Source organism: Nostoc sp. FACHB-190 (assembly GCF_014696905.1).
Classification (GTDB): domain Bacteria; phylum Cyanobacteriota; class Cyanobacteriia; order Cyanobacteriales; family Nostocaceae; genus Nostoc_B.
Genome location: NZ_JACJQW010000047.1, coordinates 1 through 43,858, shown reverse-complemented (window position 1 = coordinate 43,858; position 43,858 = coordinate 1). Strand labels below are relative to the sequence as shown.

The following is a 43,858-nucleotide window of genomic DNA, read 5'->3' as shown; positions in this document are numbered from 1 at the left end:
ATTCAGTAAGCTCAAAGAATACGCAGAGTATGCTGACAAAACAATGACTCAAGTGATAGATGAGCTTATTGACTCGTTACCAAGCATAAACAATGCTGACTCCTCACCGACCCACAACCAATTCAATCCTGCGGATTGAATTGGTTGTGGGTCAATTCGTCGTCAGCCAAAAATTCATCCCACATCTGACCCGAAGGGCAGTGTGGGATGAATTTTTGATTAAGCTAAGTATATAGGACTCATATTTGATTTATGAAAAAAATCAGTACACCCAGGTCAGGCTTTTTTCCTACTCCCTACTCCCCATTCCCTACTCCCTGCCTATCGCGCTTGCGCTGCGCTTCTCTGCGAGACGCTTTGCGAACGCGCACCACAAAACTAGATTCAGAAATCAAATCGGACTCCTATAGGTGAATGGTTGTTTGCCATTACATTCAAATATCATACTGATACATTAATTTAAATAAAATGAGTCTAAAAATATTAGACAGTGTAGATTCTTCAGCAGTTAGAGAATTGCGAGCAGAAATCTTATCAAAACGTAATCAAGGAAATGTTTTGTTTGAAATTAAACAAATAACCTCTAATCTTCTGCTTGACGAGGCTGAAAATTTAACAGAAATTCTTGATTTGTTTGTTAGACAAATAGGTTATGTTGGTATTGGCGATCGCTGGCAAGAAATTACGCAAACAGCAGCCAACAAAATTATAGTATTTGTCCTGACTCAAGATTTAGCCTATTCCTCAAAAATTATGCAGGTAGAAGAGGCAGAAAGAATCTCTCATCAAGTATTTGATTTATTTCAACCTCACTGTAAATTTTTTACTAACGCAGAATTTGTTAATAACTATTCTGCCATGATTGCTTGGGATTCTCTGACACCAGCAACCTTTGACACAGGAGTAATTTTTGTAACTCAAACACAGATGGGAATACTCTGGGTAAATGATGAAGATTGATTACTGAATTAGAGAATAAGTTACTAACTTAAACTTTAACTGAGATTTAATCGAGATTTAATAAAAAGACGGGATAATTGATAGCCGCGTCGCTAACTGTAATGTGTTTTTTCAAATTCATCTACTGTATTTTACATGATGATTTTGTTATCTGAAAAGTAACGGAAATTATCGTCTTTTCTAGTTCGCTATCACCCACTAATTAAATCAATTAAGTATGTCTAAGTTAGCTTTTCCCTTACAGATATCAGTTGGAACATTTATCCTATTTACTGTTTGTGTAAGTAGTGCCAATAGTGCCACAATTACGGAAGATTTTGAAATTGGTACAAAAGGCAGTTATGCAGCAGCAAATGTTGTGCTGAGAACAGGTACATGGAATTTTAATGATGCTCTACTGGGGAATCTTAGCACTGATGTCAAAAATGGTACTCAATCTGCCCGTATCCGCAATAGTGGTATTCTCTCCATGAGATTTGACCGGACTACAGGTGCAGGTTCGATCACTGTCAAACACGCTAAATTTGGTAATGATGGTAATTCTAGCTGGGGCGTTTGGTGTTCAACTAACAGTGGCGCTTCTTACTCACCAGTAGGTGCAATTGTTAATACCAATTCTACAACCTTGCAAACAGCGACTATTACCGCCAATATTCCTGGTACAGTTCGCTGTGACATTCGCAAAACTGATGGAACTGCAAACAGAACCAATATTGATGACATCGTAATTACTGATTACGGTTCTACTTCTTCTCTACCCCCAGGTTCTGTACCTTTCTTTGATAACGTCAACAACTCTGTGTCTGGGTTGGCTTATGGTAGTCCGGCTGATGTCACGCCTCCCGCCCCATCTCTCAATAGCTTTGACACAGCAGTAGTGAATCTTTGCGGCGCTCCAGGTACAGTTGTGAGTCGCACTGGTTTCCAAACATTGATGAATAATAACCCCACTGTATTGGCAAATATTCAGAATTATGTGGGAGGATACCTCAAACCAGGTCGGACTTCCACAGTTGATTTCTTGAACGATTTAACCGATGTGTGGTTTAATGTCGCAGGTTTTGACCATGTATTCTGCGGTGAACCAGTACAAGGGGGTGCTATTGGTGGATTGCATTTTGTTGGTCGTTATTTACAGTTGCAAAATCAAGGTTTAGCTGGACGACTGAACAATAATACATCTAACGAAGAAGTCGTGCCGAACACAATCTACACTATAGGTGCGATCATGAGAGTAGGTAGTGGGACTTCTCAATCTAGCATTAAAGGTTATCCTTATACTTTGAATGCCGAGGAAATTTTGTCTAACGCATCTTTGGGTTACAAAAATAACCCCAACACTACCAGCACTAACCAAACCTGTCTTCTCAGTGTGACTGATGAAGGTAGAACTTTTAAAGCTGTATTTGTCAGAAGATCAGGTGGTATTCGGACTTTTTATCCTGATGCTACCCCTAGCGGCGCTAACTGTAATTGAGTAATTAAACTCATAAATTCAGACAAAAATCTACAGTGTAGAGGTGTAAGTAAGAAAAGCCCTTACACCTTGATTACTATTCATCTCTTCTCAAAACATAATTTTTTGTATCTGTGCTATTTACTTTTTTCATCATTTTTTATGGAAGAATGGATGATAGTATTTTTGCTAACTACATAAACAAATATCCAAGTTGTACTATTGGTTACAAATGACAGTGGCTGAAGAAGCTGTGTCATATCTCAGTCTAGGAAACTCTAGATTGAGCAAAGTTCTAGAATACTAAGCTTTTGTATGTCTACATCTGCAATCACTGTCACAGTAAAATTATTTGCTGCTTATCAAGAAGCTTTTGGGTTGTCAGAATTGGTGCTGGAACTTCCTGAAGGTACACCAGTGCAAGCCGTGTGCGATCGCCTGATTGCAGAACGTCCAGAACTCGCTAAATGGCGCGATATCACCCGCTTTGGTATCAATTTGATTTTTGTTGAACCAGAGACATTACTCCACAATGGTGATGAAGTGGTACTAATTCCGCCTGTGAGTGGCGGGTAGTATGCTCTAAAACAGATGTCATTCTGATTTGAGAATTTGGGTACTTAATCGCTGATGGGCGTTAAAATGTCCTTTGTCATTGGTCATTTGTTTTCAGTTAATGACCAATGACTTATAAATAATGACCAAGGACAATCACTAATACCTGTGGCGCAAGTAATTGTAGAAAACGTTTATAAAAGTTTCCCTCCGCGTAAAGGCGACAGCAGTACAACCCCAGAACGTGTGGAGAATATTAATGTTTTGCGGCGAATTAACCTGACAATAGCCGATGGTGAATTTATGGTGCTGGTGGGGCCTTCTGGCTGTGGTAAAAGCACTCTGCTGCGGTTAATTGCAGGCTTAGAAACCCTGACTGGTGGCAATATTTTAGTAGGCGATCGCTTGGTGAATGATTTACCACCCAAAGAACGAGACATTGCAATGGTGTTTCAAAATTACGCCCTCTATCCCCACATGACGGTGTATGACAACATTGCGTTTGGGTTACGCCGCAGGGAATTGGGGACTGGGGTAAATGAACGCTCCCAACTTCCTAACTGGGCGGAAAATCTTTTGGTTGGAGGAACAAGGAAATTACCCAAAGGATTGCGTTATGTCTCCGCAAAAGAAAGATTAATTGAGACACAGGTGCATTCTGTGGCGCAATTATTACAAATTGAAATGCTGCTAAATCGCTTACCCAAACAATTATCAGGGGGACAAAGACAAAGGGTAGCATTAGGAAGAGCGATCGCGCGTAATCCCCAAGTATTTTTAATGGATGAACCATTATCTAATTTAGATGCCAAATTAAGGGCAGAAACTCGCGCTCAAATTGTAAAATTGCAACGACAATTAGGCACAACTACAATTTACGTTACCCACGACCAAACAGAAGCAATGACAATGGGCGATCGCATCGCCATCATGAATCAAGGTCAAATTCAACAACTTGCTTCCCCATTAGAACTATATAACCGTCCTGCTAACCGCTTCGTCGCTGAATTTATTGGTTCACCACCGATGAATTTTATCCCGGTAGAATTTTCTGCACCATTATTAATTAACCATCCCCTCTTTCGTTTCACCCTTCCCGAAAGTTGGGGAAAAGCCCTACAAAAATATGATAAACAAACCTTAATTTTAGGTATTCGTCCCGAACATCTGAACCTGAGTTTACCTGCTACTAAAAATTTGTCTGTCAAAGTAGATTTGGTAGAAAATCTCGGTAATGATGCGTTCTTGAGTGTCAGACTAACTGAACCAGACTCTCCAATAGACCCTAATGCGCCTTACTTGCAAGTCAGAGTTCCCACAGACCGACAGCTAAAGATTGGCGAACAATTATGGTTATCAATCAATCCCGAAAAAATTCACTTTTTCGACCCAGAAACAGAACTAGCCATCTTCCCTGCAAATGACTTTTAATATTAATCCAGCTATTCTATTTAATTTGTGAAAATCGCATTTGCTTAGATACCCGACTTCTTTAATAAGTCGGGTATCTTGATTTCTAAACAAGAGACATCTTTAACTGATGAAACTTTCTAGAAAGTAAAGGTGGTTCTCAAAGTACCGATGATTGCATCATCAGCATTAGCAGTTTGACCAGGATTGGTTAACCAAATTACACCAGGGGTAATGGAAATGTTGTCGCTGACGCGGTATTTATAAAAGCCTTCGATGTGGAAAGGATTGCTGTTAGTGTTACTACCAAGATAGGGTTGAGCGCCGCCAAAAATGCCTAAAACGTTGCCTTTTTTACCGAAATCAGGCAAAGCTACCCCTAGTCCATAACTCCAAACTTCGCCATCATCATTAGCGCCAAAGCCTCTAACTTGGCTATAGAGGGCAAAACCACTAATGGATAGTTTATCGCTAGGTCTGAAAGCTGCTTCAAAACCATAGGAGTTACTGACGTAGGGATTACCACTATCGACAAAGTTAGCTTGTCGAGTACCAACAACACCAGTGGTTACTGAACCAAAATCGAATAAGGCGCTACCTGCACCATGATACCCGTTAACGTAGGTGGCAGCTAAGGTAAGGCGATCGCCAACATTCAAGTTTAATTGTGCTAAAGCTGCATAGTTACCAGCAAATAAACCGGAACCAGAATTGGGGTTATTTCCTTCGGAAGCTAAGTAACCCAAGGTTAATGAAGGTTTAAAAGTACCGCCACCACCAAAGGCTAAGTTCAGCGCCGCACCTGCACCGCCACCGATACGATAAATTGGACTTTCGCCAGCAAAGGTAGATAAAGCACCATTACCACCGTCAAAATCTTCAAAGTAGGGGTTGACGGTAGGAACGTAATCGCTATGAATACCGCCAGTAGCTGCAACATAAACTTGCGAGTTACCCACAGGGAAGTAATATGCTAACCAATCGATAAACGCACTATTGCCACTACCAAGGAACACATTAAATGTTTGTGTTCCCTCAAAAGTGTCGTTTGCTAAAGGTAAAACACTGGCGTTACCAGTGGCAATCCGAGTATGTAGGATATCTTTACCTGTGAAGCTGGTTTGGAAGTCGAGACGCACCCTATCTTGAAAGACGGTGTTGTTGTTGTCGTTGTCGCCAAAGCTATCGGTGACAGCAAAGACAGCTTCACCCACGAGTTTAGTAGTGGTGGAAAATTGATTGGCTTCTAACTCGGCGGTGCGTGCTTCTAGTGCGTCTACTCTACCGCGTAAAGTTGCCAGTTCTGCGGAAAATTCTTCTTGCAAACGCTGGAGTGTGGCTAAGTCTTCTTTTGTTACTAAGTCGGCAGTTGCTGTTGCAATCAGTTCATTAACTCTATCTAAACAAGCGTTTAAACCTGCGGCAAATTCATAACGTGTCAAAGCACGATTACCGCGATAAGTACCGTTAGGATAACCTGCAATACATCCATAGCGTTCAACTAAAGATTGCAATGCTTGAAATGCCCAATCTGTGGGCTGTACGTCAGAAAATTGCGAAACTGATGTGACTTGAGATAGGGAATTTTGGTTTTTACCTTCTTGGCTGTATTGGTTGACTTGTTCTAAAACTGGACTGGCTTCAGTTGTGGCTTGAGAAATCAACTGCTGTTGAGGTGTGGGTGAGTTGGTTTCAATTTCAGCCGCTACTACCTTGGATGAACATAAAATAGCTACGCCTAAACAGACTGGAGATAATACCAGTGTTTTCCACAATAAATGAGACATGTTATTTTTTCCTCACACTGTTTTGTTAGAATGACGCGATCGCCGTCTTCTAAATGTATCCCATAATACTTTATTTTCTCTTTTGCTGATTTAGCTGCTATTGTGCCGAAACTTCTTTATTTTTTTATATTTCTCCGTGTAAACTCTTGATTTAACGGTTTTATCTCAATTATCTCAGCATCAAAAGTATCTTGATTTTTTAAGTAAAAACAAACTTGTTAATTTCCATACAGCTTGTATTACATCCGTGAGAGGTTAAGAGAATTGCACATTTGTCAAGAGGTTGAGGAAAAGGAGATAAATCCTGCTTGTATACTGGTTGGTGTTTTGAGAGTTTGGGTTGTGGATGCACTGATATAAACCGATCTACAGTAAATTCAAATTGTTAACTACCATTATGAAGCGATCGCCCTGACGGGGAGACGAAATAATTTAAAACATAGCCTCGATAAGCTTAATAGCCCTTAAACCTTTTACACGCCACGTTAAAACTGATAAAACCACGAGTCTTTGTGACCTTCACACCTTAAATAAAAAACGATACGCCCGATTCCTATATTGTTTTGGACTGATTATTGGTTGTTTACTGGTGTCTACGTTTGGAGTCATAATTTATCGATTGACCTAGAAGAATTTTACTTCATATACCAACATTCTGAATCCTGACTTCTGGCTCCGGAATTCTGACATTTTTAAGAACAATAAAAGAATCATTCTCATAAACTTTCGTCAAGATAATTTTCTTGTCAGGCAAAATATAAGGCGATTGAAAATCAAAGATTGAATTAGCAGTATCTTTTGGAGTTAAGTACTTTCGCAGACGGTTAATTGTCCCAGCACCATTGACTATCTCTTGATTTTTATATTTTTGCTTGAGCTTTTCATACAAACTATTACTGGCTATGACAAAATATCCAGGATGTTTAGCATGAATATAAGCGTGTACAATAGCCACTTGTCCTTCTGGTGTATTTTCCGGCGCAGGGATATCAAATTTTTCACTTAACAAAGATGTCACTTCTGGATCAATCTCTCGCGGAAACACAGTCCATCTCAAGGAAAATTGAGTTGCAACCGTCTTAATTTTCGGATCTAATAAATAAGCAGCTAAACTATATTCTTCCCATCTTAAAAAATCAAATGCTATGCGAGTGTTTGATACTTGATGTTCAGATATAAAATGAACCACATCCTTGACATCAGATGGCATTTTCTGGATTTTCACACTTGCACTTGCATAAGAAAATCCAGATGAAAGAGAGAACACTGTTACTAATGTCAGACTTACAATCACTAACTGTTTCCCTAATTTTCTATTTCTTATTGAAGAAATAATATAATTAGTCCGCGCAATAATTAGGGCAAGCATAACAATCATAAAAATATTAGCCCAAAACATAAATCTTGGTTGATAAGTCAGCCCACCTCTAATTATGAGAATAACTGGGAATGCTAGTGAAAATAAAAACAAAATAGTCCAAATAGCAATAGCATCATTAACTAGCCAATTTCGGAATCGACGTAGAGTATATATCAAATTAGGCTGAATATTTCTGGGAGCAGTAATGATTGTATTATTCGCCTTAGCTCCCTGACTGAACTGAAAATAAACTAGAGGGATAATCCATATTAACGACAGAAAAACCAACTTTTTATTATATCTCAACAATACCAGCAGCATTTGTTGTGCTTGTCTTAACCTTTCTAATGGCGGTTCTCCCCAGATGTCCCTATCATAAATTTTGTTACCTTGGATCAAAAAATTAGCCCCTAATATTTGAGCTAATGCTACTGCTATTGTGATACTTACTAGCAATAGTGCTGGCTTCCAGCGTTTATGTGCGATCAGAAAAGCTCCAGCAATCAAAGAAAAAAATAAACTTTCTGTCCGACAAAAATAAGCTAAAACAAAGCAGAATATTGCAATTACATAACTGATTTTTTTATTTGATTCCAGATAATTCAATACACTGTAGATAGCTATTGCAACAAAGAAAAAGCTATATCCTTCCGACATTGGAGTATGTGCCAAATCCAATAGTAAAGGCGTGCATAAACACATTAAACAAGCTAAAACACCAGTGCTATCATTAGTTTGTAGAGCAACAGCACGACTAATAAAAAAGAAACCTATTAAAACAAGAGTAACACTAGTCAACTCAATGGCTTTAATGCCTAAACTAATATCAGATACTCCCAGAAACAGCACCAAGCGCAGAATAAAAGACTGTATAATAAAAGGAATAGGCGGCCAAATTGCTACCCAAGAACTTAGCTCTAAAGCTTTGCTTGGTTCTTGAGCATATTGCATAGCAATTAAGAAACGCGCTCCTTTATCTACAAAGCTTCCTAAATATAATTTTTCGGTGAAAATTGAATAGCTGTAAATAGCAAAAACCACCAACAAAATTAAAATTGTGATGTAATAAGGCCAAGCTTTTAGGAACTTTGTATAATAGTTCTGTTGAAATCTCAGCATTAATTTAAATTTTGTTATGCTAGTTTGTAACTGTCAGATTGATAGAATTGGGATACCATAGTCAATCTATCGTTAGACAGATCAAGTATTGTACAAAGTTATCAGTCAACAGTATTATTACTAATATCAGTTTTGTGGCTTTAGATCAAATTTGAATAAAAATTGTTAATTTTGATATTGAATATCAAAAATCAAGACACAGCAGATAACAGTTACTAATCTAATCAGAACAAATTTGATAGTTAGTCATAGCGTATTTTGGGTAAATGAGATACAAGCTTAAAACCCAAAATCATGCAGAGAGGTTGTATGTATAGGACTTATATTTGATTTGGGAAAAAATCAGTACACCTAGAGCAGGCTTCTTTCCTACTCCCTGCCTATCGCGCTGGCGCTGCGCTTCTGTGCGAGACGCTTTGCGAACGCGCACCACACAACTAGATTCAGGAATCAAACCGTATTCCTATATTCACAATAAAAAAGATACTTTTAAAGTAAAGTATCTTCAAAGCTAATCACTGAGTATCAGAGCAATAATAAAGGATTTAAAAAGAGAGACTTTGTAGCTAAATGTTTAGCAAACTATGTTTTTATTTTAACAAGTAATATTTTACCCTTAGAGAAAGTTATCAATTCTTTACATTTAAACGAAGTATGTAAAAGAGTTTAAAGTGTTTTGCTGTCTTCAAAATTTGCCAATGTCCTGAGCAACTTGGCTACTACTATCAATAGAAAGCCATTTTCTACAGAATACAGCAATTTATTCGTGATCCTGTAGCAAAATGGCTATGAAATTCATATTGATGTAGATTACAGATTAATTACTGGGTGGCTCATACCAAACTTCAAGTTTGTTAAGCTTTTCTCCAATAATGTTTCTATACAACTCTAGTGAACGGTAAATTTGATCTGCACTAGGTTTTCCATGAGCGAACATTGCACAGTAGAAGTTTTGAATTTCTTGGTGAGTAATTTCACCATCTTGTACATACTGTTCAATCATGGTTTTCAATTTTTCTAGTTCCCGCACTTCTTCTGGTGTCGGTTCCTGAGATAATGGTCGTTCAACTTTCATAGCATCTTTCCATAAGCCTGAGATTTTTGTCGAACTGTTCTAGAAAACTTGTATTTGGCTTGGTTATGGATATTACGTAATAAAGTTGAGGATTTTGTGAGGAAAGACACATCAATCAGTACAAAAGTACTCAAGCTAAACGTAAGTATGACGTTTAGCTTGAGACTAAAAAAACTTATTTGCGGCTCAGGCTTATATTGGTAACTGGATGATAAACTCGGTTCCCTCACCAGGTTGAGAATTTACCTGAATACTTCCACCGTGTTTTTCTATGATAATTTGACGAGCGATCGCTAATCCCAAACCTGTTCCTTTACCTACTGGTTTAGTAGTAAATAAATGATCAAAAATCTTCTGTTTAACTTCAGGAGGTATCCCTATCCCATTATCTTGAATGGAAATTAACACCCTATCATGCTCTTCATTGAGTTTGGTAGTGAGTGTAATCCGGTTGGGATGAGCTTTAATCTCATCCATCTTACGTCCCACATTTGATTCTTCCAACGCATCGATAGCATTAGCTATCAAATTCATAAACACTTGGCTAAGTTGTCCAGGAAAACAGCGCACTGATGGTAAGTCATCATAATTTTTGACAACTTCAATTGCTGGACGAGCTTGAGAAGCTTTCAAACGATGCTTGAGAATTAAAACTGTACTGTCAATAATTTCGTGAACATGACAAATGCTAGGTTTTTGAGTATCGCCTCTAGAGAAGGTACGCAAACTTAAGCTGACATCATAAATACGGTTGACTCCCTCTTGCATAGAAGCAATTAGTTTCGGTAAGTCTTCCCGCACATATTCCATATCAACATCTCGGCGAGTTTTAGTAATTTCTGATACTGGTTGAGGATAGTGTTTTTCATACAAGTCTATTACCTTGAATAAGTCTTGTATGTACTCATTCGCAGGTTTTAGGTTGCCTATAATAAATCCAATGGGGTTATTAATTTCATGAGCTATACCGGAAACTAAATTACCCAAAGTAGACATTTTTTCACTTTGGACTAATTGCAATTGCATTTCCTTGAGATCAGACAGCGAAGACTCTAATTGTTTAGCATAGTTTTGAGCTTGCTGATATAGTCGAGAATTTTCTAAAGAAATTGCTGCTTGAGAGGTAATTAAATTTAATACTTTGATATTTTCTTTGGTAAATGCACTAGCAATCAGTCGATTCTCTAAGTACAAGATGCCAATAAATTTACCCTGATAGAAGATAGGGTTACACAATATCGAAATTGGTTTATGCTTTTGAACATAAGCATTGCCTTGATAATTAGCCTCAGAAATAGCATCATTAATGACTAAAACTTCTTGAGTCCTAGCAACGTACTCAACTATAGAACCTGGGATATCTTCACTTGCTTTTAATAGAGTCGATTGCAAAATAATTGAGTTACTATCAATATCGTTGATTGCTTCTATGAATAACTCATTATCTTTCAGTAAAATCAGACAACCCTTTTGAGCCGCAGCATTTTCCAAAATTATTTGTAAAAGCTTTTCCAGAAGTTTATCAAGCACTATTTCGCCACTAATTGCCTGTGAAGCTTTCAGGATTGTCGCTAAATCTAAAACACCATCGTTATTACTTGTTGTGCCTGTATAATTAATTTTTGTTGTGGCAATGGTGCGGGTAACATCTATCTCTAATTGTTTAGAATTTACACTACGAATAATTAGATGATTATATTTTTCATCCAATAATTGAACTTTTGCTAAAGCACCCCAATGAATATAAGCATAATAAGCTTCTGTCATATACATTTTGGCAATTTTTTCTTTACCAAACTCTATATAACATTTGGCAGCAAGTTCGTTTGCTAAAGCTTCTTCTGAAATATAATCATTATTTTTAGCTCCTGCAATAGCACGATCATACAAGTCTATTGCTAGTTGAAATTGACCCAAAACTCTGGCTCTTTCAGCTTCTACTAAATCATATTTATGCTGAAAGTTACATGGTGCTTGTGTCGCCCATTTTTTCATTTGCTTTTGATTAGCAGCTACTTGCTTTAAATATTGCTGCTTTTGTGCAGGTTCAGCTTGATTACAAAGTGCTGTCAAAGCTAAAGAGTAATAAAAGTTATTGGCAACATAAATTAGCAAACCCACATTATCTGCATGAGTTTTTTCTGCTAATACAGCATTTTCTACTGCTAGTTGATATTCGTTAAATAAATAACAAACTATAGTTTTACAGCCATAATAAAAACCTTTAAAAGAATAATTCTTTAATAACTCCGATGCCATCGTAATTTCATCAAAAGCCTCACCAATTAACACGGCTTTGTGCGATGACTTAGAGCGTAAATTTAAAGCTGCTTGTCTAAAAAGGCTGGTAGCTGCTGCTAGAGATTCCAGCTTTAATTTCTGCATTAAATCAACGTAGCCAGATATTTTATGTTCTACCGATTCTAAATTTTCTCCCGACAGTAAAGCATGATATCCCGCAATTACAGCACAATAACCAGCATTTTCGATATTACCCAGTTCTAGTCCACTCTGCATCCCTTCTACCAGGGGTGGTATTGTTTCTTTAAGGGGCTGTTTATAAAAGCTAATTGTACCATTATGTACAAAGTAAACTGTAGCTTTAATTGAGTTAGCCGTCGTATTTTCTAGTAATTTAACTGCCAGCTTACCTAATTTATATCCTGTTTCAAATTGGTTAAATTTATCAGTTAAAACAGTACCATAAGCTGCATAACCATAAGCCGAAACAGGTGATTTGCCATATTTAACCGATAATCTCACCATCGCCAAAACAGATAACAGAAATAGAAAAGAGCCTGCTTGACTAGCAGCCGGTACAATTTGCAATAGTATTTGCATAGCTGCTAGTTTATAAGGATCAGACATATCTGATAATAAGGCTAACTTTTCTATTGGTTTCCCTATCAATGCGATTTTGGTTTCAGCTAAGGCTGATAAAACATGTATTTGTGTAGGTTTATTTGGTAAATTTACGCCTAATTCTTTGAGAGATTTTACCCCGATTTCGAGAACTTCTGGCATCTGATTTTGTGCCATACAAATTAACATTTTTACTTCATATAATTTCACTTTATCCAGAATATTAATAGCTCGACTTATAGCAATATTTCCTAAATAATTAGATTGTTCAAAATTCCCATTTAAATATTCTAACTCTGTGGTTTCCGTATATAAATTTAACGTGAGTTCATAGCTGGTTCGCCAACTATCTGCTGTCAAAAGTTTTAAACCTATGTTTAAATATCTTGCAGCAGCCTCATAGGCTGTAGCAGCTTTAGCTTTTTTGCCTGCAATCAGATTTAGATTTGCTAGTTGATATTTTTCAGATTCTTCAGTTAATAAATCCCAACCAACATTTAGTTGATTAACAATATCTAAAATATTTTCTGAAATTAATTCCGCAGGTGTCTGTTCTAGTAATAAACGACCTATTTGTAAGTGTGTTTCTTGTTTTTGACTTTCAGGAATTAATGAATAAGCAGCCTGTTGTATACGGTCATGTAAGAATTTATAAGCAATCTGCTTAGAATCAAAAGTTAGTTTTGCAGATTCTTCCTGTTCAAATACTAAGGGGATGCGATAAGCATCACTTAAAGGTAAAATTAATCCACATTGTAATGCAGAGTATAAATCATTTGCAGTACTTGCTGGAGATTTACCGCTAACAATAGAAAGAATATCCAGTGAGAATCTATTACCAATACAAGCAGCTAGTTTCAATATTTCTTGGGTGGCGATCGGCAGGTTTTTAATTCTATTGGCAATTAATTCTACGATACGCTGATCAATAATTCCAATGCTTTGGATTTTCTCTATATCCCACTGCCAGGAACCAAGATGAAAGTCAAATTCAAATAGCTTTTCCTGATGTAATACTAGTAATAATTGTGTTAAAAAAAATGGATTACCTGCCGTTTTATTGTACAGTAAATCTACTAGTGCTTTGATTTTTACTGAATTATTATGTAGTGTATCGGCAATTAATTGATGATAGTTGTCAACTGATAAAGCTTGTAACACAATGTTGTTGACAATGTTGTGTTTTTTGCTAATTTCTTCGATTGTTTGAATTAAAGGATGTGTAATGCTAACTTCATTATTGCGATAAGCCCCAATTAACAGTAAATATTTGGTTTTTGGGTCGTTAATTAACAATTCTATCAACTTGAGAGTAGCAGAATCAGCCCATTGCAAGTCATCTAAAAAGATGACTAAAGGGTTATCTTTTGTAGCAAAGACGCGGATAAAATCTGTAAAAACACGATTGAAGCGGTTTTGTGACTCTGCTGCATTTAGTGGTGCTACATCTGGTTGCTTGCCTATTACTAATTCTACTTCGGGAATGACATCAATAATAACTTTGCCATAGGACTTCACCGCAGCTAATATTTTACGCCGCCATGTTTCAAACTTTTGGTCATCTTCTGTCAGCAATTGCCGCATTAACGAACTAAAAGCCTGAATCAATGAAGCGTAGGGAACATTACGTTGAAACTGGTCAAACTTACCACTAATAAAAAAACCTTTAGCACGAGTGATGGGTTTATTGACTTCATTGACTACTGAAGATTTCCCAATTCCTGAATAACCAGAAACTAATACCAATTCCCGTTTGCCTTGACTAACACGCTCAAAAGCATCTAAAAGTGAATTAACTTGAGATTCTCTACCATATAGCTTTTGAGGAATTAGTAACTGACTTAAAACATCTAGGCGACCAGGTGTAAAATCTATGATTTTACTAGTTGTTTCTAATTGTTCCCGACAAATTTCTAAATCTGCTAACAATCCTTTAGCTGTTTGGTAGCGGTCTTCAGCATTTTTTGCCATCAATTTATTAACTAGAGCAGAGATGGCGCTAGGAATTTCAGGGTTTAATTTTTCAATGCCTGTAGGTTCTTTAGCAATATGAGAGTAAACCAATTCTAGAGGATCATCACTTTGAAAAGGTAATTGGTCGGTCAGTATTTCATAAAAAGTCACTCCCAGAGAGTAAAAATCGCTGCGATAGTCCAGGCTACGGTTCATTCTCCCGGTTTGTTCGGGAGACATATAAACTAAAGTACCTTCTAGTTGATTGGGGTTAGCTAGTTGGGTGGTTTCTTTATCTAAACGTGATGCAATACTAAAATCAGTGAGTTTGACAATTCTAGTTTCGGGATTAATGATGATGTTGGCAGGTTTAATATCTTTATGAATAATATTACAACTATGTACAGATACTAGAGCTTTAGCTAATTGAATTGCAATGCTCATAAAACTCTTTAAGTCTTGTTTGCTGTGACTTAGCAGTTGTTTTAATGAGTAGCCATTGATATCTTCAAATACGATCGCCAGTCTATTTTTATGAGTTTCTAGCCTTAAGGTTTTAATTACACCCGCTAAATCTAGGTTAGCGGTAACTTTATATTCATGTCTCAAACGAGCGATCGCATCTATGGAAGGATAATCGGCTTTCAGTATTTTCAGAATAATCGGTTGTTGGTCATATACTGATCTAGCACGATAAATAATGGTATCATCTCCTTCATGGAGCATTTCGTTTAAGTCATACCCTGATATTGAATCCACTGCTAACATAATTATTACCTTTGTGAATAAACACAAAATATTTAAAAGGTTAACTATCTTTTCCTGAGTTACAAATTAAGAATTGTGGTACTCTATTCAGCCTATGATTTTGTAGAAGTATAAGACTCAGATTCCCAATTTTGCTTTAAAATTGGGAATCTAGTTAACTACTAATAATTGAGGGCGGCTGGATTTTGGAGCTGTCTACTTAAGAAATGTCTATCAAAGTTGGGTAAGTATTGTCTAATCAGATTTTTGTCTATTGCTGGACATTCAATATTAGTACCCTCGATAGCTTGAAGAACATTTTCTGTCAGGAAGTTGGGGGTGCGATGGTGTACCTCCAAAATAGTGCTGCGGTCTTGATATACTTTCTCTTGGAAGAATGAAGTTAATGGATGTAAAGGATTCGTAGTTGGTAGAGTAGATAGTGCATTCAACCAATTTTTTGGCGAAATCTTTTGTAGAGGATAGCCCAACTCCTCAATGTATTCAAATATTTCTAAATGACTTAATTCCTTTTCTTGAGGGACAAGGATATTGTACTGACCACCAGTATATTTTGTATCCAGTGAAAGATGAGCGATCGCTTCAGCCACATAGTCTACAGGTGTTGGAACCCAACGTTTTTCAGGAAACTCTGGATACATACCCATCTGAATACAACCACTCACAAAGCGGTAAAACATATCATTCAGGTTAGCGATTTTGGTTTGTCTGTGTCCAGAAATAAAACCAGGGCGGTAAATCGAAACTGCTAATCCTTGTTCTTTGGCTGAGTGTAGCATTCTTTCTGCAACCCACTTTGAGCGTACATATCCATACTCTACAGACATAATTCCTTCACATAGGTCAATGTCAAGGTCTTCTACGACATCATTTATACCTAGTAATGAAGTGATTGAGCCATAAACAGCCAAAGTAGATAAGTAATGCAGAGTTTTATGCCGACGATGCGCTGCTAACGCCAGGATATTTGCAGTTCCATCAACATTGGGCTTTTTGATCAATGAGTAAGGTTTGATGTAATTAGTATCAGCAGCTACATGGTAAATTTGATCAACTTCGTCACCCAGTTGGTCAAATAATTGTGTTGATAGTTGCAACTGTGGTTGTTCGAGATCGCCATTAAGAACATTTACCTGCTCAAGTTTCGCCGTTGGTAACTGATATTGTATGAAAGTGGTACGTAGCCTTTCAATCGCAATGGCTTGGCTTTCTGCTCTAATCAAGCAATAGATTTTTCTATAGCTACCTCTTCTCAACAGTTCATCCAGCAAGTGTGCGCCGAGAAAACCTGTTGCACCTGTAATCAATGCACAGTCATATTTAGCTTGTGGTGGTTGTTGCCAAATCGATGTATTCAAATTTGGTGAAAGTACAGCTTCTGCCTTTAAATCAATGTGTCTATCATGAGTGACGCTTTCACTTTTGAGTTTAAATTGCTCTAATAATCTTGCTACATCCGATGGTGTGGGATATTCATAAATTAAGCGAGAAGGAATAGTCACACCAAAATCCCGTTCCAGCCCATATAAAATATGCGCTATGCACAAGGAACTACCACCCATCTCAAAGAAATTAGAGTGAGGCTTGCAAGTTCCAGTCGGTAACTCTAAAGCTTCGTCAAACACTACTGCAATTTTGATGGAGTTATCCATCGTATCAGTGACAAAAGACGGTGTTTGAGGCAATTCTGGTAAAGAATTTCGGTCTACTTTGCTGCGATTAGGTAGCAAAGGTAATTCATCCATAAATACAAAACGTGTAGGCACCATATAATCTGGTAGTTGCTCGGCTGCAAAGCGTTGTAAGTGCTTTTCTGTCAAAAACTGCCCAGCTTTCGGCACGACGTATGCAACCAGCATTGATATACCGTAATTTTCTGCTACATCACTACTTTCTATACGTGTAGTTTTAATTGCCTTAACTGCATTCGTCTGTACTCCTGGATGTTGAGCAAGTATCATTTCAATGGCTTCTATTTCTATGCGCTTGCCCCGAATTTTTACCTGATGATCAGACCTACCTGCATAGTGTATTAATCCAGGATGATCGGCATCTTCATAAACAACATCGCCCGTTTTATAAATTTTGCCCACACCAAACGGGTTATCCAGAAAACGAGAACTGGTAATTTCAGGTTTGTCGAGATAGCCTTTGGCTACTCCCATCCCGCCTACATATAGCTCACCTTTTTCACCAGGCCGACAAAGTTGAAGTTCTTCATCAAGAACATATAGCTCTACATTTGGCAGTGCATAACCAATAGGTAGATTAATATCCTGTGGCTGAAACTCGTATATTGTACAGCAAACAGTAATTTCTGTTGGCCCGTAAGCATTGAAAAAGCGAGTTTGGGGTGATATCCAAGCTTGAGCAAGCGAGACAGGACAAACTTCACCACCTACCACAACCATACGTAAATCAGTTAAGTGATTGCGGAAAGGTGTGAGTGTTGCAAGTACAGAAGGAGATAACATCACCCAATGCACCTGATGTTTTGTGATGAAGTTTGCCAAGAGTTGTCCAGGAAGCATTTGCTCTCTTGCACCTAATACCAAAGTTGCTCCACCACATAATGCTGTGAAGATTTCCCAAACTGCGGCATCAAAACTGATAGAAGCAAACTGAAGCAAGCGCAAGCCCGGTGTGATATTAAAAGTGCTACAACTAGCTTCTGCAAGATTGAGCAAACCTTGATGGGTCAACATTACGCCTTTAGGTATACCAGTGGAGCCAGATGTATAAATTATATATGCCAATTGCTCAGACTCTACGGGGTCTAACGCAAAGGACGTGGTTAAAGGTTGCCAGACAGTAGGAGTGTCTAAAAAACACATTTTTCCATCCAAACCACTCTGCCGCATAGCTGGCTCAAGGTCAAAAGCAAACTTTTGCTGTGTCAAAATTGTAGTTAATTTAGCATCAGCAATCATATAGCTGAGTCGCTGACGAGGTAAATCAGGATCAAGCGGTACAAACGCTGCACCTGCTTTTAAAATGGCACAGATTGCAACAATCATTTCAAAAGAAGGTTCAATACAAAGTCCAACTAAACTGTTAGGTTGTAGCCAACCTTGGGCTGTTAAGTATTGAGATAACTGTTCTGTCCGTCGCTGCAACTCACCATAACTAAACTGCTGATCTTCTACAATGACAGCCAATTCATCTTGATATTGCTGAAAAACCAAATCGATTAAAGAAACAACAGTTTTAGGAGTAGAAAATTTTTGAGTATTCATTATATTTACAGATTCGTTTTTGGTCAGAAAATGCGAGATTAAATATGGGTAGATGACATTGATAAAACTAAAAATCAAGGTATTTACTGGGATGGTGGAAAATTCGACATATTAGGATATCTGTTTTTTCAGTTGTTCCTTTGAGATGTTAGAGCAGTACAAGATTGAGTATGAGCATAAATTATGTATTAACTAACTACATACTTAAAGGTACAAGGAACAAATGAATCTCATTAGATATCAAGGTATTGTTATTCAAAATTTATTTACTAACAAGCAGTCATCTTCAAAAGAGATAGGTTTGATAATTGATAGCAAATTTGTAGTAACCCAGACTCATTCTCAAATGAATAACTCTAGATGTTAGATATTCATTCAGCAATTTAATGTAAGGTTTTTTGAATCTAGCTGGTGAGATGCTCATCTAAAGTTCCGGGAATAAGAATATGAAGCTAGAAATTTATCTTGACATAGCTGGTATTAAATATCCAGATAGTAATTCAAATCTTTAACTTTATAAAGCAACTATTTTAAATACTTATGCAAAGATATTTAAGTAGTTGATAAATAATTACTTTGATATCTATTGCTTGCTAAATAAAGGTTTGAATCAATCTTTAATGAGTAATTTATTTTGTCTAAACAATTTATCAGCAAACAAATATTGTAATTTTAAATTCTTAAGTATTTGTACTTAAGTATGTTAAAAATTTAACTATTTTACTGGTGCGTGTTAAAAATTTAACTTTTTAATGATGTGAATTACGTACCAGGGTTATCTGTAAATAAGGGGTATAAGGGTTTTAAACACCTACACATGCCACTTGGCTGAAGTAGGGAAACCATAGGCTGGGCTTTTTCCTGAAGCTATATGGCATTTATGCAACACCCCACTAACTTGCTTAGACTTGTTTGCTGAGTGTAGTCATCAATTTTAGTAGGTATAACTGGGAATACTTAATTGAGGAGAGATTGTGAATTAGGGCTGAAGCACCAAGATTGTCTGTGGAGATTGGTTTTCAGTCTCACTCCGTAAGTCCTATGAATGTCAAGAATGAGGAGAAAATTGTGAGTCTACCAGTTACAGTAACCTTTATGCTTGCTGATTGGGTTGTTAAAGGTTTAGCAAATGGAACATTAGAACGAGTTGGCGGTGTAATTCGAGAAGTCGGAACTAAACAGGTTGTTACTTGGTTAAGAGAGATAACTGGACAACCTGCTCAAGTTAATAAGTCTGATAATTTGCTCAATCTGATTTTTTCAGGAGCTAATCTTGTTACTACAGGGGTTAATAAGGCGAATTAAAGCCTAACTTACGCATTAAACTGATTTTAAATTTCTATAAGTTTAGCCTAACCTTTGTTGGGTTATGCTTCGCTTTACCCAACCTACCAATCTAAATGACTATTGCGCTTAAATTTCACCTAATCATGTTATTTTATTCAGATTATCGGGAAATATTAAATTAGATTGTTGAGAATAAAATGGAGATGATAATGACTGATTTATCTAAATTAAAGTGGAGTAAAAACGTAAATTATCAAGGTGATAAAAAAATATACTGGGATTATAAAATAGACGAAACATCAAAAATATTTATCTTGCATTGGAAAAAGGGAGGTGAAGCTAATGCAGAAAAGCCAGAGGAAGGTGATCTCCTGATTATTAGGCAACACGCCCATGTAACGCATGTTGTTCAATTTTTTAATGACACTGTTTATGATGATGGTTCTGGCTATGACTTTAGCATTGGTCGTTTAGTTCAAATAATTTGGAAGGCAAATGATTTGAAAAATCTTTCCCACACAAGTGATTTAACAAATATTCCACATAACAAAGAAATATTTGGCTGCTCAATTAATTTTCCTCCAGACGGAAAAGCTCATTATTTAGCAAATAACAATGATTTTAATGAACATTGGAACAAGCATGGCGGATTACCTGGATTTCAAAATTATATTACAGGTGTATTGGCTGAGAAAGGAGAATGGCTAAAACCTTTAATCAAGTTAAAGTAGATTCACTGATTTTCCATGATACATAAAAAGAGGCGAACTCAATTCGCCTCTAAATAATTAAGTATTTCAAAACCAAATTTTAAATCTTCGCTTCTTCTCTGACTAACTTATCCCAACCCAAGTCTTTCAAATTATTATTGCGACGCAGTGGACGAGTTACCAATTCTAAAATGTCACGGGCATTGCTAAAACCATGAATCTGAGCAAAGGTAAACTCTACTGACCACTTGGTATTAATGCCGCGTGCTTCTAATGGGTTAGCGTGAGCCATTCCAGTAATTACTAAGTCGGGTTTTAACTCATAAATGCGCTGCACTTGGTTGTAATTATCTGGTTTTTCGACAATCTTGGGTAAAGGTACACCCATTTCTTGACAAGATTGCTCTAACATTGCCAATTCTGCTGCTTGGTAACGCTTATCCATGTAAGGAATGCCAACTTCATGGACTGTCATTCCACAACGTACCAAGAACCGCGCTAAGGAGACTTCTAGCAGGTTATCACCCATGAAGAATACAGACTTGCCACGAATTAGTTTTACGTAGTCTTCTAAGCCTGCCCAGATTTGTGCTTCTCGTTCTTCTAGTCCTTTGGGTGTAATGCCAAACACTGAGCAAATTTTCTCTATCCAGGCGCGAGTTCCATCAGGGCCGATGGGGAAGGGTGCGCCAATTAATTTGCATTTGCGGCGACGCATTAAGGTGGTAGCTGTGCGGCTGAGGAAGGGGTTAACACCTGCAACGTAATATCCTTCTTCTAGCACGGGTAGTTCTGTGAAGCGTTTAGCTGGTAGCCAGCCAGAAACTTTGATGCCTTGTTTCTTTAATTCTAGGGTTAACTGGGTAACAACTGGATCAGGGAGGGAGCCGAAAAGAACTAGAGGTGGATGATCTACGTATTCTGATTCTTCTTGAACTACATCTTCTTTTTTCTTACCAAAGTTGAGCAGTTTTTGAATGGCGTTGCGCTCGTTTTTCTCATTTTCGGTTACGGGCGCTTGGGTAGGACAGCGATGTGCCATTGCCGCTAAAACAGTGTCTTCACCTTGGGTAAAAGCGTAATCTAAACCGTTGGCACGGGCGACAACAATGGGAATGCCTATTTCGCTTTCTAACTTGGGTGCTAAACCTTCCAAGTCCATTTTGATAATTTCTGTGGTGCAAGTGCCAATCCAGACAATTACACTGGGGTTGCGATCGCGTTTTATTTGCTCACACAACCGCTTTAATTCTTCATAGTCATTTAACTGTGCTGAAATATCACCTTCTTCTAACTCTGCCATTGCATAACGGGGTTCAGCAAAAATCATCACCCCCATTGCATTTTGGAGAAAATAGCCACAGGTTTTTGTCCCAATCACCAAGAAGAAGCTATCTTCAATCTTTTGGTACAACCACGCCACGCAGCTAATCGGACAGAAGGTGTGGTAATTCCCAGTTTCGCACTCAAAGTTTAAAGCTTCTGGTTGTTGCGCGACAGTCATTTTGGTTTTCTCCCCTTGTAATTTAAAGGCAGATGAATGTAGGGTCAGCAATAGGAAGAGTTGGGGAGTGAATAAGTAGTGAGAGGATGATCATACCCTACTCTCTACTGCTTACTCCCTACTCCCTACTCTGTACAGCACAGTGAGCAATCCCTAAATTCAACTGAAACAGTAACTATTAACTGTTGGGGAAGAGACGGGCAATTTCTGAGTCATCAAAAACACCAGTTGGTAATTCTTCCCCTAGAAAATCATTATTTTCTTCACCCTTTTGCAATCCGGTTTCATCACCCCAAACATCAGACAAAACATCATTAAAAGCGTTTTCATCTGGTGGGTTTAAGTCGCCGAGAATTTCTTCATCTAGTTTGGTTGCTGATGTGGTGTCACTTTTAAAGGAAACATCGCCAAAATCATCAGTCTCAAGTGCGTTCGTCGAAGACGTTGCCAAAGGCATCGCAGCTTGAGGCTCATGTTTGCCGTTCTGTTCATTAGACAAGGAAACATCATTTAATTCTTGGTTGGGTTCCTTATCCTTTAATTCACTAGCATCTAAACCAAAACCGTTGAGATGAGAAATTGCTAAGGTTTCATCATCAACATTGTCATCTGGCAGCACAATTGTTGACTCTTCTTGGTTTGTCTCTGGTTCAACTGGAGGATTACTCAAGCGATTACCAAGGACAATGTCTGGGTCAAAATGCAGTTCCAACACTTCAATTAAGGTGTCAGCATCAGCATTCAATTTGGAAAAGGGCATCATCAACTGCGCTAGTTTTGGTTCTAGCGCGTTCACAACTCCCAGGATGAGGTAAGAAGGTGGTCGCTTGCCGCCATCGGGGGTATACACTGACTCGACTTCCATGTGCAAGGTAATCCAGTCACGGTTAACCTGGAAGAACTGCAACCACTTTTGTCTAATTGAATCTGTAAAGCTACTAAAGAAAGCCATATTTGTCCCTCATCCTGAGAACTTGGTGATTTATACAATCATCAAGTCTAATTCCTCTTCTGAATTAGGAACCTGTGGTTTACGCGGATTTAGATAAAAATCAGACAACAAAGAGAACAATTCGCGATCGGGAGCGTCGTTCGGTACTACTCCCTCTGGTCTTGCCAAAATTTGGTCAGCAATGTTGAGGTAATAGTCGCAAACGTAGTTCAGGGAAGGATCTGACTCTGCCATTTCAAATAATGTCTTACCTTTGACGCGAGAAACGCGGATATCTTCAATTAAAGGTAAAACCTCTAGAACAGGCATGGGGACTGATTCTACATATTTATTAATCAAGTCACGCTTTGATGTCCGATTGCCAATTAAACCAGCTAAACGCAATGGGTGAGTCCGGGCTTTTTCTCTGACGGAAGCGGCAATTCGATTTGCTGCAAATAAAGCATCAAAGCCATTATCAGTAACAATCATGCAGTAATCTGCATAGTTTAAAGGAGCCGCAAAGCCACCACAAACTACGTCACCCAGCACATCAAATAAAATTACATCGTATTCATCAAAGGCGTTGAGTTCTTTCAGTAATTTTACGGTCTCCCCAACTACGTAGCCACCACACCCTGCACCCGCAGGAGGGCCGCCAGCTTCTACGCAGTCAACACCGCCATAGCCTTTGTAAATGACATCTTCTGGCCAAACATCTTCGTAGTGATAATCTTTGGACTGGAGAGTGTCGATAATTGTCGGAATCAAAAATCCAGTCAGGGTAAAGGTGCTGTCGTGTTTCGGGTCGCAACCAATTTGCAGCACTTTTTTGCCCCGTTTGGCTAAAGCGACAGATATGTTACAGCTAGTTGTTGACTTGCCAATACCGCCTTTTCCGTAGACTGCTAGTTTCACTGTTATTTGCCTCTTATAGTTTTTTGTCAAACTTTTGGCTCAAACATTGGCCTTCACCTAGCCGCCGATGGCAATGTGTGAGGTAGTTGAGTGTCATTATTGACGAAATTGCATAGAAAATAAAGGGGGCATAAATCTAAAAAATGAAGTAAAAAGGTTTATTAGCTAATAATAATTTATTTTTGATTTTAAAATATCTAAAAAATCTTTATTAATTCTAAAAAATTGTTTTTTAAAGATTTTATTTATTTATTTATATAAAAATAGTTACAATAAACAAAAATATTCAAACTCCCTTGGCATAAGGTTTTTATTGAATCTTCTCCTTTTAATGCCTAATCGATATGGGCGTAGGGTTGGCAGTGGAGAGGAAAATCCCTAACCCAATGTGATGAGTAGCAATACGAGTTTTTTAGAGCGCAAATTAGCCTTGTTTAGCCACTCAGTAGACTATCTCAAGGCTAATTTTTAACGCTCGATACTGCATTTGTGAAAAATTATAAAATTAAGGCTTTTGACTAAAAATTTTGGTAATTTGAGTACTTATACTCAGTCAATAATGCTAAAATCTGACCCTTCACCCCTCAATAAACTTAGAACCGCTATAAATCGCTTCCATTTCTTGTAATGATTGCCAGCCAGCCAGCCACTGAGAACGGTCTTGTAACAGTTTGGCGTTAATCCAGAAACGAACATTAGGGTCACAGGATGCAACCATTTCCGCATAAACCCACTTACCTTGATTTTTGCGGTTAGCGACTTGAAAGTGTCTCCAACCGTCTACTTTTTTCTGTGCTGTCCACTTAGAGCCTACCAAGTAGGGAAATTTTTGCTTTTTGCTCATTGGTCAATGGTCAAGGGTCAATAGTTAAAATTATGCTGTATTTCCTTCTCTATAAAATTCAGGATTTACCCACAAAGTTGGTCTGTGAAGATTGGGTATGAGGGTTGTGAATAAGTACACTGTTCGGCTGACGCTCACGACGAAACTCCTCAGCCTTCTCAAAACCCTTGGTTTTTGATCTCACTGCGTAAGTCCCACTCAATTGAGAATCAACAAGGTTATTGACTTATTTTTGTTTAAGCTGTAGTTTCATTATTGTACTTAAATACGACATCCCGATAGATATGCAGTAGTTTAAGCAGATGAGACCAATATTTAAATTTAAGTAAGTCGGTAAAAATAAACGGAACTAGGTAATACAGTGTCAATTTGTCTTAAATTTTGACAGATGATATGGACGTGTTAGCGGCTAGTCAGATGAAAATGCCTAAAGGCCAATTCACAAGTTAGGGCAAATGACGAATTTAACTAGTTAATTTTATTTAGATCCGACCTACTTAGCTTTTTATCAAAAGTTCGGTTTTTAGCAATTATTAATATTGTTCTTAATCTGCGTAAGCTTTATGCAGTATGAGCTTGTATAAAGTTTAGTTTGAATTTTAATTTGTTTTTTTGAGCGGTAAATACTATTTTGAAACACTTTGGATGTTTTTAATGAAAAGTGCAATTTAGTTATTGCTGCCGAGCCGAAGTCATAGTTTTCAGAATGTTTAAGTCAAGGAAAAGTTTTTTAGGGTTGTGGTTAATTACGGGAGTAGCGATCGCACTCTCACTCATCACGCCTCCAGCCTTTGCCACTAGTTCCAATTCCTGTCCGCCAGAAATGGTGATGATTCCCGGTGGCACATTCACGATGGGATCTGATAATTCCGGTTATCTAGAAGAACTCTCCGCACAAGAAGTCAAAGTTAGTTCCTTTTGTATTGATAGATATGAAGTAACTAACGCCCAATTTGCAGCCTTCGTCAAAGCAACAGAATATGTCACCATTGCCGAGCGTCCTTTACCCAAAGAACAGTTTCCTGATTTGCCAGATGAACAGAGATTACCGGGTTCTCTGGTGTTTGAAATAGCCCAACCAGGCGCAAAGTATTTAAGTTGGTGGCATTGGCAGACTGGGGCGAATTGGCAACATCCTTTTGGAGGGGAAAGTGCCATCACAAATCAAGATAACTATCCAGTCGTGCATATTGCCTACGCAGATGCCCTAGCCTACGCCCAATGGGCAGGTAAATCACTCCCGACAGAAGCGCAATGGGAATATGCGGCTCGTGGTGGTTTAGATAATGCAACTTATACCTGGGGCGACCAGTATTCCGCAAAAAAAGCCAACACTTGGCAAGGCATTTTTCCCTTTTTTAATACTAAAAAAGATGGTTATGTCGGTATTGCACCCGTTGGTTCCTTTCCACCTAACGGTTATGGTCTGTACGACATGACAGGTAATGTTTGGGAATGGACGAGTGATTGGTTTCAACCGGGACACAACCACAAAACCCACACGCTCAATCCCACAGGCCCGGAAACAAGCTTTGACCCGAATAAACCCACAGAAATTGCTCTACATGTTATCAAAGGTGGGTCTTATTTGTGTGCGCCTAACTATTGCAGTCGCTTCCGTCCGGCGGCGCGAGAATCTCAAGCACCTGATACGGGAACAACTCATATTGGGTTTCGCTTAGTAATGAATTTGACTACAGAAAGGATGCAGAATGAAGTTTAAATCCAAGCATTGGGAATTGTTCAGAGAAATAGCAAAGGCGATCGCTTTATCTTTGCTCATCACTTTGTTGATGGTCAATAGCCCCGCCTTTGCAGCTACATCAGAAGTTTTACCCGTTCCCTTGCCAGAGTTCAAAGGTAAAATTGGCCTCACCTATAAAGAATCACAACCAGACTTTCCCCAACCCATCACCGCCCCAGCCAAAGCCCCCAACGTCTTGCTAGTAATTCTAGATGATGTCGGTTTTGGACAAGCCAGCACCTTTGGCGGCCCGGTGGATACGCCTAACCTAACTCGCCTTGCCGAAAGAGGATTACGCTACAACCAATTTCACACCACAGCTTTGTGTTCGCCTACCAGAGCAGCTTTGTTAACTGGACGCAATCATCATTCAGTCAATACAGGGGTAGTGGAAGAATTAGCTACAGGTTATCCTGGCTACACAACAATTCTGCCCAAGAGTGCCGCCACCGTTGCCGAAATCCTGCGACAAAATGGCTACAACACCGCAGCTTTTGGGAAATGGCACAATACACCAGACTTTGAAACCAGTGCCGCCGGGCCTTTTGATCGCTGGCCTACAGGGTTAGGATTTGAGTATTTTTACGGCTTCCTTGGTGGTGATACTAATCAGTGGAGTCCCGCTTTGGTCGAAAATACCAAACGTGTAGATAAACCCAACAAGCCAGATTATCACCTGACACCTGACTTAGTAGACCATGCGATCGCCTGGATTCGCAATCAACAATCCATCGCGCCAGAAAAACCCTTTTTCGCTTACCTCGCCACCGGAGCCACCCACGCACCCCACCACGCCCCCAAAGAGTGGATTGAAAAGTACAAAGGCAAATTTAACCAAGGCTGGGATAAATTACGCCAAGAAACCTTTGCCCGTCAAAAACAACAGGGTGTAATTCCTGCCAACGCCCAACTTACACCCCGCCCCCAAGAATTGCCAGCGTGGGATTCCCTCTCCGCCGAACAGCAAAAACTCTATGCCCACATGGCTGAAGTATTTGCTGGATTCTTAGCACATACAGATTATGAAGTCGGCAGATTAATTAATGCCGTTGACCAACTCGGTGAACTAGATAACACCTTAGTTATTTATGTCGTTGGAGATAACGGTGCGAGTGCCGAAGGTGGTTTAACAGGTAGCGTCAACGAACTGCAAGTTTTCAACGGTGTACCCGAAAATCTCCAACAACTACTAGCTGCTTATGATGACTTGGGTAGCCCCAAAACCTTCAACCATTTTCCGGCGGCTTGGGCTTGGGCAGTTAACACGCCTTTCCAATGGACAAAGCAAATCGCCTCTCATTTTGGCGGGACTCGCAACCCCTTGGTAATTTCCTGGGGTGACAATATCAAAGACCAAGGTAGTATTCGCAGTCAATTTCATCATGTAATTGATATTACCCCCACCATTTTAGAAGTAGCGGGAATTGCTATCCCCAAAGAAGTTAATGGTGTCAAACAACAAGCGATCGAAGGTACTAGCCTTGCATACACCTTTAACCAAGCTGATGCGCCCTCCCATCGAGAAACTCAATACTTCGAGATGCTGGGCAACCGAGCAATTTACCATGAAGGTTGGGTAGCAGCTGCGCGTCATGGTCGCTTACCTTGGGAACGGACGGTAAAAGGCAGCTTTGAGACAGATGAGTGGGAACTGTACAACATTGCAGAAGATTTCAGCGAAGCGAAGAATCTAGCCAAGCAAAACCCCCAGAAGCTAGAAAAACTGCAAAAGTTGTTTTTAAAAGAAGCCCGCAAACATCAAGTATTACCGTTAGACGATCGCATCGCCGAAAGATTTGATGTTAAAATTCGCCCCAGCCTCACCAAAGGACGCACCACTTTCACCTACTATCCTGGTACAGTGGGCATTCCCGAAGGTAGCGCCCCCAATCTCAAAAATCGCTCTTTCAACATCACAGCTAACGTAGAAATTCCTGAAAATGGTGCTGAAGGTGTCCTTTTAACCCAAGGTGGACGCTTTGCTGGTTGGAGTTTCTTCCTAGAAGATGGTAAGCCCACATATATTTACAACTACGCCAATGCTGCCCGTTACATCATCCAAGCCCCAGAAAAGTTACCTCCTGGTAAATCTACACTCCGATTTAGCTTTGATTATGACGGTGGTGTCGGTGCAGGTGGCATCGGCAAACTTTTCATTAACGACCAACAGGTAGCCGAAGGACGCATAGAAAAAACCATCGCTTACCGTTTAGCCCTAGACGAAACTTTTGATATTGGCAGAGATACAGGTACTCCAGTTGTAGATAGTTATCAAGTACCCTTTGCTTTTACTGGTAACTTACAACAAGTCAGTTTGGAGTTGAAGTAATAGAGAGTGGGAGTAGGGAATGGGGAGTAGGGAGTAGTGGTTCGGCTACGCTCAGTACAAGTTCGCTCACTAACTGTGATTGGGGAATGGGCTTTAATACAACTCGAATCTTTGTCTTCTTTTGCTATTCCCTGTTCTCTGTTCCCTATATAGCAGTCCTAAATCATTTGTAAAATTTCTATATCTTTTTCTTCTTTCTTACCTTTGCGTCCTTGGCGGTTCGTTTCTATATCTATGTTTTTCACGACTCATTTAGGATTGCCATATCCCTAAATATTTTATTCTGCACGATGAATTAAATCATGAATGAACTATTAGTATTAACTGACAAGCTTGCACTGTTCACATTCATTGTTTGCACTATGTTGGGTGCAGGTTTAAGTTTAACGCTACAACAAATTTGGGAACCTCTTCGCAGTCCCCGGCTCGTTGTGTCATCTCTGCTGGCGAATTTTGTTTTAGTGCCACTTTTTATCTATTTGCTAGTACAAATAGTACCTCTAAGTGAACCGTTAAAAGATGGTTTACTAGTGATGGCAGTAGCATCAGGGCCGCCAGCTTTGCCGAAACTGGCTCAAATAGTTAAAGGCAATATTGCCTTTTCTGTAGGATTAATGATGCTGTTGATGCTTGGCACTATTTTTTATATGCCGATTGTACTACCATTAGTGGTGCAAGGTGTAGAAATTAACTCTTGGGATATTGGCAAACCCTTGTTATTGCTGATGGTTAGCCCATTAGTAATTGGATTATTGATCAAAGCTAAATTTAATGCGATCGCTCCCATTATCCAGCCAATTTTTTTCAAGTTATCTAGTGCTGGATTACTTTTAGGTCTGGTAGTCAGACTATTTATTCATACTAACGATATCATCACATTATTAAAAACAGGTGCAATCTTTGTTTGTGCGGTCTTTATTATTTTCTCCTTTAGCGTTGGTTATCTTTTAGGCGGCCCTGGAATTGATACCCAACGTGTGCTAGGTGTGGGAACTGCCCAACGCAATTTTGCCGCAGCATTATTAGTGGGTACGAGTAATTTTTCCGACCCTAATGTAGTGAGCATTATTATGGTGACGAGTCTATTAATGATGGTGATAGTTATTATTATGGGGCCAAAGTTTATCGAACTAGACCAAGTAACAAATGCAGAAATCAAACAGGTAGAGGTTTGATTTTAGGATGAGTGATGAGTAATAAGTAATGAGTAATGAGTAATGAGTATTTACTTATTACCCATTACTTATTACTTAAAGAATGCGAAAATAACTTTTCCACTGCAAATTTTACTCAGTCGGGAAAGGATTGGGCATGAATTTTTCACCTCTGAAAAGCTACAAAATCAGCAGCCTCACCCAATACCCTAGCTTTGTGCATTAATCCAGGTTATTTGTGAATGACAACAGGTGTTCCGACGGATGCCCAATTAAATAACCATTTAGCATGGTTCGGTGCGACATTGATGCAACCATGACTTACAGGTGTACCAAATTTTTTATGCCAGTAAGCTCCGTGGATTCCGTAGTTACCTTGGTAAAACATTGCATAGGGTACGTTGGGAACGTCATAATCTCTACCACGCATTCGGGTTGATTTATGTTTTGACTGAATTGTAAAGCTACCAGTACGTGTGGGAGTGGACTTTTTGCCTGTGGAAATAGTAACTGCGTAAACAGCTTTTCCGCCTTCCCAGGCTGTTAATCTTTGAGTTGCAAGATTAACTTGTATCCAGCGTTGGTCGGATTTTTGTAAGGTTTGGATGTTTTGTTTAATTGTCTCGTTTTTGGAACTGGCTGTGACTGTATTTGTGCAAACACCAATCACACTCAAACATACTGCTGCACCAATCACTAATTTTTTGAAGTGGTGCATCGGGTGAGAATCAATCAGACTTTTCATGATGTATGCACTTTTACCAGGTAGTCTTAAGAATTTTTTCCTTTTTACTTTGTAGCCTAAAAAATCAGTAGATGTGTATTTTGCTACGCTAAATTCTGCATCAGGTTGCTGGCAGATTGAGTGATCGCTTGCCAATTTTCTGCTGCTACCAACTGTTTTGGAAATAATTCACTACTTAAGCCCACAGCAACAGCCCCAGCTTGGATAAATTCGGAAGCATTTTCTAGGCTGACTCCACCTGTAGGAATTAAAGGAATATGACCCAAGGGAGCCTGTAAACTTTTGATATAACTGGCTCCGCCTACTGCTTGCACAGGAAAAACTTTCACACAACTAGCACCTTGATGCCAAGCTGTGACAATTTCTGTAGGAGTCAACGCCCCTGGAATGATTGGCACATCTTTAGCGACTGCGGCGTGAATCATGTCGATATCAATATGGGGTGAAAATAAGAATTGCGCCCCAGCCGCGATCGCATCTTGTAACTGCTGCACGTTGAACAGTGTACCTGTCCCAATTAGACAATCTGGTAATTTCATCCGTAATTTAGCGATCAATTCTGCGGCGCGTTCGCTAGTCCAGGTAATCTCAATTAGCTGCATTCCTCCAGATGCTACCGCCATCGCCATTTTTTCTCCTATTTCGATTTTGGGCGCACGGATAACTGCGATCGCTCTGTTTTTTCGCAACTGTGATAACCAAACTTGATTAGACATTCTCGCTGGGACAAACAAGGCTTGAAAATATGTACTACCAGCGTGACACATTCTAGAGGCAGGAGGCACTCCGGCAAAGCCGGAGAAGTCAAAAGTAAAAAAGCAAAAGTCAAAAGTATTCTTCATTTTTGCATTTTGACTTACCGCTATGCGGTTGAGGCAGGAGGCAAATCAGCATATACCTCTTCTACTCCCCACTCCCCACTCCCTGACAGGTGTAGGTTTTTTACGTTATGCCCCAAAAACCTTGATTTAGGGTGTAGGGGTGTAAGGGTGTGAGGGGGGTGGAACTCTGATTAAATCGTGATTTTTAGAGTCGCTACTCATCACTCTGTTAAAAACCTACACTTGTGAGCTCCCCACTCCCCCCTCCTTACTCCCCACTCCCTATTCCCCACTCCCCAGCTACGAAAAAAGGACTGGATAAACCAGCCCTTTTTTGTAATTATTTAATTTGTTTATTTTAATAACGGGATTTTTTGTTTTTGAGTTTTTGTTTTTTACGCCGTTTTTCAGAAGTGGCAACTGCCATATCTACCGGATAACCAACAACAGGAATTACTTGATATTTGCGCTCATCTTCTAAGTTTCTCAGTTCTGTGTAATCTACCCAATGGATACAATCAACCGGACAAGTGTCAATTGCTTCTTGGATGACTTCTTCCGCGTCCCCGTCTTGGCGAATTACGCGCGATCGCCCGTAATCTGGTTCAATGTAAAAAGTATTTCGCGCAACATGAGCGCAGTGTTTACAACCAATACAGGTGATTTCGTCAACATAAACACCCTTTTGGCGTAACACTCCACCCAACTCCGGCTCTAAACCAGAACGTTCTGGGTTATCCCGCAAAAAACCCCCTAATTCTGGTTCCAAACCGGAACGATTATCTTCCTGTTCCTCCGGCGAAGGCAGAAAATCAGCCATTACGCACTCCAGCGTTGTACTACTAAGCGAATAGAACCGTCTGCATTTTTTTGTTGTTCAGCAACTTGAAAACCAGCCAATGCAGTTTCCTTAACCACTGTTTGGTAAGCATAACGTTGGGTGACTTGGCGCAAGAAACCATCTACAGACAGATTTTGTTGCCAGTACTGCAAGTCAGCTACTAATTCGTATTCTTTGCCATTCCATCTAAAGCCGATGTCATAGCCATTTTCCTGCTCAATGGTGACTTCCGCAGGATGGGTTTGACCGCGATAGCCACGTACCTCGCGGGGGCCTGGTTTCCAGTCGATGCCCAAATCGGTTAGCGCATCTTTTAAAGAATCAAGGTTACGGATTTGAGTCTTAATTTGGCTAAAGTGTGACATGGTGGTTGTAAATCAACGACAATAAACTGTTAGAAAACTTACCATTCGCTGTAAGTAGCTTGCGTATTCGCCTGATTCGATTGGTGTAACTGATTGGCGAAATATTCTGAGGTTGGCTCTTGATTAAGTACTTGCCCCAGCTGTGCTTCTATTGCCTCTGTTACTTCAGCACAAGAAGCACCCACAATGCCAGTGACTTTCTCTTGTACCCGACCGTCTGGATAAATTATGAATTCTAATGTCTCCATGCTTTTGGCCAACCACGATAGTAAGCTTGGACTGTACCCCCTAGCACAATGCTAAGAATCCTGTCCAGGGAACATTGTTACTTAGACACAAACTTGCCATTTTTTAACTAATGTTCCATCTCTCAATATAAATATCTCAGAAAATTTACAAAAGTTATTATTTTAATAAGTCATTACATCTGTCATTAGTTAGTCTCTCTTAACCTTCTAGAATAGTCAAGTTTAAAATTAAGTTAGTTAATTCAGGGATAAAAGCCTGTCAAACCAACACTCTTCGGTAGTATAGCTAGATCAGTCAGTCACAAAACTATGCAATTTATTGAAAAAGTTTATCATTATGATTAGATAAACCCTATTCTTCCTGTAGGGTGATATGGCAGGTAAGGGACTTCTAATTAAAATAGGACTTACGCAAAAAACGAAAAAGTAGGGTTTTAGAACAGGGTGCGGGGGTATGAGGGTGTAAGGGTGTAAGTATTCAAAACCCCTTACGCCCCATACCCTTTCACCCCCGCACCCAATCCCTACAGACAATTTTGGTGCGTAAGTCCTGTAAAAAATAACCGCTCTTTCCTACTCCCCACTCCCCACTTTCTACTCCTAACCGGTAAAGATAATTTCAAAAATCAAACCTAATTACTATATTTATGGCAACTGCTTCTCTTACCGATTCTCTAGTTCCTAACCCTGTACCAAAATCGGCAATCATTCGTTTAGAAAATATCTTTAAAACCTACGGTAGTGGCGAAACTGAAGTCAAAGCACTGAACAATGTCAACTTGACCATCAACGAGGGCGAGTATTGTTCAATTATGGGGCCTTCTGGTTCAGGTAAATCCACAGCCATGAATATTATCGGCTGTTTAGACCGCCCCACAGACGGACATTACTATTTAGATAACGTTGATGTTGCCCAAATGGATGATAAAGCTTTGGCACATATCCGCAACAAAAAATTGGGGTTTGTCTTTCAACAATTCCATCTATTACCCCAACTGACAGCCTTAGAAAACGTGATGTTGCCAATGGCTTATGCTAATGTTAACCCCACAGAAAGACGCGATCGCGCCGTTGTCGCCTTAACCAGAGTTGGTTTAGAAAAGCGCCTAAACAACAAACCAAATCAACTCTCAGGAGGACAACAACAAAGAGTAGCGATCGCCCGTGCTATTGTCAACCGTCCCGTCGTTCTCCTCGCCGATGAACCCACAGGCGCACTTGACTCTCGCACCACCCAAGAGGTACTAGACATTTTCACCGAATTAAACGCCAGTGGGATCACCGTAGTCATGGTAACTCACGAACCAGATGTCGCCCGACAAACTCAGCGCATTGTTTGGTTCCGCGATGGTGAAATCATACACTCTCATCTCACACCCAATGATTTGACTCACTTGGCTGGTTAGAGGTTAGAGGCTAGAGGTTAGAGGCTAGAGGTTAGTACAACAAGGCAAAAGTAAAAAGGCAAAAGGAAAAAGAAAGAATAACGATACCACAAGCCTTTTAGCAATTTTTTATGGTCTGTTTATTTACGCCGACCTGTACTAGAGGTTAGAGGCTAGGAAAGGTATTAATTTTGAGATATTGAAGTTACGCCACTACAGGCTTTTTATCTAACCTCTAGTCCCCAGATCCTAGCCTCCCCTCTACATACATTATTTCGCATTGTTCTTTTTATCTAGCCTCTAGTAGTCTGCCAAGAGAACTTTGTGTGGTGGCTGGCAGAGGGGCAGGGTAGAGAGTACCTTCATTCCCCCCTGCTCCCCTGCTCCCTTACAGGGTCTACACAGCAATATTGGGTTGGTGGACTACTAGCCCCTAGCCCCTAGCCTCTTTACAGACTGGAAGTTTTACCAGTTTCTGCTTGTGTTTCAATGGGTTGGACATCACTGTAGCCCATTTCACCCGCTATGGTTCTAAAAACTGACATTTGTGCTTCAAAATCTAATCCTTCAATTTGAGACAGCAAATCATTAATTGCATTACCAGTTTCGTAATCATCAGGAAAATCAACTACTGTATCACCCATTGCTACTGCCCAAACATACCAAACTAATAATTGATTATTTTCTTTTAATGCACCATAGGCGCGGGAATATTCTGTGTCTTTGCGGTTAACTATATCCCGCATTACATTTAATTGTGCTTCCTCAGAAAGTTGTAAATAATCATTTAATAAAAGCGGTGCTAATTCTGGTTCAGCAGCAGCCGGAGCCGCAGGAGTAATAGAGTCACCCATGTTTTCATAAACCAGATAAAACCATGCTAATTTAGCATCAGTATCTAACTTATTAAAAGCTTTTACCACACTTTGGGTTGCGTTGCTTAATGCTTGAGTAGCATTATTTTCGTAATTTGCAGTCATGATTTATCACCAGGAAATTAACATATCAAACTAAGAGTTAACAAGGTTTTGTAATTACAATCTCCCTCCCAGAGAAAGACTTATTTTAATAGAGGATTAAAACTTATCTCTGTCTTGTAATAGAGGTAATAATCTCTCTCTAGGTGGCAGTAATTCATAAATTTACCTTGATACAATCGCCCCAGAATTTAATCAAATTACACAAGGTGTTAAATTATGGCTGATACAATAAAACCCAATCCTAATGAAGCTACTACCCATGATGCACAATTAACAGCCGAAAATATGGCTAGTGGCGAGGAAAAATTACAAAAAGTCGATTTTGATGCTGATTACGCAGCCGCACAGCAGTTTAGCATCAGTGAAATAGATCGCACTCCCGAAGGAGAAGCCGCCGCCCAAGCTGCAACTGCACCTAAATTAGAAATTCCCGAAGCTGAAGATAGAACCACTGAAGCACAGCCTACAGGGAACCCCGATGATTATTTAGAATTAGCTAAAGAAGTTGGGCGTTCTGATAATGAAGGCGTATCTAATGTTAGTGATGATTTAGTCAAACAAGCTATAGAAAAAGGTCAACCTAAAAAATAGCCATCTAAGGTATGAAGTATGAAGTATGAAGTGTGAAGTATGAATTGTTCTACTTTATCTTTCATACTTCATTTTTAATTTCATAGCCTTAGCCTCATAGATGAGGAAAGTATTGATTGCTGGAAGCATTGGGATTAATAGGTTTATACTTAGACATCTGCTAGATCACACAGGAAAATTAACAACAATTTTGAATAACATCTAGCAGTTCGCTAGGATGATTGATTAAAAAGTCAGGTTTTTGCTTTAATAAGACTTCTGGAGAGTTAAACCCCCAAGTGACAGCCACTACCTTAATATTGGCTTTTTTGGATGCTTCGATATCTCTAGTTTCATCACCAACGTAAATTACAGCTTGAGTTGAGAGTTGTTTTTGCTTTAATAAATTATTGATGATGGTTGTTTTGCCAAAAATTGTGACTCCAGAATAAATGAAATCAAATAGGTTATCTAATTCGTGGTTATTCAGAAAAGCTGTAACATTTTCTTTAGAGTTAGATGTGATAATTCCTAACTGATAACCATGATCTTTCAGTTCTGTGAGTGCTTCTTTAATTCCAGGAATTGGCTGAAATTCGTGAATTTTATTCTTGAGTTCTGATTTAACTTTTCTGAGGAGAAACGGAATCTTTAGGAGAGATACGCCTGAGTATTTAATAATTTCTCTAGAAGTTAAATTTCTCAAATGAGCGAGTTGTTCAGGAGTGATTTGTTTATAACCAAATTCTGTCGCTAAACGATTGGCAATACCAACAAGAGCATCTACTGTATCTGCAATTGTGCCATCAAAATCAAAAACGATTACTTTCTGAGTCATTATTTTGCCTAGATGCGTCAAGATTAGCACGGGCATTCCGTCTTAACATTTCTGGCTTAATCCGCCGCAACGCTGATGCCGGAAATTGTTGATCCCACTCCTCATCTGAGATTTTTGCTAATTCTATCAGCTTGGGCGCGATATTCCCAGGATAAGGTTGAAAATCTGCCACGTCGGTTGTCCGGGCAAATCGCTGATTCCAAGGACAAACATCTTGGCAAATATCACAACCTGCAACCCAGCCTTGCAAGTGTGGTGCGATCGCCTCTGGTAATTTTTCCCCCCGATTTTCTATTGTATGATACGCAATACAGCGATTAGCATCTACTACAAAGGGTTGCGTAATTGCACCAGTGGGGCAAGCTGTTAAACAACGAGTACAGCTACCGCAATGTTGTGTATGGGGGCGATCGCATTCTAGTTCTAAGTTGGTCACAATTTCCCCCAAAAATACCCAAGAGCCATACTCTCTGGTAATCACATTCCCATTTTTAGCAATCCAGCCAATTCCTGCTTTTTGCGCCCAGACTTTATCCTGCACAGGGCCAGTATCTGCATAGTACCTGGCTTTTACACCTTCACCCAGAGATTCTAACCAGCTATTTAGCTGCTTGAGTTTCTTGTGCATTACTTTGTGATAGTCTCGTCCCCAACCGTAGCGAGATATTTTGGCGTATTCTTCACCTTCGGGGCGTTGATGTGGAGTGTAATAATTCAGTGCCACACACACAAGCGATCGCGCTTCTGACATCACTAAACGAATATCTTGCCGCTTGGGATTATCCATCCACTCCATATCAGCGTGATAACCCAGTGCTATCCATGCTTGCAGTCTTTGAACTTCTGTATGATCTACCCCTTCTACAGCAGCAATTCCCACTTTGTGGAAGCCTAATTCTACAGCTTTTTCTTTGACTGCTTGGCTAGTTACAGAATTTTGATTCATGTGTTTGAGCTAAACTCTGCTCAAATTTTGGTTGCTTAATTATACACTCTACTGTCAAATCTGCCATAGAAAATTTGCCAGCCCACCTATTTGTAAATTTTATTTGCGGTTTGTAAATAAATGATGCAACATGGAAATGTCAGAGGCAAAGCCACAAAAAATACTGCAAACCTCTGACTAGATTCTCAGCACACTTAACTAATCAACTGTGGTGCCATCATGACATTCACTTCTGATTCAGCTTCAACCCGCTTCTCCAATGCTGTTAATTACAGCATCCAGGCTGTTGATGCCGTGACTTCCACCATTACCGTATTTCAAAACCTAAGTGTGGATGACCAACTAGCAGTGCTGTGGTATGCTTACACAGAAATGGGACGTTCTATTACACCAGCAGCTACAGGTGCAGCTCGTTTACAGTTAGCTGAAGGTCTACTGAATCAAATCAAGCAGATTTCCCACGCAGAGCAACTAAACTTTATGCGTGACTTGGTTGCCAAGAAAAATACTGCCCTCACTCGCTCTTATGGTATTTTGAGCAATAACACCAAGTTAGCTTTTTGGTATGAATTGTCAGAGTTAATGGTCAAGGGTTTTGTTGTACCAGTACCAAGCGACTACAAGCTTTCTCGTGATGGTGGACAAGTATTAGAAGCAATCAAAGAATTAGATTTTGGTCAACAAATTACTGTTCTTCGCAAAGTAGTTACTGAAATGGGTGTTGACCCTTTAGCTGACTAATCTGTGATATCCTCCCAACCTCAATGATTTGCCAAACACTGTTCCCAGATTTTTATCTGGGAACAAATTCTTTCTTGAGGAATAGTGCAAGTTAACAATCTACTTCAAAAGCAGCTTTTTTTATTTTTACTTTTATATTCAAATTAATTTTTAGTTAGCTTAATACTACTAATTTTATGAAAACTGCTGAATCTATAAGTGCAATTCAAATTGCAGGAATTACAGAACCTTGCATCTTAGATTATTTTGCCAGTCTCAATGCGGGTCAATTTCAACAAACAGCCGCACTGTTTTCTGAAGATGGTGTGATGTATCCGCCTTTTGAGTCTGGTATTGTGGGGAAAGATGCGATCGCAGCTTATTTACAACAAGAAGCCCAAGGACTTCAAGCCTATCCCCGTGAAGGAATTATTGAAAATATAGAAAATAACCACATCCAAGTTCAAGTAACAGGTAAAGCTCAAACCTCTTGGTGTGGTGTAAATGTTATCTGGCTATTTATCTTGAACCAACAACGGCAAATTACTTATACCAAAATCAAACTCTTAGCTTCTCCCCAAGAATTATTAGCGTTACAGCCACAAAATAGGGGTTAGAGTTTAGAGGCTAGTGGCTAGAAAACAAGTTTTTCTGATTTAGTTCTTATTTCAAAACTTATCAGTGCAGCGTCAAAAATACTAACCTCTAATCCCTAGCCATTAGACCCTAACTCTTAGTAGCCACTGCTAACTGCAAAGAGCGCATTAACAATTTTCTACCCAATTCAACATCTGCTGGAGCGCATATCCAATCAGGATGCGCTGTCATAAGCAGGCTATCTAAAGTTTCTTGATCAAACAAGTGCCAAACAGGAACATTATTAACTTCCATTTCGATCGCATAGCAATTCAGGCTAACACAGTAAATCTTACAAGCTTCAGCCATTCTGACCAAAGTCATTTTCTCTCCTGGTTGTAAAGCACGAAATTGGCGGATAGCCTGTTTAAAATCGCTGATGGAATCAACCACTAACCCAGGAATAGCTATGGTTAAACTTTTGTCTCCGTTGACTGCAATCCAATATTGGCGGCTGGGATCAATCCCTTCTAACCAAGGAAACTCATCATCAAGACGGTAACGGGGAGACAAACAAAATAAAGCTTCCATAGGCGGAATCACGACTTTAATTGTAATTCAGGGGTAATTTTTCACGCTGATTGTTACCAAATAATTAATTTGGTAACTCTATTTTTTACAGTATTTGATAAGTAGCCCCTATAAATCAAATAAATTTAGTAAAAGTTAGCATTTTGCTTAACTTTTCTTAATATCTCCCTACCGCCTATGGAACTCATATTTGATTTCTGAAAAAAATCAGTACGCTCTTTCCTACTCCCTACTCCTAGTTTGTGAGCTACGGTGTACACACAAGTTTGCCCAGAGAGAGTTTCCGTGTACACCGTAAGGAGGGGATAATTATCTAGACTGATTCTTGTCGCTACCAATATTATCAGTAGTAGAAGAATTGGTATTTGATGAGCCGTTGGGTTGATCTGAGCTTTGAGGTATGACAGTTTTAGATGTATTCGTTTGACTCCCATCGGCCGAGTTGTTAGTACTATCTTGGCGAGGGGTAGTTTGTGTTTCTGAATTGGACGGCTGTTGAGATGGAACGGTGATATTAATGTCTGGTTGAGCAGGTATATTGACTGGTGGCACTTGCTGTTGAGGAACTACAATAGGTACTTCTCTGGTTCTTTCAATAATTGTGGTTTGTTGTGGTTGGGGAGATGGAAGCCCACTGTTAGGTGAAGGGGTTACGACTGGTTGAGTTTCGTTAATTACTGTTTCTCTGGGTTGATTAAAGTACCAAAATGCACCAACAATTAAGCCAGCTAAAGATGTGAGCAAAATTCCTAATAGCAAACCACGAGAGGCATTTTCATTGTCACGAGCGGCTAAATTAGCTTGTTGGTAATTACGCTCAATTTCTCGACCATTGGCGTAACCATTACTGTAAGAACTCACATTGTTGTTAACACTTTCACTGGTGCGGGTCACGTTGGTGTGAGTGTTACCATAATTATCGGTGTAAGATTGTTGTTTAGTTTCGCTGTTATAAGTTTCACGATCGCCTGAATTTGTCATAATATTAATTACACTCCTAAAATATTGGTTGACAAAGCTAAACCTTTGCTAAAAAAGCAATTGCCATAATAATTTACAAAGAACTTCCAAAAGTTTAGTTCTTTTTTTTACTTGGCTTTTAATGATATTCAGCATACATTCTGCAATTACATCGACGGTTCTATCTAGAGTCGGGAGTTAATCATCTGCCAAAAGAATGAGTATGGGGTGGATACGGCAACTGATTGAAAGAAGTAATGAGTAATGAGTCAAAAACTTACTTATTACTCACTACTTAATACCCATTACTCATTACCTGTTACTTCAAAATGGTCAAGCTTGCTGACAGGCGATCGCTCATACTAAAAAATAGTCAACTAGCACATACATTAAATAGATGTTTTCCTGTCCCAGCAAATCTCAGACACCCCATAGTGGCTATCATTGGGATGGTAGCGATCGCCGTTTTTTTGAAGGCTGGTATTATCGTGTAACCTTGCCAGACTGCGGACAAACCTTTGCTTTCATGTACTCCATTGAAGATCCCACTGGTGGTAAAGCTTATAGTGGTGGTGCAGCCCAAGTCCTCGGCCCAAACGATGAGTATTTATGCCGGACTTTTCCCGATGTAGAAAAATTTTGGGCTAGTCGAGATGTCTTAGCTTTAGGACATTGGGGAAAAACCAACCTCAACACTCAACCCATATACCTTTTACCCACAGAATTTGCACAACATATTCAAGAAGGTTACCAAGCCACAGCTAAGATCAATCAGGGAATCATTCGTGATCCTGCAACGGGTTTTTATTGTCGCTGGTTGTACGAAATTCAGCCGATATATGGTTGGGGAAATCACAATAGTCTTCAGCAATCAACTGCTGGCTGGCTGTCATTTTCACAGATTTTTGAACCGGGCTGGCAAATTTTAATGGCGCACGGTTTAGCTAGTGGTTGGATAGACTGGAACGGCAAAATTTATGAATTTACCAACGCGCCAGCCTATGGTGAGAAAAACTGGGGCGGGGCGTTTCCGCAAAAATGGTTTTGGCTCAACTGTAATTGCTTTGATGGCGAACCTGACTTAGCATTAACCGCAGGTGGTGGTAGACGCGGTGTGTTGTGGTGGATGGAATCTGTCGCCATGATTGGAGTGCATTATCAAGGCAAATTTTATGAATTTGTCCCTTGGAACTCCCAAGTGCAATGGAAAATTCAACCTTGGGGTAGATGGCAAATGCAAGCTAGAAATTTAAACTACGAGGTTGAGTTGACAGGAACTACGCATCTACCAGGTACACCCCTACGTGCGCCGACAACAAATGGCTTAATGCACTGTTGTCGAGATACTATGCAAGGAAATCTGAATTTGGAGTTGCGAAAAATTAGTGACAAACAATCTCAAATTATCCTAAAATCACAGAGTTCTCTGTGTGGTTTAGAAATAGGTGGCGGTTCTTGGGACAGTTCGTGGCACTCTAGCTGAAACTACTGCTATTATATTTATGCTTCGTAGTTGGGGCTGTAGCTCAGTTGGATAGAGCGAGCGCCTCCTAAGCGCTAGGCCGTGCGTTCGAGACGCACCAGTCCCGTCGTTGTATCAAAGTAAAGTTCAACAAATTTGGTCAGCAGTTTTTACGGAATCTTCCGAATTTGTGTGAATTTAACTCTTAAATACCTGCTGATTGGTTTTATGTCCAGTTCGGTAGGCATAAACAGCAAATTCCCTAGACAAAACAGGGTAGATTTGCTAAAAATCTGCTAGTCTAACTTATACTTTTAGCTTATTCAGAGAATCTACGTCTTAGTCACACGAAATCATAGAGCCTTGAAGAACAATTTTTTGTTTACAGGTAAATCTTTTCGGTTTATGGTTCTTACCTTACCGATATTATTTTGGTTCGGTTACAAAGAAGTTCAAAAACAAACCCAGCCACCTCAAGCAGTATTGGTATTGGGTGGTTCAACCAAAAAATTAGAAAGAGAGAAATTTACTGCGGAGTTTGTACGTAAGCATCCGAAGTTACCCATCTGGATTACGGGTGGAAGTCCCCCTAGAACAACTCGCAGTGTATTTGTCAAGGCTGGTGTTGATCCCAAGAGATTACACTTGGATTATGAAGCGGTAGATACAGTTACTAATTTTACCAGCTTAGTAGATGATTTGAAAGCCAAGGGGATAAAAAGAGTTTATTTGATTACTTCTGATTTCCACATGCGTCGTGCTTCGGTTATTGGTGAGATCATCTTAGGTAGCCGAGGAATTGACTTTCAGCCAGTTTCTGTTCCTTCAAAATCGCCACCGGAACCGATAGAAAAATCTATCCGTGATGGAGCTAGAGCGTTAATGTGGGTAGCAACTGGTTACACTGGTGCGAATGATCCTAGCAAGGGTGGTAAATCCAGAATTGAGAGTAGAAGATAAAAAGTAAAAGAGCAAAAATCTATTTTTTACTTTTTACTTTTTACTTTGTTACTTGCTTATGCAGCCATTTCTTGTACTAGCACAAAGGGCTGTACTATTAGAGTATTAAAGCGTTTTTGACGATCGCCGTTCCATATTCCCACTTGGTCTACGGAAGGTTTGGTAATTAGTTGCTCATCAATCCACTGTTGTACAGATTGGGTGTTATCATTTGCGATCGCTTCTCCTACATCTAACAAACTTAGCCCTTGTGCTACCAAAATCACTGCATCGCGCTGCACATGGGGAATTAACCAATCCCATTCCGCCTCATCTAAACCTTCTGTTAACTCTGCTCTTAAATCTGACATGATTGCACGTTCATCTTGATATACATTCGATTTTACATGAGAGGTTAGGAGCTAGAGTCTGGGGGATATGTAGGCATCCTATTTTAGATATTAATCAGAGAGACAAGGTAGACAAGGTAGACAAGGTAGACAAGGTAGACAAGGTAGACAAGGTAGACAAGGTAGACAAGGTAGACAAGGTAGACAAGGTAGACAAGGTAGACAAGGTAGACAAGGTAGACAAGGTAGACAAGGTAGACAAGGTAGACAAGGTAGATAAGCTCTTGTGCATTTAAATTGTGATAATAGTATCGCCTTTATTTTTGAGTTTTCGTTCCCATTTAATAATTAACGCTCCTTCATTTAAAAGTTGATGTAATAAATATTCTAGGTCTTCAATTGATTTAAATAGCCGATTAGCAATATATTCTTTTGTCGAGTGCCAGACCAATTCAATTAAATTATAATCTGGGCTATATTCCGGGAGAAACTCTAAATGAATATTCGGCATTTCTGCTTCAATTTTATTGATATACTCTTCTCTTTTGTGAAAACTTGC

At 39.4% G+C, this 43,858-nt stretch carries 36 protein-coding genes and 1 tRNA gene; 16 read left to right on the top strand and 21 right to left on the bottom strand.

Annotated elements, in window-relative coordinates; genetic code table 11:
* Window positions 1-468: 468 nt before the first annotated feature.
* The 4 genes from H6G28_RS31170 (at window position 469) to H6G28_RS31155 (ending at window position 4,402) form a co-directional block, all read left to right on the top strand.
* A complete protein-coding gene (locus tag H6G28_RS31170; RefSeq protein WP_190676745.1) occupies window positions 469-960 on the top strand; it encodes a hypothetical protein in 492 nt (163 codons plus the stop codon).
* 217 nt (window positions 961-1,177) lie between these two features.
* Entirely contained in the window at window positions 1,178-2,437 is a 1,260-nt protein-coding gene (locus H6G28_RS31165; RefSeq protein ID WP_190591514.1) for an EndoU domain-containing protein, read from the top strand.
* Window positions 2,438-2,731: 294 nt separating this feature from the next.
* On the top strand, window positions 2,732-2,992 hold the full coding sequence (locus H6G28_RS31160; protein ID WP_190591515.1) for a MoaD/ThiS family protein: 261 nt from the start codon (window positions 2,732-2,734) through the stop codon (window positions 2,990-2,992).
* A 147-nt stretch (window positions 2,993-3,139) separates the two neighbouring features.
* Window positions 3,140-4,402 carry an ABC transporter ATP-binding protein gene (locus H6G28_RS31155; protein WP_190676743.1) on the top strand — a complete coding sequence of 421 codons (1,263 nt, stop codon included), beginning with the start codon at window positions 3,140-3,142 and terminating at the stop codon, window positions 4,400-4,402.
* 119 nt (window positions 4,403-4,521) lie between these two features.
* Here the strand turns inward: H6G28_RS31155 and H6G28_RS31150 are convergent, their stop codons facing one another.
* The 5 genes from H6G28_RS31150 to H6G28_RS31130 form a co-directional block, all read right to left on the bottom strand.
* Window positions 4,522-6,168 carry an iron uptake porin gene (locus H6G28_RS31150; RefSeq protein WP_190676742.1) on the bottom strand — a complete coding sequence of 549 codons (1,647 nt, stop codon included), beginning with the start codon at window positions 6,166-6,168 and terminating at the stop codon, window positions 4,522-4,524.
* Between the two features lie 640 nt (window positions 6,169-6,808).
* On the bottom strand, window positions 6,809-8,569 hold the full coding sequence (locus H6G28_RS31145; protein WP_313950028.1) for an ArnT family glycosyltransferase: 1,761 nt from the start codon (window positions 8,567-8,569) through the stop codon (window positions 6,809-6,811).
* 895 nt (window positions 8,570-9,464) lie between these two features.
* The gene (locus H6G28_RS31140; protein ID WP_190676738.1) at window positions 9,465-9,722 is read right to left on the bottom strand and encodes a hypothetical protein; all 258 of its coding nucleotides are present in this window, start codon (window positions 9,720-9,722) and stop codon (window positions 9,465-9,467) included.
* A gap of 192 nt (window positions 9,723-9,914) precedes the next feature.
* On the bottom strand, window positions 9,915-15,305 hold the full coding sequence (locus H6G28_RS31135) for a trifunctional serine/threonine-protein kinase/ATP-binding protein/sensor histidine kinase (RefSeq protein WP_190676736.1): 5,391 nt from the start codon (window positions 15,303-15,305) through the stop codon (window positions 9,915-9,917).
* A gap of 161 nt (window positions 15,306-15,466) precedes the next feature.
* Window positions 15,467-18,541: a non-ribosomal peptide synthetase gene (locus tag H6G28_RS31130; RefSeq protein WP_190676733.1), complete on the bottom strand. Its 3,075-nt coding sequence runs from the start codon at window positions 18,539-18,541 to the stop codon at window positions 15,467-15,469.
* A 1,068-nt stretch (window positions 18,542-19,609) separates the two neighbouring features.
* Between H6G28_RS31130 and H6G28_RS31125 the strand changes: the two genes are divergently transcribed.
* Together H6G28_RS31125 and H6G28_RS31120 are read left to right on the top strand one after the other, a co-directional pair.
* Complete coding sequence (locus H6G28_RS31125) at window positions 19,610-19,846, top strand: hypothetical protein (protein WP_242051176.1); 237 nt, start codon at window positions 19,610-19,612, stop codon at window positions 19,844-19,846.
* Window positions 19,847-20,037: 191 nt separating this feature from the next.
* Complete coding sequence (locus H6G28_RS31120; RefSeq protein WP_190676732.1) at window positions 20,038-20,559, top strand: hypothetical protein; 522 nt, start codon at window positions 20,038-20,040, stop codon at window positions 20,557-20,559.
* A 79-nt stretch (window positions 20,560-20,638) separates the two neighbouring features.
* Here the strand turns inward: H6G28_RS31120 and H6G28_RS31115 are convergent, their stop codons facing one another.
* The 4 genes from H6G28_RS31115 to H6G28_RS31100 all read right to left on the bottom strand — a co-directional run bounded on the left by H6G28_RS31115 (window position 20,639) and on the right by H6G28_RS31100 (window position 24,735).
* Window positions 20,639-22,042, bottom strand: a complete 1,404-nt coding sequence (locus H6G28_RS31115) for a ferredoxin:protochlorophyllide reductase (ATP-dependent) subunit N (RefSeq protein WP_190676730.1) — start codon at window positions 22,040-22,042, stop codon at window positions 20,639-20,641.
* A 178-nt stretch (window positions 22,043-22,220) separates the two neighbouring features.
* Window positions 22,221-22,994, bottom strand: coding sequence for a DUF5331 domain-containing protein (locus H6G28_RS31110; protein WP_190591524.1), 774 nt, complete (start codon window positions 22,992-22,994; stop codon window positions 22,221-22,223).
* Between the two features lie 30 nt (window positions 22,995-23,024).
* Window positions 23,025-23,891: a ferredoxin:protochlorophyllide reductase (ATP-dependent) iron-sulfur ATP-binding protein gene (gene bchL / locus H6G28_RS31105; RefSeq protein ID WP_062295146.1), complete on the bottom strand. Its 867-nt coding sequence runs from the start codon at window positions 23,889-23,891 to the stop codon at window positions 23,025-23,027.
* A 577-nt stretch (window positions 23,892-24,468) separates the two neighbouring features.
* The gene (locus H6G28_RS31100; RefSeq protein WP_190591525.1) at window positions 24,469-24,735 is read right to left on the bottom strand and encodes a TIGR02450 family Trp-rich protein; all 267 of its coding nucleotides are present in this window, start codon (window positions 24,733-24,735) and stop codon (window positions 24,469-24,471) included.
* Between the two features lie 706 nt (window positions 24,736-25,441).
* Here H6G28_RS31100 and H6G28_RS31095 point away from each other — a divergent pair.
* From H6G28_RS31095 to H6G28_RS31085, 3 genes are all read left to right on the top strand, one after another.
* Window positions 25,442-26,458: a formylglycine-generating enzyme family protein gene (locus tag H6G28_RS31095; protein ID WP_190676728.1), complete on the top strand. Its 1,017-nt coding sequence runs from the start codon at window positions 25,442-25,444 to the stop codon at window positions 26,456-26,458.
* A complete protein-coding gene (locus tag H6G28_RS31090) occupies window positions 26,448-28,808 on the top strand; it encodes a sulfatase-like hydrolase/transferase (protein WP_190676727.1) in 2,361 nt (786 codons plus the stop codon). The genes H6G28_RS31095 and H6G28_RS31090 overlap by 11 nt, the downstream gene beginning before the upstream one ends.
* 302 nt (window positions 28,809-29,110) lie before the next feature.
* On the top strand, window positions 29,111-29,983 hold the full coding sequence (locus H6G28_RS31085) for a bile acid:sodium symporter family protein (RefSeq protein WP_190676725.1): 873 nt from the start codon (window positions 29,111-29,113) through the stop codon (window positions 29,981-29,983).
* Between the two features lie 211 nt (window positions 29,984-30,194).
* Here the strand turns inward: H6G28_RS31085 and H6G28_RS31080 are convergent, their stop codons facing one another.
* From H6G28_RS31080 to H6G28_RS31060, 5 genes are all read right to left on the bottom strand, one after another.
* On the bottom strand, window positions 30,195-30,707 hold the full coding sequence (locus tag H6G28_RS31080; protein ID WP_190591529.1) for a L,D-transpeptidase: 513 nt from the start codon (window positions 30,705-30,707) through the stop codon (window positions 30,195-30,197).
* A gap of 83 nt (window positions 30,708-30,790) precedes the next feature.
* Window positions 30,791-31,423, bottom strand: coding sequence for a bifunctional 4-hydroxy-2-oxoglutarate aldolase/2-dehydro-3-deoxy-phosphogluconate aldolase (locus H6G28_RS31075; protein ID WP_190676747.1), 633 nt, complete (start codon window positions 31,421-31,423; stop codon window positions 30,791-30,793).
* 463 nt (window positions 31,424-31,886) lie between these two features.
* Window positions 31,887-32,348 carry a ferredoxin gene (locus H6G28_RS31070; protein WP_190676723.1) on the bottom strand — a complete coding sequence of 154 codons (462 nt, stop codon included), beginning with the start codon at window positions 32,346-32,348 and terminating at the stop codon, window positions 31,887-31,889.
* Window positions 32,348-32,734, bottom strand: coding sequence for a DUF1257 domain-containing protein (locus H6G28_RS31065; RefSeq protein ID WP_190591532.1), 387 nt, complete (start codon window positions 32,732-32,734; stop codon window positions 32,348-32,350). Before H6G28_RS31065 ends, H6G28_RS31070 begins: the two co-directional genes overlap by 1 nt.
* 38 nt (window positions 32,735-32,772) lie before the next feature.
* On the bottom strand, window positions 32,773-32,982 hold the full coding sequence (locus H6G28_RS31060) for a DUF2997 domain-containing protein (RefSeq protein WP_190591533.1): 210 nt from the start codon (window positions 32,980-32,982) through the stop codon (window positions 32,773-32,775).
* 647 nt (window positions 32,983-33,629) lie between these two features.
* Between H6G28_RS31060 and H6G28_RS31055 the strand changes: the two genes are divergently transcribed.
* Window positions 33,630-34,388 (top strand): ABC transporter ATP-binding protein, encoded by a 759-nt coding sequence (locus H6G28_RS31055; protein ID WP_199332980.1) that lies wholly within the window; start codon window positions 33,630-33,632, stop codon window positions 34,386-34,388.
* A 428-nt stretch (window positions 34,389-34,816) separates the two neighbouring features.
* Here the strand turns inward: H6G28_RS31055 and H6G28_RS31050 are convergent, their stop codons facing one another.
* Complete coding sequence (locus tag H6G28_RS31050) at window positions 34,817-35,347, bottom strand: orange carotenoid protein N-terminal domain-containing protein (protein ID WP_190591534.1); 531 nt, start codon at window positions 35,345-35,347, stop codon at window positions 34,817-34,819.
* Window positions 35,348-35,563: 216 nt separating this feature from the next.
* Here H6G28_RS31050 and H6G28_RS31045 point away from each other — a divergent pair, with 216 nt between their 5' ends.
* Window positions 35,564-35,938: a hypothetical protein gene (locus H6G28_RS31045; protein WP_190591535.1), complete on the top strand. Its 375-nt coding sequence runs from the start codon at window positions 35,564-35,566 to the stop codon at window positions 35,936-35,938.
* Between the two features lie 178 nt (window positions 35,939-36,116).
* On the opposite strand, the gene H6G28_RS31040 is transcribed toward H6G28_RS31045, so the two are convergent.
* A complete protein-coding gene (locus tag H6G28_RS31040; RefSeq protein WP_190591536.1) occupies window positions 36,117-36,755 on the bottom strand; it encodes an HAD-IA family hydrolase in 639 nt (212 codons plus the stop codon).
* Window positions 36,730-37,701 carry a tRNA epoxyqueuosine(34) reductase QueG gene (gene queG / locus H6G28_RS31035; RefSeq protein ID WP_190676721.1) on the bottom strand — a complete coding sequence of 324 codons (972 nt, stop codon included), beginning with the start codon at window positions 37,699-37,701 and terminating at the stop codon, window positions 36,730-36,732. Before queG ends, H6G28_RS31040 begins: the two co-directional genes overlap by 26 nt.
* 219 nt (window positions 37,702-37,920) lie before the next feature.
* On the opposite strand from queG, the gene H6G28_RS31030 reads away from it, so the two are divergent.
* Together H6G28_RS31030 and H6G28_RS31025 are read left to right on the top strand one after the other, a co-directional pair.
* Entirely contained in the window at window positions 37,921-38,442 is a 522-nt protein-coding gene (locus H6G28_RS31030) for an orange carotenoid protein N-terminal domain-containing protein (RefSeq protein ID WP_190676719.1), read from the top strand.
* A 176-nt stretch (window positions 38,443-38,618) separates the two neighbouring features.
* Window positions 38,619-39,038: a nuclear transport factor 2 family protein gene (locus H6G28_RS31025; RefSeq protein WP_190591539.1), complete on the top strand. Its 420-nt coding sequence runs from the start codon at window positions 38,619-38,621 to the stop codon at window positions 39,036-39,038.
* A gap of 109 nt (window positions 39,039-39,147) precedes the next feature.
* On the opposite strand, the gene H6G28_RS31020 is transcribed toward H6G28_RS31025, so the two are convergent.
* Together H6G28_RS31020 and H6G28_RS31015 are read right to left on the bottom strand one after the other, a co-directional pair.
* Window positions 39,148-39,588, bottom strand: coding sequence for a hypothetical protein (locus H6G28_RS31020; protein WP_190591540.1), 441 nt, complete (start codon window positions 39,586-39,588; stop codon window positions 39,148-39,150).
* Window positions 39,589-39,897: 309 nt separating this feature from the next.
* A complete protein-coding gene (locus H6G28_RS31015) occupies window positions 39,898-40,569 on the bottom strand; it encodes a hypothetical protein (RefSeq protein ID WP_190676717.1) in 672 nt (223 codons plus the stop codon).
* A gap of 376 nt (window positions 40,570-40,945) precedes the next feature.
* Between H6G28_RS31015 and H6G28_RS31010 the strand changes: the two genes are divergently transcribed.
* From H6G28_RS31010 to H6G28_RS31000, 3 genes are all read left to right on the top strand, one after another.
* Window positions 40,946-42,031, top strand: a complete 1,086-nt coding sequence (locus tag H6G28_RS31010; RefSeq protein WP_190676715.1) for a tocopherol cyclase family protein — start codon at window positions 40,946-40,948, stop codon at window positions 42,029-42,031.
* Window positions 42,032-42,063: 32 nt separating this feature from the next.
* A tRNA-Arg gene (locus H6G28_RS31005) sits at window positions 42,064-42,137 on the top strand.
* A gap of 278 nt (window positions 42,138-42,415) precedes the next feature.
* The gene (locus tag H6G28_RS31000; RefSeq protein ID WP_190591562.1) at window positions 42,416-42,970 is read left to right on the top strand and encodes a YdcF family protein; all 555 of its coding nucleotides are present in this window, start codon (window positions 42,416-42,418) and stop codon (window positions 42,968-42,970) included.
* A 56-nt stretch (window positions 42,971-43,026) separates the two neighbouring features.
* On the opposite strand, the gene H6G28_RS30995 is transcribed toward H6G28_RS31000, so the two are convergent.
* Both H6G28_RS30995 and H6G28_RS30985 read right to left on the bottom strand, forming a co-directional pair.
* A complete protein-coding gene (locus tag H6G28_RS30995; protein ID WP_190591543.1) occupies window positions 43,027-43,320 on the bottom strand; it encodes a DUF2288 domain-containing protein in 294 nt (97 codons plus the stop codon).
* A 271-nt stretch (window positions 43,321-43,591) separates the two neighbouring features.
* A partial coding sequence (locus tag H6G28_RS30985) for a transposase (protein WP_190672982.1) occupies window positions 43,592-43,858 on the bottom strand: 267 nt, incomplete at its 5' end.

What these genes read in the sequence shown, in the direction of transcription:
- H6G28_RS31170 (WP_190676745.1), top strand. Translation starts at nt 469, where the DNA reads ATGAGTCTAAAAATATTAGACAGTGTAGATTCTTCAGCAGTTAGAGAA.
- H6G28_RS31165 (WP_190591514.1), top strand. Translation starts at nt 1,178, where the DNA reads ATGTCTAAGTTAGCTTTTCCCTTACAGATATCAGTTGGAACATTTATC.
- H6G28_RS31160 (WP_190591515.1), top strand. Translation starts at nt 2,732, where the DNA reads ATGTCTACATCTGCAATCACTGTCACAGTAAAATTATTTGCTGCTTAT.
- H6G28_RS31150 (WP_190676742.1), bottom strand. Translation starts at nt 6,168, where the DNA reads ATGTCTCATTTATTGTGGAAAACACTGGTATTATCTCCAGTCTGTTTA.
- H6G28_RS31140 (WP_190676738.1), bottom strand. Translation starts at nt 9,722, where the DNA reads ATGAAAGTTGAACGACCATTATCTCAGGAACCGACACCAGAAGAAGTG.
- H6G28_RS31135 (WP_190676736.1), bottom strand. Translation starts at nt 15,305, where the DNA reads ATGTTAGCAGTGGATTCAATATCAGGGTATGACTTAAACGAAATGCTC.
- H6G28_RS31130 (WP_190676733.1), bottom strand. Translation starts at nt 18,541, where the DNA reads ATGAATACTCAAAAATTTTCTACTCCTAAAACTGTTGTTTCTTTAATC.
- H6G28_RS31120 (WP_190676732.1), top strand. Translation starts at nt 20,038, where the DNA reads ATGACTGATTTATCTAAATTAAAGTGGAGTAAAAACGTAAATTATCAA.
- H6G28_RS31115 (WP_190676730.1), bottom strand. Translation starts at nt 22,042, where the DNA reads ATGACTGTCGCGCAACAACCAGAAGCTTTAAACTTTGAGTGCGAAACT.
- H6G28_RS31110 (WP_190591524.1), bottom strand. Translation starts at nt 22,994, where the DNA reads ATGGCTTTCTTTAGTAGCTTTACAGATTCAATTAGACAAAAGTGGTTG.
- H6G28_RS31100 (WP_190591525.1), bottom strand. Translation starts at nt 24,735, where the DNA reads ATGAGCAAAAAGCAAAAATTTCCCTACTTGGTAGGCTCTAAGTGGACA.
- H6G28_RS31095 (WP_190676728.1), top strand. Translation starts at nt 25,442, where the DNA reads ATGTTTAAGTCAAGGAAAAGTTTTTTAGGGTTGTGGTTAATTACGGGA.
- H6G28_RS31090 (WP_190676727.1), top strand. Translation starts at nt 26,448, where the DNA reads ATGAAGTTTAAATCCAAGCATTGGGAATTGTTCAGAGAAATAGCAAAG.
- H6G28_RS31085 (WP_190676725.1), top strand. Translation starts at nt 29,111, where the DNA reads ATGAATGAACTATTAGTATTAACTGACAAGCTTGCACTGTTCACATTC.
- H6G28_RS31080 (WP_190591529.1), bottom strand. Translation starts at nt 30,707, where the DNA reads ATGAAAAGTCTGATTGATTCTCACCCGATGCACCACTTCAAAAAATTA.
- H6G28_RS31075 (WP_190676747.1), bottom strand. Translation starts at nt 31,423, where the DNA reads ATGTCTAATCAAGTTTGGTTATCACAGTTGCGAAAAAACAGAGCGATC.
- H6G28_RS31070 (WP_190676723.1), bottom strand. Translation starts at nt 32,348, where the DNA reads ATGGCTGATTTTCTGCCTTCGCCGGAGGAACAGGAAGATAATCGTTCC.
- H6G28_RS31065 (WP_190591532.1), bottom strand. Translation starts at nt 32,734, where the DNA reads ATGTCACACTTTAGCCAAATTAAGACTCAAATCCGTAACCTTGATTCT.
- H6G28_RS31060 (WP_190591533.1), bottom strand. Translation starts at nt 32,982, where the DNA reads ATGGAGACATTAGAATTCATAATTTATCCAGACGGTCGGGTACAAGAG.
- H6G28_RS31055 (WP_199332980.1), top strand. Translation starts at nt 33,630, where the DNA reads ATGGCAACTGCTTCTCTTACCGATTCTCTAGTTCCTAACCCTGTACCA.
- H6G28_RS31050 (WP_190591534.1), bottom strand. Translation starts at nt 35,347, where the DNA reads ATGACTGCAAATTACGAAAATAATGCTACTCAAGCATTAAGCAACGCA.
- H6G28_RS31045 (WP_190591535.1), top strand. Translation starts at nt 35,564, where the DNA reads ATGGCTGATACAATAAAACCCAATCCTAATGAAGCTACTACCCATGAT.
- H6G28_RS31040 (WP_190591536.1), bottom strand. Translation starts at nt 36,755, where the DNA reads ATGACTCAGAAAGTAATCGTTTTTGATTTTGATGGCACAATTGCAGAT.
- queG (WP_190676721.1), bottom strand. Translation starts at nt 37,701, where the DNA reads ATGAATCAAAATTCTGTAACTAGCCAAGCAGTCAAAGAAAAAGCTGTA.
- H6G28_RS31030 (WP_190676719.1), top strand. Translation starts at nt 37,921, where the DNA reads ATGACATTCACTTCTGATTCAGCTTCAACCCGCTTCTCCAATGCTGTT.
- H6G28_RS31025 (WP_190591539.1), top strand. Translation starts at nt 38,619, where the DNA reads ATGAAAACTGCTGAATCTATAAGTGCAATTCAAATTGCAGGAATTACA.
- H6G28_RS31020 (WP_190591540.1), bottom strand. Translation starts at nt 39,588, where the DNA reads ATGGAAGCTTTATTTTGTTTGTCTCCCCGTTACCGTCTTGATGATGAG.
- H6G28_RS31015 (WP_190676717.1), bottom strand. Translation starts at nt 40,569, where the DNA reads ATGACAAATTCAGGCGATCGTGAAACTTATAACAGCGAAACTAAACAA.
- H6G28_RS31010 (WP_190676715.1), top strand. Translation starts at nt 40,946, where the DNA reads ATGTTTTCCTGTCCCAGCAAATCTCAGACACCCCATAGTGGCTATCAT.
- H6G28_RS31000 (WP_190591562.1), top strand. Translation starts at nt 42,416, where the DNA reads ATGGTTCTTACCTTACCGATATTATTTTGGTTCGGTTACAAAGAAGTT.
- H6G28_RS30995 (WP_190591543.1), bottom strand. Translation starts at nt 43,320, where the DNA reads ATGTCAGATTTAAGAGCAGAGTTAACAGAAGGTTTAGATGAGGCGGAA.